Below are 57671 nucleotides of genomic sequence, written 5' to 3'. Positions count from 1 at the left end.
GCGCCCTTGATTATCGGGAAACCCGATATGCGCGCAATCCAGGAGAGTTTCAGCAGCAAGGTACGCAATTATTGTTGTTTCGCCGTGCGTTTGATTTTCCCGATCGCTATGAACACGGGCAACGCGTGCGCCTGACGTTTGATCAACAAGGCATGCTCTCGGATTTGGTGGCGTGGCCCAGTCAAGAGCCTGTCGATGCCATTCGCTTGGAACCGCAGCTGATTGGTCGGTTTGCGTCTGATAATAACGAGGACCGATTGTTAGTGGGGCTCGAGCAGGTACCGGTGTTGATGCAGCAAACCCTGCTCTTGGTTGAAGACCGGGAGTTTTATCATCACCGAGGCGTGCGCCCGAGTTCGATTTTACGTGCAGCGGTTGCCAATATCCGCGCTGGTCGCACGGTTCAGGGGGGCAGTACCATCACCCAACAGCTGGTAAAGAACATGTTCTTAACCATGGACCAGCATCTTACTCGAAAAATCAACGAAGCCATTATGGCTCTGAGCCTTGATTACCGATTCAGCAAAGATGAAATTCTCGAAGCCTACTTCAATGAGGTGTTTTTCGGTCAGGATCGGGGGCACGCTATTCATGGAGTGGGCTTAGGTAGCCAGTTCTATTTTGGCAAGGCGCCGGAAGATCTCACGCCCCCAGAAATCGCCCAGCTAATCGGCATGATTCGCGGGCCGAGTTTATATAACCCGTATCGTAATCCAGAGCGCGCACAAGATCGTCGAGATTTTGTACTGCGACTGATGTACAGCCATGATTTGATTAGCCAAACCCAATACTTGGCGGCACTGGAAGCTCCGGTGGTCACGCGCCAGAATTATCGTTTGGTTGCCCATAGCCGGCCCGATTATGTGGATCTCGTGCAGCAGGAGCTACGCCGCCTGATTCCGGGCAGAGCTTGGCAGGAAACCGGATTACGGGTGTTCACCTATTTTGACCCCTATTTGCAGGCACAAGCGCAACACGGCATGACCCAGCGTATGCAGGAGTTCCCCGACCAAGACATGCAAACTGCTGTGGTGATTAGTGATTACCGCGATGGCACAGTGCGTGCACTGATTGGCGGCAGAACGCCGGTAAATGCAGGTTTTAATCGCGCCTTCCAAGCTCGTCGGCAAATTGGCTCCTTAATGAAACCCTTGGTATATACATTGGCGTTGGAAGATTCCCAGAGGTATAGCCTTGGCAGCATTCTCTACGACGAGCCCCTGAGCATGCGCAATGAACGCGGTCAGTTGTGGGAGCCGAAGAATTTCGATGACGAATTCTTAGGGCCCGTATCCTTGCTGAAAAGTTGGGTAGATTCGCGCAATATTCCCGCCATTCAAGTGGCTCAAGAGATTGAACCGACGCGCCTGCGCGATCATTTGTATGGGTTAGGAATGACTGGATCGATTCACGCTTTCCCGTCACTGGCGCTAGGTACCATTGAGCTTTCTCCGTTGCAGGTGAATCATTTGTATTCCTATATTGCGAATCATGGCGTGGCTTATGCCCCCACCACTATTGCCGGAATTACCACCCACCGCGGTGATCATCTGTATGTACGGGAGCCGCGTGCGATCACCGGGTTCTCCCCGGAAGCGGCGTATCTAGCGCGCTATGCAAGTCACGGTGTAGTGCAAGAGGGCACGGGGCGCAGCATGCATCGCATTATGGGGCCTGAGGCGACCGGTGTAGGCGGCAAAACTGGCTCCACCAATGATTTACGGGATAGTTGGTTTGTGTCATTTGATGAACGATATGTAATGACCACATGGATGGGGCGTGACGACAATCAACCGATTGGATTAACCGGAAGTCGTGGTGCATTAATCACCGCTGCCACGATTTGGCGGGAAACCGGGGTTGTCCCACTGAATTTATCTATGCCTGAGGGCGTGGCTATGGGGCACTGGAATAAGTTTACTGGCACCTTGGTAGCCCCTGGATGTAACGATACTGTTCAGCTTCCAGGTATTGGGGTTAATGACCGAGAGTTAACGCCGTGCCGTGACGTGGACCCCGAGCAAGACGCGACACCAGAAGACCGCGAGAGACGGCCTTGGTGGCGTCGCGTGTTTGGCGATTAAATCGATACGCGCTTATATTCGCGGTATTCAGGCTTCCAGAAATTACCAGCGATGCGCTGTTCTAACACCGCGTCGGTAATTTCTAGGGCATGACCTTGCTCTTGCGCTACCTTGCCCACAGCAAAAGCAATTTTCTTGCTGAGCGTGGCGATTTGGGTAATCGCTGGCAGCAAATGCTCACTTTCGCCGTTGGCTAATGGCGAATACTGCGCCAATGTCTGGCTAGCGATCATTAGCATTTCTTCGGTGATGCGATTGGCTTTTACGGCAAGCACACCTAAACCAATTCCGGGGAAAATATAGCTATTGTTGCATTGTGCGATGGGGTAGGTTTTGCCTTGATACTGCACCGGGCTAAATGGAGAGCCGGTGGCAACGATAGCTTTCCCTTGGGTCCAGCGAATGACGTCAATGGGGGACGCTTCCACGCGCTTCGAGGGATTCGACAGTGGGAAAATAATGGGTTCCGGTGTGTAGGTCTGCATGGCGTGAACCACTTGCTCCGTAAACAAACCCGGCTGCCCAGATACACCGATGAGCACCGTTGGTTGTGCACAATGCATCACATCTAATAGCGATGGATAATCACCGCTAAATGTCCAATTCTGCAGCACCGCATTGGGTTGTACTAATTCTTGCTGAAAATCGCGTAAATCAGGCATGTTCTCTGATAACAGACCAAAACGATCCACCATATAAATTTGTGCTTTTGCTTGCGCGCGAGAGAGGCCTTCGGCACACATGTGCGAAATAATATGTTCGGCAATTCCACATCCTGCCGAACCAGCGCCAACAAACACAATGCGTTGTTCTGATAATTTCTGCCCTTTGGTTTTACAGGCAGCAAGCAGGGTGCCGGCCGTGACCGCTGCGGTGCCCTGAATATCGTCGTTGAAACAACAAATTTCGTCTTGATAACGCTTAAGAATTGGCATGGCCGTATGTTGGGCAAAGTCCTCGAACTGAATCATGGCATTGGGCCAGCGGCGCTTTACCGATTGAATAAAGGTATCGATAAATTCATCGTATTCGCTTCCGGTAATGCGTTTGTGTCGGGCGCCCATGTACATGGGGTCATTTAGCAGCTTCTCATTATTGGTGCCTACATCGAGCATTACTGGCAAGGTATAGGCTGGGCTAATACCGCCGCATGCGGTATATAAAGAAAGTTTCCCAATGGGGATCCCCATACCGCCAATGCCTTGGTCACCCAAGCCGAGGATGCGCTCTCCATCGGTGACTACAATTACTTTCACGTTGCGCTTGGTGGCATTGCGCAATATGTCGTCCATTTGATCCCGCTCTGCGTACGAGAGAAACAAGCCGCGAGAGCTCCGATAAATATCGGAGAATTTTTCACAGGCGTCGCCAACGGTAGGCGTATAGATAATCGGCATCATTTCTTCAAGGTGATCAGAGACTAAACGGTGAAACATGGTTTCGTTGTTGTCTTGGATGGCGCGCAGATAGATATGTTTGTTTAAGGTGGTATCAAAACTCTGGTATTGCATGTAGGCCCGCGAAACCTGTTCTTCGATGGTTTCGTAGCGGGGTGGCAATAGCCCAGTTAGATTAAACATAACGCGCTCGTCACGAGTAAACGCACTGCCTTTGTTCAACAAAGGGGTTTCCAGCAAGGAAGGCCCTGCATGGGGGATATACAATGGGGCTTTTTTCGGCACGTTACTCATGGACACTCCGTCAGTCAGTACTACAGCCTTTTTGCGAGCGCGACAGCTCCGCAAAAAAGAACACAACAAACATCAGTCGAAATGACCACCCTTAGCGTTCAGCAAGGGTGGTCTTCGGAACCGTATAGTGTAACGCAAACCCTAGAGAAGATTAAATGCGTGTTCGGCAACCTGTAAGGTTTCTTCGATGTCGGTTTCAGTGTGGGCCAAAGACATAAATCCGGCTTCATAAGCACTAGGAGCCAAGTACACACCGCGCTTCAGCATTTCATGATAGAACTTACGGAAATGCTCCATATTACAATGCGTTGCTTGTTCGTACGTGGTTACTTTCGGCGCGTCACTAAAGAAGAAACCGAACATGCCGCCAGCTTGTGCAGTTGTGAACGGAATGCCTTTTTTGTCGGCCAATTCTTGCAGGCCAGTGGTCAGCTCTGTAACGCGAGATTCCAACTGCGTATAGATAGACGACGAATTCAACAGATTCAGGGCTGCTAAACCGGCGGCCATGGCAACGGGATTCCCAGACAAGGTTCCCGCTTGATATACCGGGCCTGTGGGGGCGATGTAGTCCATAATTTCACGTTTGCCGCCAAAGGCACCTACCGGCATACCACCACCGATGACCTTCCCTAAACAGGTGAGGTCCGGCGTGACTTGGAAGAGCTCTTGAGCGCCGCCACGGGCCACCCTAAAACCTGTCATCACTTCATCGAAAATAAGCACGCTGCCGTATTGGTCACAAATACTTCGCAGGCCTTCGAGGAACCCAGGCTCTGGTAAAATACAGTTCATGTTGCCAGCAACGGGCTCCACGATAATACAGGCGATTTGATCACCGACATCAGCAAACACTTGCTTTACTTCATCGAGATTATTAAAGCTGACGGTAAGCGTATGCTTCGCAAAGTCTTCAGGAATTCCCGGTGAATTGGGCACGCCTAAGGTTAAGGCACCAGAACCGGCTTTCACCAATAGTGAATCTGCATGACCGTGATAACAGCCTTCAAACTTAAGAATTTTATCGCGCTTGGTGTAGCCGCGCGCCAAACGAATAGCGCTCATGGTGGCTTCAGTGCCTGAATTCACCATGCGTACTTTCTCAATAGACGGCACCATGGAAATCACTTTTTCCGCCATGGTGATTTCAGCAGCAGTCGGTGTGCCGAAGCTAAGTCCGCGCTCGGCGGCTTCAATGGCTGCATCGCGAATCTCTGGATGATTATGACCCAGAATCATCGGGCCCCATGAGCCGATGTAATCGATATAGCGATTGCCGTCGACATCGAATAAATAGGCACCCTGAGCCCGTTCAATAAAAATAGGATGACCGCCAACGCCTTTAAATGCGCGCACGGGTGAGTTCACACCGCCGGGAATCGAACGCTGGGCGATTTCAAATAACTGCTCGGAACGGGTAGACATAGTTACAACCTCATTAAATATTTGCTTTGTCACTGTACCAAATCACATCCGTGTCGTAGCGACTCACTAAATGCTCCACGCCTAAGGTAAGGGCAAAAAGTGCCATCCGAATGAGTACGCCGTTATCCGCTTGGCGGAAAATGGCAAGATTCGGATGTTGGTTCAAGTCGTTATCCAATTCATTGGCTTCGGCGCGGGAATCCCGGGGAAGCGGATGCATAATGACAGTATTTGGTTTGTAGTGACGTGTATAAATCTCGCTGTTGAGTCGGAAACGTCCACGATATTGGGCGGCTTCCTCTTGGCTTGCAAAACGCTCTTGCTGAATTCGGGTTTGATACACAATATCCGCATCCACCGAGCCGCTTAAACTATCAGCACGGAATACCTGATGACCGGCGTTTTCTAAAAGTGCAACGATATCATCGGGCATGGCAAGTTCGGGCGGCGAAATAAAGGTCAGGCGCACGTTGTTGAACGCACACAATAACTTCGACAATGAATGTACGGTGCGGCCGTATTTGAGATCACCGATCATGCACAAATGCATGCCATCAATGGTGCGGCCGTGGTGCTGTAATTCTTTTTCGATGGTATACAAATCGAGTAATGCTTGAGTCGGGTGTTCATTGGCGCCGTCACCACCGTTAATGACAGGTACCCGACTGCCTTCAGAAAACTCGGCCACACTGCCGGCTTTGGGGTGGCGCATGGCAATAATATCGCTGTAGCTGGAGAGTACCCGGGCGGTATCGTATAAGGATTCGCCTTTGGCGAGCGCCGAGCTCTCCATTCCCGTGGTCTCCCGCACTTCTCCTCCCAGTAAGTTAAAGGCGGTACCAAAACTTACTCGGGTACGTGTGGAAGGCTCGAAAAATAGATTACCTAAAATGGCACCATCGAGAACGCGAGTGCGCTTTCGCCGGTGAGCATAGGGTTCCATTAGGTCGGCAATGCGAAAAACATGCTCAATGGCATCGCGATCGAATTGATCGACAGAGAGGATATTAGCGCCAGTAAACTTCATCATGGGGATGTTTCCAACGTGATCGACTGTTGGGAGAGCATCATATCAGATCTCCGGAAAGCACAGAACATAAGACCGCAAAATAAACGTAGTTTCGAACGCAGCATCATGGCTGCAATACTGCCAGAATAACGATGGCAAATAGCAAAATCACCGGCACCTCATTAAACACGCGATACCATTTCCCTGAGCGCCGATTGCGATTGGCTTTAAAATCCGCCAGTAGCACAAAGCAGTACGCGTGGTAGACCACCAGAAGCGCCACCAAAAGTAGTTTGATGTGCAACCAACCACTCATGCGAAACCAATCGGCACCATAAATCCAAATGATGCCAAATCCAAAGGCGATGGTAAGGAGAGCAAAGGGTGTTACAAAATAGAGTAATCGTCGCTCCATCACTTTAAATTGTTCATGAACAACTGATTCACTGGATTCAGCGTGATACACAAAGATGCGCGGCAAATAAAATATACCGGCAAACCAAGCCACCATAAATGCAATGTGCAGCGCTTTGAACCATTGCAGAACGAGAAATTCATTCATGCTTTCACCTTAAAACCGACGCAGCGAGATGGGAAAGCGGGTTCCTCATCATTCAGGAGGGATTCACCCGCAAAATTCAGTTAGACTATACCCCATTCACGGGATAAGTATGAAGTGATCTGGATCACGGGAGCTTCACATGTCTGCAGAAAACGACTCGCAGCGGCTGTACCAATTTATTCGTTATGCGGCGATTGCCGCAGTGTTTGCACTGCTTGGTTACTTTGGCGGAAATGCGCGTTTGCATCACCTTGAGCAGAATACACGGTTGCAAGAAAGCCAACGCAGTAGTTTGCATCAACGAGTAGAACGACTCGAGTATCGAAATAATATTTTACAGGTGGAACTTGATGTAGAACGGGCCGCAACCCGCGCGTTGCAACAAGAGCTGCGTGAGGCGATTGATCAGAATGCGCAGATTCGCCGGGATTTGGTGTTCTATCAACGAGTAATGGCGCCTGAACTCGACGCTGATGGCGTTTCCATCGACTCGTTCCAGATCTCGCGCTTAAGCAACGAAGAACGTTATTACTTTCGTTTGATTTTGCTGCAACTTGAACGCATTGAACAATTGATGACAGGAAGTATGCGGGTCGTTGTGCGTGGTCAACGAGATGGGCAACGCCAGGATCTGAGTATTCTTGAACTCGCGGGCTATGATACCGAACACTCATTTTCCATGAGTTATTTCACGTTAACCGAGGGGAGCTTTAGTTTTCCTGAGGGATTTACGCCGGATACGGTGCATGTGCACGTGCGTGTCCGGGGTGGACGTCAAACTGAACGCTATTTCCCTTGGAGTGACTTGCTCGAAGCGAGTGACTTAGAACATTCCCCTGAGAGTTGATTGTATATCGTGCATCGGCGACAATATGAGGATTAGCCGAATGCGGTTAAGATTCATCGTCAATAAGTGAGAGTCTGGAATGAGTGCAGTAGAGCAGGCCATGCCCATCGAGTTTAGCGAATCCGCCGCCAAGCGCGTGCGTGATTTAATCACCGAAGAGGAAAACTCCGAGCTTAAGCTCCGTGTTTTTGTAACCGGTGGGGGATGTTCTGGATTCCAGTATGGGTTCACCTTTGATGAAAAAGTGAACCCAGACGACATGAAAATTGAAAAAAGCGGCGTGACTCTGGTCGTTGACCCGATGAGCCTCCAGTATTTGATGGGTGGTGTGGTCGACTATGAAGAAGGGCTGCAAGGTGCGCGATTCTTTGTGAACAATCCAAATGCCACCACAACCTGTGGTTGCGGCTCATCTTTCTCAGTGTAAAAACTGCTATTCGTCGCTTTTTAGCCGCAAAAAAACCAAGAAGCGTATAGCTCTGTTGAAATTTTGTACACCCGCGAGGTGCGCATATATAAACCCTTAGACGCCAGTCGAGGGTTTTTTTGTGGAGCATTTTCGCCTTCAGCGTATAGATCCAACTCCTTGAATTTTAACAATATGGATACATTAAATTGCTTGCTTTACAGCTCGCAACTCCCACAATGGTGGGGTTTAGAGGTAAGCCCCAAAGGGCAATGTGGAGTGCAGAAGTTCATGGTTCGATTGCTGACACAAGGAATTACAGGCGTTATTGCTGTCATGCTGGTCAGCTTTTTCCCGCTGGGAAAAGCAACCGCCCAAGGCGAAGGGATCGCTGAAGCTATTTGCTTTGAAATTAGTAGTGATAACTTGCGCGAACTTAGCACCATTATTAACCGCCATAACTTGCGTTTGCGCAATCTGTATACCTCTGTGCGTTGCAATGGCTACTCGATGCTGCAGTTTGCGATCACCGCAGAAGCAGAAGATGTCGGCCGTATGCTCACACGCTCGCTGCCGCCGCGCATGATCAAGAACGATGAAGTGGATGGTGTGCCCTTGTTGCGTTGGGCGGAATCCACCGGTTACGGTTCTTCACCGATCGTTTTGGCCGTGCGCGAACGCATTGGTCCGGTTTCTGCACCTTTCTAACGCAGGCAATTTCTCCCCCGCAGATGATTTGATACACTAATGCCCTTACCATTCATAATGAAGAGGGCGTGATGAGTCAGTATCTAGACCACTTAGCTGTTGTGCAGCAACGGTTCGACGAAGCACTCGAGGCTACCCAGTTCGACAGTGTCCTGATTTACGCAGGGCAACCGCGTTACGCGTTTCTCGATGACAACCCATACACTTTCCGAGTGAACCCAATGTTTAAATATTGGATTCCAGTCACCGAAAGCCCGAAGAGTTTTATTTTCTATCGTCGCGGCGAAACGCCACGGGTGTTCCTATTCCAAGCGCGAGATTTTTGGCACGCGCAACCACAACTACCACCAGGCGAATGGCAAGAAGCCTGCGATGTGACCCTCATTGATAATATTGACCAAGTCCGTGCAGCTCTTGCTGATGAGCTTGCCCATACGGCCCTTATTAGTGATGCCCTTGAGCCAGTCGATAGCTGGTCAGTGAAAGCACACAACCCAACAGCATTGATCGACTATTTGCATTTCCAGCGTGCGATCAAGACTGAGTGGGAGAAAACCAACTTACGCAAAGCTAATGTGCTTGCCGTGCGTGGTCATGAAGCGGCGAAGGCGGCATTTTTTGCCGGTAAATCGGAGCTCGAAATTAGTCATGCTTACTACGGCGCCATGAAATTCCGTGAGTCTCAGGCCCCGTACAACAGCATTATCGGTTTAAACGAACACAGCGCGGTATTACATTACGACGTTTACGAGACAGAAGCCCCAGCAGAACATCGCTCATTCTTGATTGATGCCGGTGCTTATTACAATGGCTATTGCGCGGATATTACCCGTACTTACGCAGCCAAAGACGGCTTCTACAAAGAACTTGTGGAAGCGGTGGATGCCGCCGAGCAAGCCATTATTGCGCAAATCAAACCAGGCGTTGCTTATTACGACTTGCATGTGGATACCCATCATCGTATTGCCCAAATCTTGCACGAGTTTGGTTTCTTTAAAGTAGACGCCAATACGATTTATGAGCGCGGATATACCAGCGCTTTCTTCCCGCATGGACTTGGCCATTACATTGGGTTGCAGGTACATGATGTGGGCGGATACTTAAAAAATCCGCAAGGGGAAACCCATGCCCGGGATGCGCGTCATCCGTTCTTGCGATTACGCCGTGAAGTGGAAGAAGGTAACGTGTTTACCATTGAGCCAGGCATGTACGTCGTAGATCAGTTGCTCGAAGAATTCGATGGCAACGAAGACTTCAACTGGAATCGTATTAATGAATTGCGCCCGTATGGTGGGGTGCGTATTGAAGATAGCGTCATTGTTACTGCGGATGGATGTGAAAACATTACTCGCGATGCTTTTGCGAGCTATAAATAGCAGCGACAATCAGGCTATAAAAAAGCGCCCTCGGGCGCTTTTTTTGTAATCTACGGGTTTAGCGTTTACTGAGCCGGGAAATAACCGCCTAAGATCGCTGGGCGCGAAGCGCCGGTAACGCTGGTTAAATCCAGTGCTTTACGCTCACAGTGACACCAGGCCAACCACGCAAATAAGACGGCTTCGACCCAATCTACTTGAATGCCTAATTCATCAGTGCTGGCAATCCGACACTCAGGAAGCATAGTCGCGCAACGTGCCAGTAGTTCGGTGTTATGTGCACCGCCACCACAGAAAAACAGCTCCGTGGGCGTAGCGGTGCGCTCAGGCGCTGATAACAGCCCTTGAATGGCATCACACAAACTCTTTGCGGTGCACTCCAATAAAGTGGCTTGCACGTCTTCTGGCGGAATCTGTTCAAAACGTTCGAGTCGGTGGTGCAGCCAACCTGACGTGAAATATTCACGCCCGGTGCTTTTCGGTGGTGTCCGTTTGAAATAGGGGTCGCTCATCAGGGTATCGAGTAGCCCTTCGTGTACCTTGCCCGTTGCCGCCCAGCGGCCACCGATGTCGTAGGCCTGCTGATGATGTCGTTGAATCCAGTCATCCATTAAGGTGTTGCCAGGGCCGGTATCAAAGCCAAGTAGCGGTGCGCTGCCGCCATGGGGAAGGTAACTGATATTGGCGATACCGCCGATATTAGCAATGATGCGATCGTGACTCGGATGGGTAAAAACTTCGCGATGAAAGAGTGGCGCTAAGGGCGCGCCTTCGCCACCGAGAGCAATATCTTTCTGCCGAAACTGCGCCACTACATCAATACCAGTGAGCGCTGCAATAGTATGTGGGCATCCCAGTTGAATACTAAAGCCCGGAGGCTGTTCCGGATGATGGCGAACAGTTTGGCCATGGCTACCAATAGCACGAATGGCTTCAGGTCCAAGTTGGTTACGGGTAAGCAGGGCATGAACACCCGCAGCCACAACTTCAGCAAAGCGCCGGTCGGCGCTGCCGAAATGGACTAGCTCTTCGTTGCCGGGGGTACAGAGAGCGCGCAGGCGCTCCTGTAAAGACTGAGGGATGTCCCAACTTAAGGCGTCGTGTTGTTGAATCGTGCCTTGATGATCAATGCTGACAAGCGCAAGGTCGAGGCCATCTAAACTGGTCCCCGACAGGGTGCCGATAAAGTAACTGTTAGTCATCGTCTCGCATCGCGAGATAGAAACGCTTGCGACCATTAATCATTGCCAATTTTTCTTCGGCAATTTTCTTAAACACAGCCATTTGCGCTGCTGGCAGTGGCTCTGCTTTGGGCAGCTCCACCGTACGCGGGTTGCGATGCACGCCATCGACCAAGAATTCATAATGCAAATGCGGACCAGTGACCCGGCCAGTTGCGCCCACCTGACCAATAATTTGCCCTTGTTTCACGCGATCTCCTTGCTGCACGGAGCGGCGATGCAAATGCAAGTACTTAGTCATATAGCGCTCACCGTGCTGGATGAAGATATAGTGACCATTCAAATTATTATAAGCACTGGCCACCACGCGACCATCACCAGAAGCCATCACAGGGGTTCCAACCGGTGCAGCGTAGTCGATACCATTATGAGGAACGACACGGCCTGTTACTGGGTGCATTCGGCGCGGATTAAATTCCGAAGAAACACGGTTAAAGGCAACAGGTGCGCGTAGGAAGGTCTGGCGCAAACTGCGCCCTTCTGCAGTGTAATAGCGACCATCTTCATGGCGCACGGCGGTAAAGCGATCCCCTTGGTTGGTAAATTCGGCAGCAACGATGCGGCCGACCCCAACAAACTGACCGTCGATAAAATTTGTTTCGTAGAGCACGCTAAATTCGTCACCGGCGCGGATATCCAAGGCAAAATCGATATCCCAACCAAAGAGTTCTGCGAGGCTCATAATCAAGCCTTGCGATAACCCTGCACTCACGCCAGCGTTCCAAAAGCTCGTACGAATCTCCGCATGGGCGAACTCCAGACGAGTATCAATCACTTTTTGCTCGCGCTCACTGACATACTGACCATCTTCGTCACGATAAATCATCAGCGTTTCGGTGTCGTTTAGGCGGTAATGCATGGCAACTAAGTTGTCGTCCTGATCCCGCGCAAAACGGAGGGTATCGCCCGGGTGGATACGACGCAGAACATTCGCATCTGGTGCTTGGGTAAGTTCGTGCAATTGGCGCGCACTAAAACCGACCCGCTGGAAAATTCGGGCCATGCTATCGCCAGAGCGAACTTCATAATCCACCCAAGTGAGATTGGAAGGGTCGTCTTCTAAGGAATGTGATTCACCTAAATATAATTCGAGATCGTAGCGCACGCCGGGCTCGAGTGGTTCATACCCGGCCATATCCCGTGATGCACTCGCCTTCTCGGAAGGCCACACTAATAAAACGAGGAGCAAAATGCTCACCGAGATGATAATAATCTGGTGTCGTTTCGGTAGCTGTTGCAAGAAACGCTGGATTGGCTCGACCATAAAAACAAGAGTCCTCTGTACTTCTTCGTGTTATATCATATCATTTTCTACATGCAAGCAGAAACAGAGCGCTTAAAAGCTGCTCTTGGATCAAGTAGAATGCCCCTTGGATAAAAAGTTCAGTCAGTCTGGAGTAAAGATGAGTAAAGCTGTAGCCGAGGCGCTAGCGTTAATTACGCGGGGCGTAGATGAAGTTCTTGTAGAGCAAGAACTTAAAGACAAATTAATGGAAGGCCGGCCTTTAATTGTAAAAGCAGGCTTTGATCCAACGGCGCCAGATTTACATTTAGGCCATACGGTGCTCATCAATAAACTCAGAATCTTTCAAGATTTAGGGCACACGGTGGTGTTTTTAATTGGTGATTTTACCGGAATGATCGGTGACCCCACGGGGAAAAACGTTACCCGTAAGCCGTTAAGCAAAGATGACGTACTTGCCAATGCCGAGACCTATAAAGAACAAGTATTTAAGATCCTGGACCCAGAAAAAACACAAGTCCGTTTTAATAGCGAATGGATGAACCATTTGGGAGCTGCGGGGATGATCAAATTAGCATCTCGGCAAACCGTTGCACGGATGCTCGAACGTGACGATTTTAAAAAGCGCTATCAAGGCGGTCAGCCTATCGCAATTCATGAGTTTATTTATCCATTGGTTCAAGGCTGGGACTCTGTTGAGTTAAAGGCCGATGTGGAAATGGGCGGTACCGATCAGCGTTTTAACTTGCTGATGGGGCGTGAGCTGCAAAAAGAAGAAGGACAGCGACCGCAAACCGTGATCACAGTGCCATTGCTAGAAGGCCTCGATGGCGTTCAGAAAATGTCGAAGTCATTGGGTAACTACGTCGGCATTACCGATGCGCCAAACGATATGTTTGGAAAGCTGATGTCGGTCTCCGATGATCTCATGTGGAAATATTTTGATTTGCTTAGCTTCCGTCCGACAGAAGAGCTCGAAGCACTGAAAGCAAAGGTTGCGGCGGGTAGTAATCCTCGCGATGCCAAGGTGGAGTTGGCAAAAGAAATTATTACGCGCTTCCACAGTGCGGAAGCCGCCGATGCCGCCGAGCAAGATTTTATTCAGCGCTTTCAAAAAAATGCGATTCCCGACGATATGCCAGAAATCACTTTGGTATTAGCTGCCGATCAGCGTGGGTTGGCGCATGTGTTGAAAGAAGCTGGATTAGTGGCATCCACCTCAGAAGCTATGCGTATGGTGAAACAAAAAGCGGTACGTATTGATGGGGAACAAGTCGCTGATGCGCGGATGGCGTGTACCGAAGGCACCGCAGTGTATCAAGTGGGTAAGCGTAAATTTGCGCGTATCACATTGGCTTAGTATGTTGCTAAAAACAGAGTTTAACGAAAAAGGCTCAGCACCTAACTGCTGAGCCTTTTTTAATCCGATACTTGCTCTGGCGAACGTAGATAGTGGGGTTAGTAAGCGCTTACCTGAGTGATCGCCATCGTTTCTGCATTAATCAAGGTGAGTTGTTCGCCCCATACACAACCCGTATCTAAGGCGCGAATGTCTGTGCGTTGGGTATCCCCCCGCAAAGCGGCCCAGTGCCCAAAGAATATAGTCCAAGGACTTTGCGGCCACTGTTCAAACCAAGGCGTAAACTCGGCGCGATCGACCTGAGAAGGGTGTTCTTTTTGGCCAAAATCAAGACTTCCATCTGGGCGTAGGTAACGCATCCGAGTGAGCGCATTTACGATAAAACGCTGACGTTCAATGCCGTGTAGATCGTTTGACCACTGGGCAGGCTCGTTGCCATACATTTGTTCGAGAAACTGAACAAATCGATGAGACCGCAGTGTATTTTCTACATCGGTCGCATACGATGTTGCTTGATCGACAGTCCAGGAAGGTAACAGTCCCGCATGCACCACGACTTGTAGTCGTTGTGGATCAGTGAGCAAGAGTGGTTGTTGTCGTAACCATTGAATCCAGAAATCCCGATCCGGGCCATATAATAACGCCCCAGTATTATCTTTTGGGTTGGGCGGTCGTATATCGCAAAGCACGGCTAGGGCATGAAGATCGTGGTTTCCGAGAACACATTGAAATGCAGGGCCGAGGCCAACTAAGTATTCAAGCGTTGCCTGGGGCTCAGGGCCGCGACCGATCAGGTCGCCTACCGACCATAATTGATCGTGTCGCGGGTTAAAATCGACGGCCGCCAATAACCGCTTAAGCGGTGTAAGACACGCATGGAGGTCGCCAATAATATACCGAGCCATAGGCTTCTCGCTTAGTGCAGAATGTTTGGCATTGCTAGGCGAAACAGGGGAATTGGAAGCTGCCATTCGGTACCGTCGTCGTTGACCATACCGTAAGTGCCTTCCATGTGACCCAGTGGTGTTTTTAACACGGTGCCGCTGGTGTACTTAAATGTTTTGCCCGGTTCAATGCGTGGTTGTTTTCCCACCACGCCGTCGCCCATCACTTCGGTAACTTTGCCATTTGCGTCGGTTACCGTCCATTTACGGTTCAGCAGTTTAATGGCGTAAGGGCTCTGATTTTTAATAGTGATCGTGTAGGCAAATACGAACTGATCGTGATCTGGCTCAGACTGCTCCGTTAAATATTCAGTTTCCACACTCAGTTCTACATCGATACGACGACTCATAGTGTTCTTTGATGCTCCGTAATCCAGTTAGCCATACGTACAAAATCGCCAACCCCGAGGGTTTCTGGGCGTACGCTTGGATCAATGCCAATCGACTCTAATTCGTCTGCACTCATGAGTTTCTTCATGTTATTGCGCATCGTTTTCCGACGTTGGTGAAAGGCCATATGGCATACATGATTTAGTGTTGCACGGTCGTGAACAGGCCAAGGCGATTCACTATAAGGTACCAAACGCGCAACAGCGGAATCCACTTTCGGGGCTGGATGAAATGCCTCAGGTGGTACTTCTAACACAGGCAGCACTTGGCAGGCCTGCTGCACCATCACCGTAAGGCGACCAAAAGCTTTGCTGCCTGGTGCTGCGGCCATACGTTCGATCACCTCTTTTTGCAGCATAAAATGCATATCTGCGATGGTATTGAGATGACTTAACAAATGGAAAATCAGCGGCGTTGAAATGTTATAGGGAAGATTTCCGAACACCCTGAGCGGCTGGCCTAATGTTTGAGCCAACTCATTAAAATTAAACTTGAGTGCATCAGCGCGATGCACTGTGAGCTTGCCCGCAAACTCAGGAGAGGTTTCTAAGCGCTGTGCCAGATCACGGTCTAACTCGACCACGTGCAAATGTCCTGCTCGTGCTAATACAGGGCGCGTGAGTGCCGCCAAACCTGGGCCAATTTCTACAACAGGCTGTCCGGGTTCCGGTGCAATAGCGTCAACAATGGCATCAATCACGGTTTCGTCTTGTAAGAAATTCTGACCGAACCGTTTGCGGGCGCGGTGCCCGTCTAATGCTTTACTCATGAACTAGGCTGATTCCTTGTGCTGCTGCTCTGCCATGTGTATCGCTTGTTGCAGAGCAATCTTAAAGCTGCCTGCGTCGGCTTGGCCGGTTCCGGCTAAATCCAACGCTGTGCCGTGGTCAACGGATGTACGAACAAAGGGGAGACCCAAGGTTATATTCACGGCGTCTCCAAATCCCTTATATTTTAACACGGGGAGACCCTGATCGTGATACATCGCGAGGATAACATCGGCCTGTTGCAGATATTTGGGCTGAAAAATGGTGTCGGCGGGCAAGGGGCCAATCAAGGTATAGCCATGGTCTTGCCGTAATCGCTCGAGAACCGGAGTAATGACCGAAATTTCTTCATGGCCTAAATGCCCTCCTTCACCCGCATGGGGGTTTAATCCGCATACATAGATGCGCGGATTGGACAGGCCAAACTTAGTCACTAAATCTTTGTGCAATATGGTAATGACACGCTCAAGCCGTTCAGGGGTAAGAGCTTTGGATACATAGGCAAGAGGGATATGGGTGGTAACCAATGCCACCCGCAAGCCGGTTGTTGCCAGCATCATAACCACATCTTTACAGCCTGCTTGCAGAGCAAAGTATTCCGTATGACCACTGAAAGCGATGCCCGCTTGATTGATAATTCCTTTGTGCACAGGGCCAGTCACTACGGCGGCAAACTCGCCGTCGAGGTTTCCTTGGCTGGCACGACGAAGTGTTTCTACCACGTAATGACCATTCTGCTCGTTTAATTCGCCGGCGACTGAAGGGGCCGATAGCGGAATATGGTCTATGAGGAGGGTTCCTGGGCGATGCGCCTTAGGTTCACGTGAACTGTTGTAGTCGTGTAACTCGATCGAGAGCTTTAGATGCTTCGCCCGTTCCGCGATTAAGGTTTTATCCGCGCAAACAACAAGCTCAGCAGGCCATTCCTGCTGAGCTAACTGGAGAACCAAGTCAGGGCCGATGCCCGCGGGCTCACCTGGCGTGATTACGATCCTTGGGATCATTATAAGCGGTAGTCCACATAGGCATTGTCGCGAATTTCCTGGAACCACACGTCGAGTTCTTCCTGGAATTTACGGCGATAGAGAATGTTCTGTGCCTGTTCACGTAAACGTTGCTCAGTAATATCTTGTTGGCGGCGATCGAGAACTTCCACAATGTGCCATCCAAACTCGGTGCGGAATGGTTCAGAAATCGTGTTTAATTCGATACGTGAAACAACGCTGCGGAACTCAGGAACAAACACATCAGGTGGCAACCATCCCATCTCGCCGCCGTCAGCAGCAGAACCGGTGTCGCTTGAATGTTGGCGAGCGAGTTCAGCGAATGTTTTTTCGCCTGAAATAATTTGCTCACGGAAGTCACGCAGCATTTGTTGTGCGCGATTATCCGACAAAATAACCGATGGACGGATGAGAATGTGACGAGCCTTTACTTCATCTTCCAGTGCACGTTGGGTGCCACGCACTTCGTGAACTTTCAGAATATGAAAACCTAGACCACTGCGCAACGGACCAACTACGGTACCTTCTTCTTTGTCGCGAATGTTGTTGGCAAACAAGGTTGGTAGCGCGTTCAGTGACATAAAGCCCATATCACCGCCCTCTAGCGCATTGGAAGCTGCGGATGCGGTAATGGCTAGCTGTGCAAAGTCGTCACCCTCGTTTAAACGGTTCAATACTTCATTGGCACGCTCCCGCGCCAAGGCCTCGTTCTCACGGCCTTGTTCATCTTGCAAGCTAATCAGAATATGACCCACGCGGTATTCGACATCTTGGTTACCTTGTTGCTTGATCAAGTCGACCAACAAATTAATTTCTTGCGGGCTCATATATACGCGGCGCTGAATAGATGCGCGCTGCACTTCAGAGACTAAAATCTGAGTTCGAATTTCTTCACGGTAGTCGGCCCAGCTCTGCCCTTGGGCCGTGATTTGCTGGCGCAGGCCATCTACCGGCATGCCATTGTCGGATGCGATCGACGCAATGGCTTGATCCACAATGGCGTCGTTAATGCGAATCCCCATACGCTCCGCGATTTGCTTCTGCAGTGTTTGTAGTACCAGCCGCTCCGCAACTTGCGTTTCTAGGGCGCTATCGGAAGGGAGGCGCCCGCCACCCGCTTCGATATCACGACGTACCGATGCGAGCATGTTTTTCATCTCGCTTTCTAATATCACTTGCTCATTTACCACGATCACGACGCGATCAAGCAATTGCTCTGCGGTCGCTAGGGTACTGGCCAGCATGGCAACAACACCAAAAGCCAAGGCTGTAATTTTTTTCATAAAGCTTCCAATCTTCTCTGTGTGCTTGCAAAAAATCGAAGAACGAACCGGTCGACTTCGATGTTGTGAACTGGAACTATGGAGTCTAAAACCATTAAATAATTCCATGGCCCACGAAATTAATTGTTCAAATAAAACGGTCTGCGGTAGCCAAAAATGCTCTGCTGGAGCATATCGAGCATGCCAGGACCGGAGCTACCCAGCCCAGTTAGAATAAACTGTAGACTCACGCCGGTATCAAACTCCGCTGGTGGTAACGGCTCGCCAGGCTGTAAGAATTCAAAATTACGGTCGACGCGACGATATGCGCTTACCCGAACAGACCAACAGCAACGATCGTATTGCACACCAATGGCGGCATCCATCGCACGGTTGGAGCGTAGGTCGTGATACCAATGACTTGCTACGCGCCAATCGTCGGCCAATGCCCAAGTTCCAAGGAAACCCGCTTGCTCAACTTCTTCACTCGTACCGACTAAACCTCGAACGCGACGATGGTTTAACTGTATCAAGTTCCCATCATCTTTACGATACTCAATGGCTGCGCGACTTTTCCGCACGAGGCTCAAATCGGTATCATATTGAATGGCGGAGCTCGCGAACCAACGTGAACTTAAACGAAAATCCAGTTCTGCCGCGACCTCGGAGTTACTGGCTGTAATCCGGCTGGTTTCATCGAAGAGTTGCGTACGGCTTTCATCTAAATAGATAATTTGCCCCAAGCTAAACCGCATTAATTCTTCGGCGTGAGCATCAAAGAAGCTAGTGGATGCGCCAATGGTAACTTGATGGGCATCGGCGATGCGATCGAGCCCAGTAAAGCGTCGCGGACGGAACAAACTGTGATAGTTATCCTGCATCAAAATAGTGTCGTATATGCCGATGCGGTTTTGATCGCGAAATGGAACATACAGATACTGAATTTGCGGCGTGAGGGTTTGGAACCCTTCGCGCTTCGTGTTTTGACGCTCTAAATTCACTTGCCCATGCCAGCGAAACTGCGGTAATGCGCGAGTGGTGGAGCCTTGCGCAGGGTTCTCAGACGATTGTTCGTAATGGGTGACAAGGTAGTGCAAGTCTGCGGTCCAATCCCATGCTGGACGCACGACACGATAGCGCAAGCTCGGCTCCACATGCATACGGGTGGCATAGTCGGAATTGTTGATCGGATTACGAAAATGGCTGAATTCACTGTGCAGATGCGCGGTTAAATTATTTGAGATCCCTTCTTCATGTTGCACACTCACTCGCGGCAGCGTGCGGTAAGGCGCACGATAGGGACCGAGCATCTGGAAATCTTCAATTTGAATTTGTGCACGGGTTTGATTGCCGCGATAGTCGAATTGCGCCCGCCGATATAAATTTGGATCGGCGCGGTTGGCAAAAGGTGCCCCAAAATCGTTGATGTAGGCCACGTCACTCACTTGTGCGATATCAAGGTAACTCGACCAACGGCTGGAAATCTCGGTGGCATGTTCTACCCGCCACAATGAGCGACTGTTATTGCCGCTTGTACTGGTATCTGAATCGAGATACTCCACATAGGTGCTGCCTTCGTGGCTTGGGGTAAGGTAACGGGCTTCAACCACACCCATGATGCCTCGTTCGCTCATCAGGCGCGGGCTCAAGGTCATATCGTAATTGGGTGCTAAGTTTAAGTAATAGGGGATTTCTACTTCCAAACCATTGCGCGATGAACTGCGAATCGTCGGGTAGAGAAAGCCACTCTTGCGTTCGTCGGTGACCGGAAAACTAAAGCGTGGAATATATAAAATAGGTACATCGAAGATACGAAACTGAGCGTGGTGCGCCGTACCCCAGCTTTCATTCTCGTTCACCGTAATTTCACTGGCGCGAATTTGCCATGCTGGGCGATCCCCCGGACAGGTCGTGAACGTACCTTGATGTAAGGTTACCTCGCGGCTGCCGCTGGCGGCTTGAATATCAATTTTCCCGGCTCGGCCGATGGCCCCAGTTGGGATAAGGACATATTCTGAATCTACTATTTGCACGGCTTGCTCAAAGCTGTCCGCATGGAATTCGGTTGCCCGTACCGCAATGTAGCCATCACTGTAAACGAGTCCGCCGGTCGCACTGAGTTTCCCTGTTAATTGATCCAGTTGTGCTCGGTCAGTCCGTAAGAATTGATCACCTTGGATCAGTTGAACATTTCCTTCCATGGTGGCAAATCGGTTACGATCAATTTGCGTGCGATCTGCAAATGATCGAATTTCAAGTTCGCTTGCGTTGCCGTCCAATTCACCACGTGCTGGCAATTCGAGTAACCAACTGGGTAGTACGCGGCACTGATCAGCAGGTGGGCCAACGGGAGAAGTGGTTGGCGACAGTTCCGCGGCTTCTTGGGCATAGCTCACACCGACGAGCAGGGACGCCCAACCCGCCCCGATGAGGGCGCGCAAGATGGTTCGACAGGTGCTTGCAAATGGGCGAAACGAAAACGTCATGTAAACAGGCTTACGTCCAAGGTTGAGATCATGGCAGGTATGATAAAGCAATTTCCTTCTGCGGGCTATTTGCTAAGATGCGTTCTAGCCTGTTGGCGAACATTTTTATTTTCTTGGAGCACGTCATGATGGAACGAACGCAAACCTTGCACCATTGGGTGGCTCAGGTTTTAGGACATGAAAACATGGAAGTGGCCCCGTTAGCGGGAGACGCAAGCTTTCGGCGGTATTTTCGCGTACACGATGCTCAGGCAAAGAAAACCTGGATTTTAGTGGATGCCCCGCCCCCGGAATCATTGGAGCCTTTTATCTCTCTGGCACAGGCATATCGAGAGGCAGGCGTTCATGTTCCTGCGGTGATTGGTGCCCAGTACGACAGCGGCATGATGCTGCTCGAAGATTTTGGCGATCAATTGTTCCATAGCGCATTAACCGCCGAGTCCGCGCCTTTGTTGTATGCCCGCGCGTTGGCGGAGCTTCCTGCCATTATGCACGTCACTGAACATCGCAAAGGGGCTATCCCGCCCTATGATCGCGCATTACTAGAGCGGGAGAATGGGTTGTTCCGAGATTGGCTGCTCGGTACACATTTACAATTGACGCTTACACCGGCGGAAGAAAAATTGTGGGAGCGGGTATCCGCACGCATGGTACACCAAGCCTTGGCGCAACCGAGCGTGGGCGTGCATCGGGATTATCATAGTCGCAATTTAATGCTGACACCCTCGCAAACCATTGGGGTGATTGACTTTCAAGATGCAGTCACCGGGCCAATTACCTACGACGCAGTATCGTTACTGCGGGATTGTTATGTGCGCTGGCCATCAGATTTTGTGCAACGATTGTCACAACAGTGTCGCGAACTCCTGCAAGATCGGGGCTTATTGGATACTTCAGTAAGCGCGGAGCAATGGCAGGAATGGTTTGATTGGATGGGGCTGCAACGCCATACCAAGGCCAGTGGTATCTTTGCTCGTTTATATCACCGAGATGGCAAACAGAGCTACTTGGGGGATATTCCCAATACGGTGCAGTATCTGGTTGATGTGGCTGCGGAGCATTCGGATCTGGCTGATTATCATGATTGGTTGGTCACACGCATTCAGCCGGCGATTCATGAGCGTCGCGAAGCGACAGGAGCCATGTAGATGCGCGCGATGATTCTTGCCGCTGGGCGCGGTCAACGTATGCGCCCATTAACCGACACCACGCCAAAACCACTCCTTCAGGTTGCCGGAAAACCTCTTTTGCAATGGCACTTGGAGAAGTTAGTGGCGGCAGGTGTGCGCGACATTGTGATCAATACGGCTTGGCTTGGGGAACAACTCGAATCCTATTTTGGCGATGGCTCCCGGTGGGGTGCCCGTATTTTTTGGTCCCATGAACCGGCGGGTGGCTTAGAAACGGCAGGGGGTATTATTCAGGCCTTACCCTTGTTGCAGCATGAGGATCCTGAGGCGCCCTTTTGGGTGATCAATGGCGATATCTTTACTGATTTCGACTTTCGGAAGTTGCCGACAGCATTAGGTGAGGACTTGGGCCATTTAGTTTTGGTTGAAAATCCAGAGCATCATCCTCATGGCGATTTTCGCTTGCTGGCGGATCGCGTTCAAGATCATCCGCATTACACATTTAGCGGCATGAGTGTTCTGTCGCCGCGGCTGTTCGCTGGCGCAGCACCGGGCTTCCTGAAGTTACGACCATTTTTAACTCATGCCATAGCCCAGGACAAATTGAGTGGCCAACTGCATGAAGGATTATGGACGGATGTAGGCACACCGGCACGCTTCACTCAATTGAACCGCCAACTGAATCCGCAATTCAATCAAAAGCAGGACTAATATGTTTGGACGTTTGCTTGGAACCCTTTTAGGCTTTGCGGCAGGGCGCATTCTCGGCGCAATTCTGGGTTTTCTGTTAGGGTATTGGATCGATAGAATCGCCAATGAGCGTGGCCAAAGCCATCGTCAAAACAGTGCGCAAGGGAAAGCCTCAGCACGATTTACGGAAGCGGAAATTTATCAGTTTTTTGGAGTCAGCCCGCAGGTAAGCGATCGAGAGTTAAAAAAAGCCTATCACCAAAAAATGAAACTCTGTCATCCGGATCGGTTACCCAATGACGCGTCAGCCGAACGCAAAGAGCAAGCGAAGCAAGCGGCGCAAGAAGTACAAGCATTGTACGACCGTATTCGTCAACAGCGACGTCAGAAAGGTGGCGGCGAGTAGAACTCCAGCTCTGCTCCCGTTAGCGGGTGGCGAAAGGCAATAAACTCCGCATGCAGCAGTAAACGCGGGGCGGCCGCGATTGAGTCGGCGGTTCCGTATAACCGATCCCCTAAGATTGGATGCCCGAGTTGTTGCATGTGGACTCGCAACTGATGTGAACGTCCAGTGACGGGAAACAATTGCACATCGGTGGTGTTAGCGTTGCGGCTGACCACCTGAAAACGCGTGAGTGCCGATTTTCCCTGTTCAGTGCACACCATTTGTTTGGGACGGTTTGGCCAATCACAGCGCAATGGCAGTGCGACTTCCCCCGCATCGTTTTCCATGTGCCCAAACACACGCGCGCGATAATGTTTGGTGACTTGACGACGCTCAAATTGTTGGCCGAGTTTGCCTTGCGCTTCTTTGTGCAATGCCATCACGATAATTCCTGATGTCGCCATATCGAGTCGATGCACCACGCGCGCACTCGGTAATGCCCGCTGTACGCGCAGAATCAAACTGTCTTTGTGCTCAGGCGCTTTTCCCGGCACTGACAAGAGTCCCGCAGGCTTATTGAAGACGATGAAATCATCATCCCGCCACAACATGGTGAGCCAAGGATCGAGCGGTGGGTTATACACAAACATGGTGTTTTCATTCACTTGGAGAAGCCGATAATTCGAGCGCGTATCATAGCAGAAAGTAACTGTAAAAAAATTTTCAAATTTGTCATACCAGCTTCATTTGATTGGTCTATGATTAAATAAAACAACAACAATTGATGAGGTCACTTATGAGTGAATCTGGGCCCAAGTACTATATCCTCGACACCAATATCCTCTTGCACGAACCTCTCGCTTTCCTTAACTTTCAAGAACATAACGTTGTGATTCCCATGGTGGTCTTAGAAGAACTTGACCACATCAAAGATCGTCAGAAAGATGTCAGTCGCGACGCCCGCGTGGCTATTCGCGCCTTGGAAGAAGCGCTCCATGAAGCAACACCAGAGCAAATTATATCGGGGGTTCCGCTGACTCGTGTCACCGGAGAACATCAAGCACAAGGGCACCTCTCAATCTTTCCCGATTACCAATTGCGCCAAACCGAAAGTGCGCTGTCGCTGAACGAAAATGATCATCGGATTATTCAAACCGCATTGCAACTGCAAGCGGATCGGGCCCCACGTAAAGTCGTGTTAGTGACGAAAGACATCAACATGCGCCTGAAGGCAAAAGGCGCTGGGGTGAAGTTAGTCGAAGACTATCGCACCGACCAATTAATCGACGATATTCGCCTGTTGGCGAAAGGCTTTTATACGTTTGAAGGCAATTTCTGGGATAGCGTAAAAGATGTGAAGACCGAACAAGATGGGCGCGATATTTATCACTACGTGGCCCGGGAATTGTTCCCCGCGGTTTATCCCAACGAGTACTTACTCGACGAAACGGAAACTTTTGCTGCCCGCGTAGAAAGCTTCACTGACACCCATGTAAAACTATTGGATATTGGTCGCGAGCGACTGATGAGCCAGCGTGCCTGGGGCATTTTACCGAAAAATATTTACCAAGCCATGGGCATGCATGCTCTGCTTGACCCAACGCAAGACTTGGTGATTTTAACTGGCCCTGCAGGCTGTGGGAAAACGCTATTGGCGCTTGCCACTGCGTTGGAGCAGGTGGTTGAAAAGGGCTTATACGAGAAAATTATTGTAACGCGAAATACGCCAGAAATAGCCGAATCTATTGGTTATTTACCGGGTACCGAAGAAGAGAAAATGGCGCCATGGTTGGCGGCAATTACCGATTCTTTAGAGGTGTTGCACAAGCAAGACGAAAACATGGAATCGAGTTTGAATTACATTATGAACAAAGCCAACATTCAGTTTAAGTCGTTAAACTTTATGCGTGGTCGCAGCATTCAAAATGCCGTGGTGTTACTCGATGAGGCGCAGAACTTAACGGCGTCGCAGTTGAAAACTATCGTGACCCGCTGCGGTGCTGGCACCAAAATTATTTGCTCGGGGAACTTAGCGCAAATCGATTCTTATTATTTAACCGCGGTGACCTCGGGCCTCACCTACATTGTGGAGCGCTTTAAAAATTACCATGGTAGCTCAACTATGAATCTCAATGGCGTGGTGCGCTCAAGCTTGGCGCAATATGCTGAAGAAAATTTATAGCGGGGGATTATTCGTATAAGGATGCGAAGTAATCTTCCAAAATAAGGCACGCGGCCGCGCTATCGACGCGGCCTTTTTGCAGCTCGCGAAAACCACCCCGTTCGAATAAGGCTTCGCGCACACTGGTGGTGGTGAGACGTTCATCTTGCAGATGAATTTGCACACCAAAACGGCCATGGAGGCGATTAGCGAACTTGCGTGCGAGATCCGTGAGCGGCTGTTCCGTCCCATCCATGTTTAGTGGCAAGCCCACCACACAAAGCGTGGGTTGCCATTCCTTGATCAGCTTTTCGACCTGCAACCAATCGGGAATCCCTTCTTTGGCTTTGAGCGCCGTAAGGGGCGTGGCGGTGCCAGTAATGGCTTGGCCAACGGCAACGCCAATGCTTTTAGTGCCAAAGTCAAAACTGAGCACGCTCATTACGCGTGGCCTGCCTGACTCGACAGTTGTGAAATATCAAAGCCAAGTCGTTCTGCGGCTTTGCTCCAGCGCTCCGGAGTCGGCGTATTGAACAAGAGGTCGGCGTCAGCGGGAATGGTCAGCCAACTGTTATCGGCAATCTCTTGCTCTAACTGACCCGGATCCCAGCCCGCATAACCAAGGGCCAAAATAAAATGAGGCGGCGCTTGTTCAGAGCCAAGTGACTCCAGAATATCCCGCGACGTCGTGATCATAATGTCATCGCCTAGTTGCAAACTGCTGCGCCACCCTGGCTGGGGCGTATGCAATACAAAGCCACGATCCGTGGCCACAGGGCCGCCAGTATACACATGCGCCATTTGCAAATATTTGTCGGTGGGCACTTCAATTTCGATTTGTTCGAGCAGCTTGGCCACCGTCATGTCCACCGGCTGATTGATCATCAGCCCCATGGCCCCTTCTTGGTTATGTTCGCAGATGTAGGTCACACTGCGCTGAAAGAAAGGGTCATTGAGGCCAGGCATCGCAATCAAAAAGTGGTTCTGCAGACTGTTAAAATCCGTACTGTCGTTACTACTTTGGGTTTTTCGAGTGCTTTTACTCACAGATAACCATGCCTTTGCTCAAAAAATTAGTGTTTATTGGCGGAAAGGTCCGCTTCGATGGCCTCAAATAACTGGGCAGCAATATTTATATCATAGGCGTTTTCGATTTCACGCATACAAGTGGGGCTGGTCACGTTAATTTCAGTAATGCGATCACCAATCACATCCAGGCCCACCAAATACAGCCCTTTTTCTTTGAGGATAGGACCGACTGCATGGGCGAGGGCGAAATCAGATTCGCTTAATGGTTGTGGACGTCCACTGCCGCCGGCAGCCAAGTTTCCGCGTGTTTCTCCCGCCGAAGGAATACGAGCCAGGGAGTATGGAACCGGTTCACCATTCACCAAAATAATGCGCTTGTCGCCATCTTTGATCGCCGGAAGGTACTCTTGAACCATCGCGAATCGTTTGCCGTGATCGGTGAGGGTTTCGATAATCACGCCGAGATTCGAACCGGATTCGTCGACCCGAAAAATGGACGCGCCACCCATGCCATCGAGTGGTTTCACGATAACATCTTTGTGGCGGGCGTAAAATTCACGAATTTGTTGGCTATCACGACTCACAATGGTGGCTGGAATTAATGCTGGGAACCATGCGGTGAAGAGTTTTTCGCCACAATCTCGCAGGCTTTGCGGCCGATTGACTACGAATGCACCATCCCGTGCTGCTAGATCCAAAATGTGGGTGGCGTATACAAATTCCATATCAAAGGGCGGATCTTTGCGCATTAAAATAATATCGAAGCTGCCTAGCGCTTCTACACGGCTTTCACCTAGGGTGTAAAAATCGTCCAATTGGTCGCGCACTTCGAGTGAACGCACACGCCCAAACGGGCTGCCGTTCTCGATAAATAAGTCACCGATCTCTAAATACGTTAACTCATGACCGCGGGCCTGAGCTTCGAGGGCCAAGCGAAAACTCGTATCTTTGTAGGTTTTAACGGTAGCAATGGGATCCATTACGATCGCGACGCGCAACATAGCAGGCTCCTTTTAGAAATCGCCGAAATGAGATTGTAACGCAGTTATGGCCGCAAGTGCGGCAGTTTCTGTGCGCAGAACACGCGGCCCGATCTGCACCCCTAAGCATTGGTGGTCGCTGAGCAACTGAACTTCGTCGTCAGTGAAGCCACCTTCGGGGCCGATGATTAAGGTATACGCGGCGCTTCGAGGAATGTCACGAAAGCGCGTTTGCGCATAAGGATCGAGAATCACCCGTTGGCTTGTATCTGCGTTTTGTAGCCATTGCGGCAGGGCGAGAGCGTCGCGCACTTGAGGTACCCAATTGCGGCCACTTTGTTCACAAGCCCCCAACACAATCTTGCGCCACTGATCTTGTTTTCTCGCAAGGCGCTCTTGGTTGAGTTTTACATTACAGCGTTGGGTGAACACTGGGGTTATGGAGGTAACACCGAGCTCCACGGATTTTTGTAATACAAAGTCCATGCGGTCGCCTTTGGAAATTCCCTGAACTAAGTGAATCTCCAATGAGGACTCGCGCGAGTCGGTGATGCTGTCGTTAATTTCAACCTGCACGGATTTCTTGCTGACATGGAGGATGGTTGCGGCGAAGCGCACATCACTGCCATCGAACAGTTCGAGCGATTGGCCCGGTTGCATACGCAACACGCGACCCACGTGATGACTGGCGTCGTCACTGAGGGTCACCTGTTGCAGTCCGGCTAAAGGTGCCGGGTGATAAATCCGAGGTATACGCATGAATCGTATCCGCGCGTTGGTTAAAGCGACGCTAAAATAGCGTCAACTTTATCGGTGCGCTCCCATGGAAACTCCTCGCGGCCGAAATGTCCATAAGCAGCAGTTGGCAAATAAATCGGGCGCTCTAAATCCAACATTTGCAGAATGCCAAACGGGCGCAAATCGAAGTGCTCACGCACCAGTCGAATCAGCGTATCTTCGTCGTACTTGCTTGTGCCAAAGGTTTCGATACTGATCGACGTGGGTTCAGCGACGCCAATGGCGTATGAAACTTGAATTTCTAAACGCTCGGCAAGACCGGCAGCGACTAAATTTTTGGCTACATAGCGCGCGGCGTAAGCTGCACTGCGATCGACCTTCGACGGATCTTTACCCGAGAATGCGCCGCCACCGTGACGCGCCATACCGCCGTAGGTATCGACGATAATTTTGCGTCCGGTAAGACCACAATCACCCATGGGCCCACCAATCACAAAGCGTCCGGTTGGATTAATGTGAATCTGGGTGGTCGGGCTCAGCCACTCACTCGGTAATACCGGTTGAATAATCGTTTCCATGACATCTTTGCGCAGTTGCTGCAGAGAAATTTCTGGGGCGTGTTGTGTCGATAACACAATGGCATCGACACCCACGGGCTTGCCATTCTCATATATAAAGGTGAGCTGGCTTTTTGCATCCGGACGCAACCATGGCAATTCTGTACGGCGAACTTCCGCCTGACGCTGCACAAGTTTATGTGCATACATAATAGGAGCTGGCATTAGCTCAGCGGTTTCATTGCTGGCATAACCAAACATTAACCCTTGGTCGCCGGCGCCTTGATCTTCTGGGCGTTCCCGATCAACACCTTGGTTAATATCTGGAGATTGCTTGCCGATGGCGTTTAATACGGCGCAACTGTCGGCATCAAATCCCATATCAGAATGGGTGTAGCCAATTTTGCGTACCGTATTGCGGGTAAGTTCTTCAATATCGACCCACGCATTGGTGTTAATTTCGCCGCCCACCAAAACCATGCCTGTTTTTACGTAGGTTTCGCAGGCCACACGGGCCCGTGGATCTTGTTCAAGAATCGCGTCAAGGACAGCATCGGAAATTTGGTCGGCTATTTTATCCGGATGCCCTTCGGAAACGGATTCAGAGGTAAACAAGTGTCTTGCCATAATATTTTCTTCTCGCAAATAAAAGAAAGACCGGTTTGTGCCGGCACTTTTAAAATTGGGGGTGAGTTTATCGTATTCTCAAAACAAATACTACATTTAGACGTCTATCTGTCTAAACGAAACCCTAAGCGTTTTTCCTTACCTTGCTATTTTTCCGTCAAATCAAGCGACTGAATTTGCCTGTGATGGCCGAATGATGGACAATACGCGCGCTAGGGTATACGAGCCCACTCGTTCACGTGATCACCTAACCGCCAGGAGTCAGTAATGTCCGATCGTCGCTATCTCGCCAATGCCATCCGTGCCCTCAGCATGGATGCCGTTCAACAAGCTAAGTCAGGCCACCCGGGAGCTCCCATGGGTATGGCGGATATCGCCGAAGTCTTGTGGCGGGATTATATGGCGCATAACCCACAGAATCCGGAGTGGGCGAATCGCGATCGTTTTGTGTTATCGAATGGTCATGGCTCCATGCTGATTTACTCGTTGCTGCACTTAACTGGCTACGATGTTTCCATCGACGACCTTAAAAATTTCCGGCAGCTGCATTCAAAAACCCCAGGGCATCCTGAGTACGGTTACACGCCGGGCGTAGAAACCACCACTGGTCCGCTGGGGCAAGGGGTATCCAACGCTGTGGGTATGGCTATCGCCGAAAAAGTATTGGCTGCGCAATTTAATCGTCCCGAATTCCCAGTGGTTGATCACTACACCTACACCTTCTTAGGTGATGGTTGCTTGATGGAAGGTATCTCCCATGAAGTGTGTTCACTGGCGGGCACTTTGGGCTTGGGTAAACTTATTGCATTCTATGATGACAACGGCATCTCTATTGATGGCGAAGTAGAAGGTTGGTTTACCGACGATACGGTAAAACGCTTCGAAAGCTATGGTTGGCAGGTGATCGCAAACGTGGATGGCCATGATAGCCAAGCAATAAAAGCTGCCATTGAAGCCGCACGAGCGGATAGCGAACGACCCACACTGATTTGCTGTAAAACCATTATTGGATTTGGTGCGCCAAACAAGCAGGGCACTGAAAGTTGCCACGGCGCCCCTCTCGGTGATGATGAAATCGCCAAAACCCGAGAAGCCTTAGGCTGGACCCATGGCGCCTTTGAAGTGCCTGCGGATGTGTATGAGCAGTGGTCGGCACTCACAAGTGGTGAAGCCCGTGAGCAAAGCTGGAACCTTCTGTTTGCTCACTACGAAAAAGCGCATCCCGAACTCGCGGCAGAATTTAAGCGCCGCATGGCGGGTGAGCTTCCGACAAATTGGCAGCGCGACGCCCAAGCCTATGTTGAAAAGCTGCAAGCGAATCCAGAAAAAGTGGCTACGCGGAAAGCATCACAAAATGCATTAAATGCCTTTGGTCCGATCCTTCCTGAGTTGCTTGGTGGCTCTGCGGATTTGGCCGGCTCCAACCTGACTATCTGGAAGGATTCGAAGCCCCTCACGGCCCAAGATGCGAGTGGAAACTACATTTTTTATGGCGTGCGCGAGTTTGGCATGTCCGCCATTATGAACGGCATTCAACTCCACGGTGGTTTGCGCCCTTACGGCGCGACTTTCTTGATGTTTATGGAATACGCGCGCAATGCGGTACGTATGGCCGCGTTAATGAAGCAGCCGGTGATTCATGTGTATACCCATGATTCCATTGGTTTGGGTGAAGATGGTCCGACCCACCAACCGGTAGAACAGTTAGCGAACTTACGTCTTACGCCGAACGTACAAACGTGGCGCCCTTGTGATCAAGTAGAATCTGCAATTGCTTGGCAAGCGGCGGTTGAACGCACCGACGGGCCTACCTGTTTGATCTTCACCCGCCAAGGGGTGGCGCAGATGGAACGTTCAGCTGAACAGTTAGCCGATGCTCGCCGCGGTGGTTATGTGCTCAAAGATTTCGCTAAGAACCCTGAGCTTATTTTGATTGCGACCGGTTCTGAAGTGGAACTGGCCATGCAGGCCGCAGAAAAATTACATGCGGCAGGTGAAAAAGTACGCGTGGTCTCAATGCCATCAACTTGCGTATTCGATAAACAAGAGCAGGCATACCGTGATGCGGTATTACCTCCGCAGGTGCGCCGTCGCGTGGCCATCGAAGCAGGAATAGCGGACTTCTGGCACAAATATACTGGTTTCGACGGAGCCGTTGTTGGTATGACGACGTTCGGAGAGTCAGCACCGGCAGAACAACTTTTCGCTCATTTTGGATTTACCGTCGACAATGTTGTGCAAACAGCACAGCGTGTGTAATTTCGGAGTATGACTTTGATTCAACCAGTATCAGGTTCGCCGCCACTGCGCGTTGCTATTAACGGATTTGGTCGTATTGGCCGTTCGGTGATGCGCGCGTGGGTTGAGTCGGGCTGGCATCAGAACATCGAGATTGTCGCCATAAATGAGCCTGCGGCTATTCAAGGTATGGCGCATTTACTGCAGTACGATTCCACACACGGCCGGTTCGCTGCGGAAGTGCGCGTGGATGGTGAGCATTTAGTGATTGGTAAAAGCCGCATTCCAGTGTTTCACCACCGCACCATTGAGGCCTTACCTTGGGCCGATTTAAAGGTGGATGTGGTACTGGAGTGTAGTGGTGCGTTTGGCTCCCGAAACGACGGTCAAGCACATTTAGATGCAGGTGCCGCTCGCGTGTTGTTTTCTCATCCGGCAGCACCGGATGTAGATTTCACCCTGATTCAAGGGATCAATCATCACGAGCTTACCTCAGGGCATAAAATTATCTCTAATGGTTCCTGCACTACGAACTGTATCGTGCCGGTCATCAAAGTACTGGATGATGCTTTTGGCGTGGATAGCGGTACCATTACGACCATTCACTCGGCGATGAACGATCAACAAGTGATCGACGCTTACCATGATGATTTACGTCTAGCGCGGGCGGCATCGCAAAGTATAATTCCAGTAGATACGCGTTTGGCTCGCGGGATTGAACGCATCTTGCCCAAGTTTGCAGGGCGCTTTGAAGCCATTGCCGTGCGTGTGCCGACAACCAACGTTACCGCAATGGATTTGAGTGTGACATTAAACAGCGATGTCGACATTCAAAGCGTGAACCATGCGCTCAAGCATGCAAGTCAGCACTTACTTCCCGGGATTCTCGGATATACTGAAGTGCCATTGGTATCGTCTGACTTTAATCATGATCCGCGCTCAGCCATCGTTGATGGCACGCAAACGCGCGTGAGCCATAAGCAACTCGTAAAAGTTTTAAGCTGGTGTGACAACGAATGGGGCTTTGCCAACCGGATGTTGGAGAGCGCGGCCTATATTGGCACGCTGCTCACTGAATAGATCCAAGCCCATGGGGTCGACAGAAGTTAACTAAGGACAACAACAATGACCATTAAATTGATGACCGATTTTGATTTACGCGGCAAACGAGTACTGATCCGCGAAGATCTCAATGTGCCCATTAAAGACGGGAAGGTTGCTTCCGATGCGCGACTTCGCGCTGCATTACCTACACTGCAACAAGCGCTCGAGCAAGGCGCGAAAGTTATGGTGATGTCGCATTTAGGACGCCCGGAAGAAGGCGAATACAATGCCGAATACTCCATGGCCCCAGTGGTGAAGTACTTAGCCAACGCGTTAAAATTTCCTGTTCGCCTTGAAAGTAATTACCTAGATGGCGTCGACGTGGCAGGTGGCGAACTCGTTGTTTTTGAAAATGTTCGCTTCAATGTAGGTGAAAAGAAAAACGATCCCACCCTCGCGAGAAAAATGGCGGCCTTGTGCGATATCTTTGTAATGGATGCATTTGGTACAGCCCATCGCGCACAAGCATCTACCTACGGTGTTGCTCAATACGCCCCGATCGCCTGCGCCGGACCCTTGTTATGGGATGAGCTAGATGCCCTTGGCAAAGCCTTGGAGAATCCAAAGCGGCCTCTGGTTGCAATCGTGGGTGGTTCCAAAGTATCGACTAAGCTTATGGTATTGAACTCCTTGGTGCGCAAAGTAGACCAACTTATTGTTGGAGGCGGCATTGCCAATACCTTTATCGCCGCGGCGGGGCACGATGTGGCCAAATCGCTCTATGAACCGGATTTGCTCAAAGAAGCATCGCGTTTGGCGGAGTCAGCGAAAACTCGGGGAGCGACGATCCCGCTACCGACAGATGTCGTGGTAGGTGATAAGTTTGGCGAGGATGCAAAAGCGACCACTAAATCAATCACTGAGGTGAGTGGCGATGATCAGATTCTTGATGTGGGCCCAGACACAGCGAAGGCCTTAGCTGCGATGTTAGAGAACGCAGGTACCATTTTGTGGAATGGCCCTGTTGGGGTATTTGAGTTTGACCAATTTGCAGGCGGAACCAAAACGCTTGCAGAAGCAATTGCAAAGAGCGATGCGTTTTCAATTGCAGGTGGTGGTGATACCCTAGCAGCAATTGATAAGTATGGCATTGCAGACCAAGTTTCCTATATTTCAACCGGTGGCGGCGCGTTTTTAGAATTCTTAGAAGGTAAAAAATTACCGGCGGTTTCCATTCTTGAAGCACGTGGCAGCGAGAGCGATTAGTTGACTATGCACGTTGCAGCAGCCAGAACTAATATTAAAACTAAGTAGATAAGGAGTTCTCTCATGGCTTTGATTTCCATGCGGCAGATGCTCGACCACGCGGCCGAGTTTGGCTACGGTGTCCCAGCATACAATGTGAACAATTTAGAGCAGATGCGGGCGATTATGATGGCCGCAGACGAAACCAATAGCCCGGTGATCGTGCAAGCATCGGCAGGCGCGCGTAAATACGCGGGTGCCCCTTTCTTACGTCATCTTATTCTTGCAGCGATTGAAGAGTGGCCCCATATTCCGGTGGTGATGCATCAAGATCACGGTACTTCACCTGCGGTGTGTCAGCGTTCAATTCAGTTGGGTTTTAGCTCAGTGATGATGGATGGTTCTTTGCGCGAAGATGGGAAAACGCCGGCAGAGTATGATTACAACGTAGACGTCACGCGACGCGTGGTGGAAATGGCCCATGCTTGCGGTGTCTCTGTAGAAGGTGAACTTGGTTGTTTAGGTTCTCTCGAAACCGGGCAGGCGGGCGAAGAAGACGGTGTTGGCGCAGAGGGTACATTAACCCACGATCAGTTGCTCACGGATCCGGAAGAAGCGGCTGAATTTGTGAAAGCCACGCAAGTGGATGCATTAGCGATTGCGTGTGGAACCTCCCATGGCGCCTACAAGTTTACACGTCCACCGACAGGCGACATTTTAGCTATCGATCGGATTAAAGAAATTCATGCTCGTATTCCAAATACTCACTTAGTGATGCACGGGTCGTCGTCAGTACCGCAAGAGTGGTTAGCAATCATCAATGAATTCGGTGGTGAGATTCCAGAAACATATGGTGTGCCTGTGGAGCAGATCCAAGAAGGGATTCGCCATGGTGTGCGTAAGGTAAACATTGATACTGATTTGCGTTTGGCCTCTACCGGTGCGGTTCGTCGCTTCCTAGCGGAAAACCCCTCAGAGTTTGATCCACGTAAATATTTGCAAGCATCAACCAAAGCGATGTATGACATTTGTAAGGCTCGCTATGAAGCCTTCGGTACGGCGGGTAACGCGAGCAAAATTAAGCCGGTATCATTAGAGAAAATGTTCATGATGTATGAAAAAGGTGAGCTAAAAGCCACTATAAAGTAAATCGTGAATTGACCGATATAACGACCATCGGCATGTAAATGCCGATGGTTTTTTCGACTTTAGGGTACGAAAGTGACCCGAATTCCTCTAAAATAGAGGATGTTGTGCACAAAATAATAGATATTTAGGGGGACGCGTGCGTTTAAATCGATTCGGACTCGCAGCAGTCGCGATAGCATCCATGGGAATGGGGACGGCATCGGCATCCACCTTTATGTTTGACGACATTCAGGATGTAGATCCAGCAAAACAAGACGGGAAATGGCGTGCGAGCGCTGAAATCGGTGTTCTGATCCGATCAGGAAACACGGATTCTCGCTCGTGGAAAGGCAAAGTCGACCTTCAGCGTGACACGCTTCAATGGCGCCATCGCGGGATCATTGATTACTATCGCCAGGAACGTAAAACCTTTGAAGGTGAAACCGTTACCGATGCGGATCGTCTGTTTGTCTCGGGTCAGTCCAACCGGAAGTTTGGCTCGTCCAATCATTCGTCTGTGTTCTTGTATGGTTCCTATGAAGACGATGCGTTAAATAGTTACGAATATCAATCCACCATTGCGGCAGGTTATGGTACCCGGTACCACTTTACCCCCGATCTCTTTACTGACTTTGAGGTCGGTCCCGGTGTGTCGTTCGATAAACGCCGCGATACCGGTGAAACCGATACCGACTTAATTGTTCGTTTAGCGGGTAACCTTGATTGGCAAATCAGTGAAACAGCGCGCTTTACGCAGCTTGTATCCACCGAAATTGGCGATGATAATACGCGTTCTCGGGCAGTAAGCGCCCTGACCGCAAACTTGAATTCTCGGCTTGCTTTACGGTTGTCGTTAACCTTAACTCATAACAGTACTGTGTTTGAGCAGCCAAACGGTCGTATTCCAGAAAAAATGGATACGGAAACAGCAGTTACGATCGTCTACACATTCTAATCGGTAACTTAGATTACCTTGGTAACGTGTAACGCTCACTTGTTCGTGTAAGGAACGAGGCGTTAGTTTCATGAAAAAATCAGAATTTCATTTCGACTTGCCCGATCATCTGATCGCGCGGTATCCTCAACCTGATCGCAGTAGTAGTCGCTTACTTACCTTGGATGGCCCGAGTGGGGCCATTAGCCATCAGCAGTTTCGAGAACTCCCCAACTTACTCCGTGCCGGTGATCTCTTGGTGTTTAACGACACTCGGGTTATTCCTGCTCGCCTACTCGGGCAAAAAGTGTCCGGTGGCAAAGTTGAAGTGTTGGTGGAGCGAGTGCTTGATCAGCACCGAGTGCTGGCGCATCTGCGCAGTAATCGTTCACCCAAAGCAGGAACCAAATTGCTCTTGGAAAACGCAGTTCAGGCAACGGTTATGGGGCGAGAAGATGCACTCTTTGAGATTGCGTTCGACCCCAGTAGGTCTGTTTTAGAATGGCTTGACGCTTATGGCCACATGCCATTGCCTCCCTATATTGATCGCCCCGATGAAGCCAGTGATCGGGAACGTTATCAAACGGTGTACAGTAAAAAGCCGGGTGCGGTCGCGGCACCTACAGCCGGTTTGCACTTTGATGATGCGGTTATGCAAGCCCTCGCTGAAAAAGGCGTGGAAACTGCATACGTGACCTTGCATGTGGGCGCCGGTACCTTTCAGCCGGTACGTACCGACGATATTCGTGATCACACCATGCACAGTGAGTATGCGGAAGTACCTGCGGACGTGGTCGCGGCAGTGGAACGCACGAAGGCGCGCGGTGGACGCGTGATTGCGGTGGGAACAACGTCGGTGCGATCGCTTGAGTCAGCGGCTCATTTTAATCAAGGTACATTGGCCCCGTTTACTGCAGAAACGAATATCTTTATCTATCCTGGCTATCGTTTTCACGTGGTAGATGCGATGATCACGAACTTTCATTTGCCAGAGTCGACGCTCATTATGTTGATCTCAGCGTTCGCCGGTAAAGAACACGTGATGGCGGCTTATCAAGCAGCAATCCAAGCAGAATACCGATTTTTTAGCTATGGTGATGCCATGTTTATTACCCAAAACCCACGGGTCGAAGCCATGAGCACAAGCACACCCCATCAAAACGAAAAGGTTGATTCATGAAGTTTGAATTAATGAAAACCGCTGGTCGAGCGCGGCGCGGTCAACTCCAATTTGAACGTGGCGTGGTTGATACGCCGGCGTTTATGCCTGTTGGCACCTTGGGTACAGTAAAAGGCATGTCGCCAGAAGAACTCAAGGATACCGGAGCACAGATTTGTTTGGGGAACACCTTTCACCTGATGCTACGGCCAGGCACCAGTATTATTCGCCAACATGGTGACCTGCACGATTTTATGAACTGGGACCGTCCAATCCTTACCGATTCCGGCGGCTTTCAAGTATTTAGTTTAGGTGAGCTGCGTAAAATCTCGGAAGAAGGGGTGACCTTCCGTTCGCCGATTAATGGCGAGAAGATTCTTCTTACACCAGAGAAATCCATGGAAGTGCAGCGCGAGCTTGGTGCCGATGTGGTGATGATTTTTGACGAATGTACGCCATATCCTGCTACTGAAAAGCAAGCTGAAGATTCCATGCAACTGTCGCTGCGTTGGGCGGAACGTTCGAAAGAAGCCCATAGCGATAATCCAGCGGCATTGTTTGGTATTATTCAAGGCGGGATGTACGAAGAGCTCCGCGATGTATCTTTAGAAGGCTTAACCAATATTGGCTTTGATGGTTACGCCATCGGCGGCTTGTCGGTGGGTGAGCCAAAAGACGACATGATGCGGATTCTTGACCATACGGCGCCGAAAATGCCGGAAGACAAGCCCCGTTATTTGATGGGGGTGGGTAAACCAGAAGATCTCGTGGAAGCGGTGCGTCGCGGTGTCGACATGTTCGATTGCGTGATGCCTACCCGAAATGCACGGAACGGTCATCTTTTCACTTCTGAAGGGGTCATTAAGATTCGTAATGCCCGTCATCGCACGGATACAGCGCCTTTAGACGCGGATTGCGATTGCTATACCTGCCAAAATTACTCACGGGCCTATCTGCATCATTTAGACCGTTGTAATGAGATTTTAGGGGCGCGTTTAAACACGATCCATAACCTGCATTATTATCAAACCTTGATGCAGGGAATGCGGGATGCGATCGAAAACGATCAATTTGATCAATTCGTTGCTGCGTTTTACGCCAAGCGTGGCGAAAACGTGCCGCCTTTAGATTGATTTAATCGATCTTAGGCTTTACATGGGGCGCTGGTTTGTTTAGAATTCAGCACCAATTTTATCCGGCGGGGCTATTTGAACGACCCGCGACTATTGAATTTTTTGAGGTGAGGGGCTAATGCCAGCAGTTAAATTGAAAGAAAACGAGCCATTTGACGTCGCACTGCGCCGTTTCAAGCGTTCATGTGAAAAAGCAGGTGTCTTGTCTGAAGTTCGCAGCCGCGAATTCTACGAGAAGCCAACTTCTGAGCGTAAGCGTAAGAAAGCAGCAGCTGTGAAGCGTCACGCGAAGAAATTGTCGCGCGAAAACGCTCGTCGCACTCGCCTGTATTAAGATTTCGCCCTCGCTTTAGTGCGAGCGTGTGAAGTTGCGTTAAGTAGTAGGCTTTTTGTGAAGACGCTACTGAAGGACGCCACTAAAGAACCGTGCCCCGCACGGTTTTTTTGTGAATCAGCACCATTGATTGTTTCAAAAAATCCGCTTTTTATTGCGCGGTGAGCAGAGTACATTAGTGCAATGGCTGGATTAATTCCTAAAGACTTCATTCAAGACCTCATTGCACGCGCTGATATTGTCAGCGTGGTCGAAACCCGTGTGCGCTTAAAAAAGGCCGGTCGCAATTATCAGGCCTGTTGTCCATTTCATAATGAAAAATCCCCTTCTTTTACGGTTGCTCCCGATAAGCAGTTTTATCATTGCTTTGGCTGTGGTGCTCATGGGAACGCCCTGGATTTCGTGATGGAATACGATGGCTTAGATTTCCCAGATGCTGTGGAAGAGCTCGCCGCCAGTATGGGCTTAGAAGTGCCGCGGGAGACGCGCGGTGGTTCCGGTAAGCCGGGGCGGGATAAGAGTGAAATCGAAGATGATTTCCAGTTAATGGAGCAATGCGCCCGCTTTTTTGCCAAGCAACTGAAAACGTCATCGGAGCGGGAACGGGTAGTCGGTTATTTGAAAAACCGTGGATTAAGCGGGGAAGTGGTGCGTGATTTTGGCATTGGTTACGCACCGGAAGCTTGGGATGCGATATTGCGCGAGTTCGGTACCTCTAAAGAACGGCAGCAGCAATTGCTTGCTCTTAAAATGATCACCGAAAGCGAACGCGGTAAGCGGTTCGACTTTTTTCGGGATCGCATTATGTTCCCTATTCGCGATAGGCGCGGGCGTGTGGTGGGATTCGGCGGACGTGTTTTAGATAAAGGTGAGCCGAAATATTTAAATTCGCCGGAAACGCGTTTATTTCATAAGGGCCGTGAGCTGTACGGTTTTTATGAAATGAAGCAAAAGCACCGTGAGCTTGAGCGTGTCATTATCGTTGAAGGCTATATGGATGTGGTGGCCCTTGCGCAGTATGGCGTTACTAATGCCGTGGCAGCCCTAGGCACTGCGGCCACGAGCGAGCACCTGCAATTACTCTTTCGTCAGGCCAAACAGATCGTGTGTTGTTTCGATGGTGATCGTGCCGGTCGCGATGCGGCCTGGCGTGCGCTGGAAAATGCGCTACCCTTATTGCGCGATGGAACAGACCTGCGGTTTTTGTTTCTTCCTGATGGTGAAGATCCAGATACGATTGTTCGCGCGGAAAAAGCCGAAGGCTTTCAAAAGCGTGTCGAAAAAGCGATGTCGTTCCGAGATTATTTCTTTGATCACATCACCGCTGAACTGGATTTGCGCACAGACGCAGGCAAATCAACCTTGGTTGCCACCGCGCGGCCACTGATACAGCAAGTCGCAAGTGAATTTTATCGAAGTCTGCTTATGGAAGAGTTGGCGAAGAAACTAAGTCGGACCGTTCCAGAGCTAGAGAAATTGGTGCCACATCAGGCCCGCTCAGATGCAAATGCATCACGTGCTCAGAAAAATGGTTCGCTGAGTCCTGTGGCTCGAGCCATCGGTTTATTGGTGCAGTACCCGCAGCTAGGGCAATTGGTTCCTGTGCATCAGGAACTCGAACGATTGCAATTAGAAGGCATGAAAGTCTTCATGGGATTACATCGACAAACCGCAGCTCAAAAGCTCACTACCGCCCAAGTGCTTGAAGCTTGGCGCGGTACTAAATTTGAGCCACATCTTCGGCGTTTGGCCAGTTGGGAACACCAAGTGCTGGAAGAAAACCTGGAGCAGGAATTTTCGGAAACATACATGTTTTTGATCGACCGCTATTTAGAGCAGCGCTATGAAGAGCTAAAAGCGCTGCCAGCCAGTGAAATGACAAAAGCCCGGTTACAGGAACTCAATGAACTTATCCGCATGATGAAACGTAATTAAATAAACGTTTTTCATTCATGTAGAAACTCAGTTTGGACTAAAACTAAACTGGTTGAATCCTGTACATTTTGTTATACTGAGCGGTCATCCCGCACGAATTAAAAAACGTCTTTACTGAGGTGAACGCCCGTATGCAGACTCGTCAGTCGCAACTGAAATTACTTATTGCGAAAGGTAAAGAGCAAGGTTATCTAACTTTTGCTGAGGTCAATGACCACCTTCCGCAAGACATCGTTGACTCGGATCAGATTGAAGACATCATCCGCATGATCAACGACATGGGGATTAAAGTGTATGAAGCTGCCCCCGATGCCGACGATCTGATGATGAGCGAAGATGCAGCCGATGAAGATGCCGCTGAAGAAGCGGCGGCTGCACTAGCCACTGTCGAAAGTGAAATTGGCCGCACTACTGATCCGGTGCGCATGTACATGCGTGAAATGGGCACGGTAGAGCTATTAACCCGGGAAGGGGAGATAGCCATTGCCAAGCGTATTGAAGAAGGTATTAACCAAGTTCAATGCTCGGTCGCGGAATATCCTGAAGCCATTAACTTCCTGCTAGAACAGTGGGATGCCTTTGAAGCGGAACAAATTCGCTTAACTGAGATCATCTCAGGCTTTATCGATCCAAACGAAGTAGACGAAGCGCCAGTGAGCGCAACTCACGTGGGTTCAGAGTTAAGCAATGATCAACTCGAAGATGAAGATGATGATGGCGACGATGATGATGATGATTCAGATGATGATTCAACAGATACCGGTGTCGATCCAGAACAAGCTCGTGAGAAATTCGCTGAGTTACGTGATCAATACGAATCCACGCGCGCGGCAATTAAAAAGCACGGTCGCGAGCACGATAAAGCACGGGTAGAAATCGAGCAACTGAGCGAGTTGTTCAAACAGTTCCGTTTGGTGCCAAAGCAATTTGATCGTCTTGTTAAAGACATGCGCGAAATGATGGACCGAGTTCGCGTGCAAGAGCGCTTAATTATGAAGTTAGCGCTGGAACAGGCGAAAGTGCCTAAACGTACTTTTGTTATCGCCTTTGCAGGTAACGAAACCTCCATGGCGTGGTTCGATGGCTTAGTCGCCAAGAATGTGGGCTACAGCGAAGCACTCGCTGAGCACCGCGAAGAAATCGAGCGTTGCACTGGCAAATTACGCTCCATTGCCGAAGAAACGGGGCTGTCGATTGCGAAGGTAAAAGACATTAACCGTCGTATGTCGATTGGCGAAGCCAAAGCGCGTCGCGCCAAGAAAGAAATGGTGGAAGCGAACTTACGTTTGGTGATCTCGATTGCGAAGAAGTACACCAACCGTGGTCTCCAGTTCTTGGATCTCATTCAGGAAGGGAACATCGGCTTGATGAAAGCCGTGGATAAGTTCGAATACCGCCGTGGTTATAAGTTCTCAACCTATGCCACATGGTGGATTCGCCAAGCAATTACCCGTTCTATTGCCGACCAAGCCCGTACCATTCGGATTCCAGTGCACATGATCGAAACGATCAACAAACTGAATCGAATTTCGCGGCAGATGCTGCAAGAAATGGGGCGCGAGCCGCAGCCAGAAGAATTGGCTGAGCGCATGGCGATGCCGGAAGATAAGATCCGTAAGGTGCTGAAAATTGCGAAAGAGCCGATCTCCATGGAAACCCCAATTGGTGACGACGAAGATTCGCATTTAGGTGACTTTATCGAGGATACTACCCTCGACTTGCCGGTCGACGCAGCAACCTCTGAGAGCTTGCAAAACGCTGTACGCGACGTACTTGGTGGGCTCACCGCGCGGGAAGCGAAAGTACTGCGTATGCGCTTTGGTATTGATATGAATACCGACCATACCCTCGAAGAAGTAGGCAAGCAGTTTGATGTTACCCGAGAGCGGATTCGTCAGATTGAAGCCAAGGCATTGCGTAAGTTGCGTCATCCAAGCCGCAGCGAACAGTTGAAGAGTTTCCTCGACGAGTAAATTCGTATAACTGCTTGAAAAAGCGCCTCCGGGCGCTTTTTTGTTGCGTCTGATTTGGGTATACTTGCCGCCACTTTGCAGCAACAGAGCAACGCTGCAAAACCTATCTCAGTGGCCCCTTAGCTCAGTGGTTAGAGCACTCGACTCATAATCGATTGGTCCCCAGTTCGAGTCTGGGAGGGGCCACCATTGTTTCGGCGCAGCACCCCATACTATTTTTAATGACAAGCACGGCCTTGATTGGATACTCTGAATGAGTACTTTTTGGGCGTGAGATGGAATTTATGGCGGTTGTTAAGGGTGTGAAAGCATATGTTCAGGGCGGTGTATTCGCGGGCTGTTTGGCACTATTGCTAGGGTGTTCCGGTGAGCCTGAAATCATTCTACCCGATGGCGGTAGTGTGGCTGATGCAGTCGCCGACCTTGAAGAGCGGGCCTCAGGCCAAGCATACGCCGATGTTTTGACCGATCCCACGCGGCATCCCATTGCACTGGCGCGCTATATTGCCGACCATACCAGCGACGAAGCCACTCGATTTGGGTTGTATCGGATCCTGATCAATACCTTATCAACCCATGTTGTTCCTGAAGCGGCGGCGATTGATGTGTTGCTACAAGCGCAGTGGCATCTGGAAAACTCCCCCCATCCCGATTATTTCGACCCGTATTCGTATGAGCTCGCGATTATTGATGGCTACATTGAACTTGGGCGCAAGGACGAGGCATTGGTGCGCTTGCAAGAAGTCGACCAATATTTATCCCAACAAATTGAGAACCACCGGGTGTTAAATGCCCGTTATCTACGTACGGAACTGGCGCGTAAGCTTGGCGATACGGCATTTCTTGAGGAGCTAGTGAATCGGCAGACGGATCCGGGGATCCGGGCGCAATGGCGTGCTTATCTTGGTTTGCTGTATTTGGAAGAGGGCGAGGAAATGCTCGCGCGCCGGATCGCCGATGACATTAACTTCCGTCTTGGTGAGCTTCGCTGGAGCGAGATGCCCCTCGACGCACATCAGGAAAATTACAGTACAGAAGTGGCCTACGCAGCCTTGTTTGATCTCTTTGTTGCATTAGGTGATACGCGCAGCGCCCTCGAGGTATTAGAGCTCTCCTATGCACGGGTGACAGAGCAGCATAGCGATAATGATTATTGGCGTTTCAGCGGACCCCTTGAATATATTCGAAAATTCGCCGAAGTAGGTGAGTTTACGCGGGCCGAAGAAATCGCGGTGCAGGTCATACTTGATACCGAGCAATTGATTGAAGAATCCCCTGATCACGGTTTTTATATTGTGTATTCCGGATTTCAGGAGCTGGCGGACGCCTTAGCCGAGTTCGATATGGTTGAACAGCAACGCCAATTGCTGCGGTTACTGGCCCATTTCATCATGGCGGAAGAAGATACAGAAGCTGTCTGGTTCGCGATTATCCTCGTGGAATTTATGCATGCTTTTGATCTCGATATGGATATCGACGATATGATTCATCATATTCGGTTGCTGATGAGTGAAATTGTCGATCGTGAAGAGCGCCTTGTGTTATTTGCGTGGAAATTAAAGATGTATGTGGAGGTGGGGCGGCCGGACGACGTGACGCGGATGTTCACAGCAATAGAACGGGAGTTGCGCGGACAGCGTGCGGAAGACGTTGCCATGCTGCTCGACTTTATTGGCCCTATACTTATCGAGCAAGATCGCAAGGATTTGTTCGACCAGTATGCCGTACCGGCGATTGATATTTTTCCGTATCTCATTCATAGCTTAGGCACCACTTTAGCCGAGCATCAATACTATGAAGATGCCCTCGCATTGATGTTGGGACGTGATGAAAGCTATTCCATTGCATATCTATTAGTGTCGATTGGTGAAATCTATTTGCGCGAACAGCGCATTCCTTCTGAACCCGAGCGTGCGGTACTCAAAGCCTTGTATGAGGAACTAGCGAGCGGCTTTGCTGCGCCTTCTGCCGATGCCCTGCACTAATTTTGTAACAATTAAGGGTTTGGCATCGCAATACCGAATTGATAACCTAACAGAATAATAACAAGTGTGTGGGATAGGCCTGCCACAAAGCTATCGATACCGGGTTTAGACATGAACTATTTGCTTGCGCGCATTCGCTGCTGCGCCACCTTGCTGTGTATATCTTTCTTTTCTTTTTCTGCTGTGAGCGCAAGCCCTGCGGATATTCCACTTGAAGACTTCTTCCGCCATGCGGAATTCACCGGTGTCGCATTATCGCCTTCGGGTGAATATATCGCAGTAACGGTACCCGCTGAAGGGCGGCGTAACCTAGCGATTCTGGATATCTCCGACTTAGAAAGTATTTCCGTGAAGTCTGCTTTTGAACTACGGGGAGGCGAGAGCCCCTTTGCGGTGCGCTGGGTCACGCCCGATCGGCTTATTTTTGAAACAACCATTCAGGTCGGCGCCCTCGAAGTACCCGCACGCACAGGCCGCGTTTTTTCCATGAATGCAGATGGCTCCAATCGTCGCCAGCTGTTTGGTACGAACCCAGGGAGCTATGTATTTCGCCAAATGTCGGTGATTCATTTGTTACCGGAGCAGCCTGATTGGATATTGATTCAGCATTGGGCCCACGATCGCCTTAAACCTATTGCAGAGCGGTTAAATGTGAACGACGCACGCTTACGCACAGTGGCGTCGTCGCCATTGAATCGCGGTGGATTGATGGCCGATCGCAATGGCGAGGTACGTTTCGCCTACGGGACCAATGATGATGACAAAGGCGAATTTGCCTGGCGCCCTTCGGTGGATGCGCCGTGGCAAACTTTCGAAAATACACTAGGCGAGTCTATCTCTCCTATTGCATTTAACGACGAAGGTGATGGGGTATATTTCAGTGTACGTCGTAACCAAGGATCGGGATTGTGGTTAGCGCGGTTTAATGAAGGCGATGCGATCCCGATTGCCAATGAACACGGCGTTGAAATCGATCATCCAGTGTTTTCCGACGTCTCGCCGTATAAATACGATGCATCCGGGCGCAATCTGTTAGGTGTGCGCTTTAGCCCAGGCTATCCCATCATGCATATCCTCGATGCGGATGCGACTGAATCCCAGTGGCTTGAGCAAATTGGCGCCATGTTTGATGGCAATTATGTGCACTTCCACAACTGGACCGCCGATGGCAAGCGCGCCATTGTATCTGTCGCCAGTGACCAAGCGCCAAGAGAGTTTTTCCTACTAGACACCGAGGCTCCCGCGCTGCGTTTTATTGCTGGGTCACGAGGCTGGATCGATCCCGCCCAGATGTCGCCCATGCAGCCGATTTCATTCACTGCGCGGGATGACTTGCAAATCCATGGGTATATGACTACCCCACAAAACCAGGAGCCAAATCCCGACTTGCCTTTCGTAGTGTATATCCATGGCGGGCCTCACGGGGTGCGGGATTACTGGACCTTTGATCCGGTAACCCAACTGCTGGCCTCCCGTGGCTTTGGGGTTCTGCAAGTGAATTTCCGTGGCTCCGGTGGCTATGGTTGGGAATTCGAGCGTAAAGGCTATCGCCAGTGGGGCGCGAAGATGCAAGATGATATCACCGATGCCACGCATTGGCTGATTGAGCAAGGCTACGCGGATCCGGAACGCATTTGTATTGCGGGTGCCAGTTACGGCGGATTTTCTACCTTATCGGGGATCGTTCGGGAACCGGATCTCTATGCCTGTGCATTCGCCTTTGTGGGTGTCTACGATTTAGCGTTAATGAAAGAAGTCGGTGATATTCCCGAAACCGCGTATGGCCGTAATTATCTTAATCGTGTGCTTGGAAATAACGAGGAGCTGTTGGCCCGTCGTTCGCCGACAAACCATGTGGAGAATATTAAGACCCCGTTGTTTATTGCCCATGGGGGTGAAGATATACGCGCCCACGTTGATCATTATCACTTACTTAAAAAACGCCTGGATGAGCATAATATTCCCTATGAAGAACTGCTGGTAGAAGACGAGGGCCATGGTTTCTACAAAGTTGAAAATAATGTGAAACTCTATGAGCGTGTGCTGGAGTTTATGCTCAAACATACAGCGAAAGACGAGTAATTCATCACCATGGCAGCGTCCGGGTTCCGTTTTAAGTTTGGTCCCGCAACCTTAGTTGCGGCGGCTTTTATTGGGCCCGGAACGGTCGTCACTGCATCACTTGCAGGGGCGCAGTTTGGTTACGCGTTACTGTGGGCTTTGGTGTTCGCCGTGATCGCCACCATGATTTTGCAAGAAATGGCGGCGCGTATAGGCGTAGTAACGCAAGCGGGATTAGGCGAAAGCCTGCGCACCGTGGTGTCGGCGCCTTTAGCGCGTATAGGCTTTATTGCCTTGGTGGTGGCGGCTGTGGTGATCGGTAATAGCGCCTATCAGGGAGGGAATCTCACCGGTGCCAGTTTAGGTGCCGATGCACTTTGGGGTGACGCGCACTGGGTGCAAGCCTTGGTGGCGCGTACCGGCCTCAACCCTTGGGCGGTGATTCTTGGCGCGCTCGCAGCGCTGGTGCTCTGGCAAGGCAAATATCGCACTATTGAGCGCGCGCTTATCGGGCTCGTGGTGCTAATGAGCTTGGCCTTTATCACCACCTTTATACTGAGCAAACCAGATTTACTTGCGTTGCTGCGGGGCTTGCTCGTGCCTCAGATTCCGACTGGTGGTGCCTTAACCATGATGGCGTTAATCGGCACCACGGTTGTGCCTTATGCGCTATTTTTGCACGCAGCAAGTGCGCGTACCCGTTGGCCAAAAACACAGGTGCCAACAGAGCAAGCGTTAGTGGAAGCCCGTTCCGATATTGCCACCTCAATTCCACTAGGTGGCTTAGTCTCTATAGCTATTGTTTCGACTGCGGCAGCGGCCTATTTTGGCCAGCAGGCGACCATTGCAGGGGCCGCGGATTTAGCGGTATCGCTGGAACCCATCTTTGGCACGGCGGCCACTTATCTAATGGCGACTGGACTGTTAGCGGCGGGATTGTCGTCGGCTATTACTGCGCCTTTGGCCTCCGCTTATGCATTAACGGGTGTGCTCGGATGGAATATTGATTTACGCAGCTGGGCCTTTCGCGGTACTTGGCTCGGAATCATTTTGGTGGGCGTGATCGTTGCGTCGCTAGGGATTCGCCCGATTTCGTTGATTGTATTTGCCCAAGTCGCCAACGGCATCTTGCTGCCATTGATTGCCGGCTTCTTGTTATTGGCGGTCAATCAAAAATCTATGGGGCAATACGCAAACAGCACCCGACAAAACATACTCGGGGGCTGTGTGTTTGTGATTGCGCTAGTGTTAGGGGCGCGATCAATCCTACTTGCATTGCTCTAATATCTGCGGAATGATGTCGCCGCTCATATAGTCTTTCCAGTTTTTACCAAGCCAAGGGATAAAGCGATTTCGCTGGCGCTGATAATGACTGAGGGCGTCGTTCAGTATTTCGGTGGACTCCGCCAATTGCTCAATAACAGCCCAATCATTCCACACCGAAAATAGGCCCCAGTCGTTGCGGTGAATCTCGCATCCCGGTAAGCGATAATGAAAGGTTGGTCGGGCCTTGATGAGGTCATCAGGCACCGCTGACACCACCCGTTCTTCATCTAAGTGCCGAAACAACGGCAACATATCCAATGCGCGATTGCGCGTGGGATTATCTTTGAGGTAGTCATCCATGAATGCCTCAATACTAGGTGCATAATCCGGATCCAAGACTTTATCCAAGTATTTTTTCGGGAAGGGGTCGATATAGCTGCTGACTCGGCGGGAGATATCTGGATCGATACGCTTTAGGAGCCAATCATAGCTGCACAGAAATGCTTGCAGGTAACGCACTAAGGTATTGGCACCGGTATCCGGTACTTCTGGGTTGAGTTGCATACCAAACGCGTAGGCAAGGCTATCAGAGGAACCTCGCGCTCCTGCGTCGCGCAATTGACCCATTAAGTTCTCAACTTCCTTGAGGCGAGAGAGTGGTAATGGTGGGCTTACTATCTCCACCGGAACCACGCTTTCGGCAATCCAAGCGAGGCCCTTTTCCGCAGACTTTTGCCATTCTTCTTGGTGCTCTTCACGTCCGAGTTTTTTCAGATAACTGTAATCAAACTCAATTATCCAGGGGCCTGCGTCATCACCGCTAATTTCGCGTTCATAGCGGCCTTTGCTCTGGGTTTCTGTGTTGATATCAAGGGTGGTAAGAAATTGTTCGACAATCTCGGTGACTTTGTCGAGAGACAGTGCCCCTAACTCAATTTCAACGCCGACACGGCGTTCTTTGTCATCCGCTGTTCGTGTTCGGGGTACCTGAATTAATGCTTCAGCCATAACCTACTACTCCTCCAGAATGGGCTGAATATCGGAGATCAAACGATAGACCCAAGCATACTCGCCATCTTCAAGTGTATATAAATAGCGTTCATATTTAACACCCACACGTTCATAACGATCAAGCCGACGTAACTGGGTGGGGGTAACATAGAAGATGACACCCTCGGTATAGGCGCCCTCATCGGGAAGCAAATCAAGACCATAACGGCGATAACCATCTAATCGTGCAGGCTCGGTTGGCACGTAGCGGCGAATAATGAGGGAACGAACGAAATGGTTGCGCAGGGTTCCGAAAGCAAACACACGATGAGTGGCTTCCTCATCTATATCCAGTGTGGTGTCGGAATAAGTAAAACTAAATGGGCTAATCCAGATCCACCAAAAAATAACGCCCGCGACAAATAATGCAAACAATGCGTAGCTCATAGCTCTCACGTTTTTATATCCATGTTGTGGGTGAGTTTTTTGCGTATAAACTAAAGCTTAGACGAATTGAGAAAGAACATACATAATTGATAATTCAAATAACGATAACAAGAGAGTGCTCGTAATGCGAAATTTACTCAACAAACCTAAGGTAGGGCGACTCGGCCTCGCACTTGCCGCTGGTTCTTTATTTCTTGCGGCCTGTTCTGAGGCGCCAAGCCCATCAATGCCATTAGAGAATGGTCAAGCAGGTGTGCTTGTACCGGGCGCAGAGCAGCGTCTGGATATTTATGTGTCTGTGCCTATGGACGTCGACATTTCTCATTTATCGGATCAGAAAAAGCAGTTGATCAGCGTGCTTATCGATGCGGCCGATATTATGGACGAGCTGTTTTGGATGCAGGCATATCCGGGTGATCGCGATGCTCTGCTGGCACGCATTGATGATCCCAAAGTACGCACCTTCGCAGAAATTAATTATGGCCCCTGGGATCGCTTGAACAATATGGAACCCTTCATTCAAGGTTACGGACCGAAGCCATTAGGTGCGAACTATTACCCGGCGGATATGACTCGCGAAGAGTTTGATGCGGCAGATCTGGATGGCAAAGATAGCTTGTATACCTTAGTGCGCCGCGATGCGGAGGGCGCTCTCTATACCATCGCCTATAACGAAAAGTATGCGGCGCAATTAGAGCGGGCCGCGGAACTGTTGATGCAAGCAGCGGAGCTCGCTGAAGATCCGTTGTTCTCACGCTATTTGCAGATGCGTGCAGAAGCATTTTTAAGCAACGAATACCAAGCGTCTGATTACGCGTGGATGGATATGGTCGATAACACCGTGGATGTGATTATCGGACCAATTGAAACCTACGAAGACCGCCTGTTTGGTTACAAAGCCGGATTCGAGGCCTATGTATTAGTTAAAGATATGGAATGGAGTGAGCGTTTAGCGGTGTATGCCGATACGCTACCGAGCTTACAGCGTGGCCTTCCTGTGCCCGATGAATATAAAGCCGAGGAGCCTGGCAGTGAAGCACAGCTCAATGCGTACGACGTAGTATATTACGCAGGGCACTCCAATGCGGGCAGCAAAACCATTGCTGTGAATTTGCCAAACGACGAAGAAGTTCAATTGGCCAAAGGCACCCGTCGCTCGCAATTAAAAAATGCCATGCAGGCAAAATTCGATGAAATTCTTGTGCCTATTGCTGATGTGCTCATTGCACCTGATCAGCGTCATCACATTACCTTTGATGCGTTCTTTGCAAATACGATGTTCCACGAAGTGGCGCATGGTTTAGGTATTAAGAACACTATCACCGGGCAAGGGCCTGTGCGCAATGCACTGCGTGAATATGCGGCGCCACTTGAAGAAGGGAAAGCGGATATTCTGGGCTTGTATATGGTCACCCAATTGCTGGAAGAAGGCATTCTCACTGAAGGAACACTGGAAGATTACTATGTTACCTTCCTCGCTGGAATTTTCCGCTCGGTGCGCTTTGGTGCTTCCAGTGCCCATGGTCAGGCGAACATGATTCGCTTTAATTATTTCGAACAAGCAGGCGCCTTTGTCCGTGATGAAGCCGGTTATTATTCGGTGGATATGGACAACATGCGTGCAGCGATGAATAGTTTATCGGAGCTTATTTTGCGCCTTCAAGGGGATGGCGATTACGATGGCACGGCTCGTTTGTTTGCAGAAATGGGTGGCATTGGCCCAGATCTCCAAGCGGAATTGGATCGCATTGATGCGGCGAATATTCCGGTTGATATCGTATTTGAACAAGGCAAACGTCCGCTCGGCCTCGAGTAACGACATACTCAATTACCCACCCGGTGGGTGATGAGAAAATACACCAAAAGTGCGAATTCAAGCCAAGTACGTATAGTGAAATTCACTAACTTACTTGGCTTTTTTGTTTTGATAATCTCTACAAATAATTAAAAATCAATAAGTTAATTAATTTGGCACGGTTTCTGCTTTAGTTTAGGTAACAATCGCTGACATCAATGAATCAGCCATTGTGAATCTAAAAAACGCAGTGAACAGGAGAACCAGAATGATTACCTCACTGATACTTTCGGCAAGCATCGCACTTGCCAGTGCAACGCCTGCCGCCGCTCCGGCCCAATCCGTGACCGATCCGGTACGCGGAGAGTTTTACAAACAACAATGTAATTTCAAGTTCGATCAGGATATCCGTGCGTCTTATCAGGAGCTGGTGGTGTTTGATCACACCGGTGAAAAAGTACGCATTACCGCCAACGGCGATTTGTATCTGGAAGGTGCAGCCGTTGATGTAAATAGCGAAACACGGGGGCTATTAATCAGCTATAAAAACGGCGTCACCGATCAGGCTGTGTTTGTGGCCGATGTAATGGATGAAGCCTTGGAAATGACATCTTTCGCACTGACCACGACCTTTGGTGAAATGTTTGGTCCAGACCACAAGATTGTGCGCCGGGTTGATGCGTTACGCGACCGCTTACGGGATGACTTCAATACGATTGCCTATCGTGATGATCAGGTTTACGTGGTGCAAGGAAGTCAACTTGATGCCTTTGGCGATCGCTTGTCGAGCACCTTGGAAGACGAATTGGAATCCATTATTACCGAATCTATGGGCAGCATGATGATGATGATCGGTCGCATGATGCTCAGTGGCTCAGGTTCGTTTGAAGACCGCATGAATCAGTTTGAAGAGCGGATGGAGAATATGGCGGAAGTACTTGAACACAGTATGGAAGCCAAAGGTAAAGCCCTAGAACAGAAGGGTGAAGCCATGTGTCATGAGTTGCAGAAGTTAAGTGCAACTGAGGCGCAAATTGCAGCGCAAGTCCCCGAGTTTGATGCATATCGGATCTTGCACTGATGAAGTAAAGTAGTAGTACCAACAAAGCAGCAGCAAAAAACGGAAAGCGGAGGGCCATGCCCTCCGTTTTTCCGTTTTAGTACGCCAATAATGCGCTCATCAGGTCGATGATTCGTCCGGTTTCTCTAGGTTATCATCGATATCCGTCAGGTCATCGTCGTGCTGCGCCACATCCCAGGGTAGGCTACCTGGCGAATGATGGCGGAAGTGCAGGTAGTTTTCGAACTGATTGAGTACATCATCGATAATATCCGCTTCCTCAAAGCCATATACGTCGTAGGCTTGCCCACCTTGGCGCAGAAATACTTCCGCGCGGTAATAATCATCGTCGCCGGAAAGCTGGGTTACGGCAAAGCCAGGACGATGATATCCGCGCATCCGGATCTCGTAAGTAAACTCAACCTCATCTTTTTCAACTGTAAGCACCGCCCGAGTCGGTTCGTCTTCCATGCTGACCTGGGCATCCCAGCGCTTCTCGGCTAATTCTTGCTGCACTTTCTGTAGGCAGCTTGCACAGGTAGTGCGAATAAAGGTATCCACTTGCTCTTTGCTAGGAAAATCAACCATGCCCGCAAGGCGCTTCTTCCAGTAGTTTGCACCGGAATGAACGCCACGCCGATGTACTTGTGTGTGACTCCGCAAACTACTGTATTGATGGCCTTCAATCACCAGCGCACGCCACATGCCGATGGCGGCGATCATCATGATCACGGCGAATGGCAGGGCACTGGCAATGGCGGCTGTTTGTAGTGCCGTAAGACCACCGGCAAGGAGCAGTATCGATGCGACTACGCCTTCCGTGCTCGCCCAGAATACACGTTGCCAGACCGGTGTATTCATCACACCACCGGAGGCTAGTGAGTCAATCACCAGAGAGCCGGAATCGGATGAGGTAACGAAGAAGGTCATGATCAGAACCACGGTCACAAAAGATAAAATGCTCGTAAGTGGAAGTCGCTCATACAGCTTAAAAAGAGCAATGGCTTGGTCTTCTTGCACCTCAGTAATTAAGGATTCATAACCTTGCACCATGATCATGTGCAACGCGGTATCACCGAATACGGAGAACCAGAAGAAGGTGAAGATTGTGGGCACCAGCATGACACCAAATACAAACTGACGAATGGTCCGCCCGCGGCTAATCTTCGCGATAAAGAGCCCGACAAAGGGTGCCCACGCAATGGTCCAGCCAAAGATAAAGAGGGTCCAGTTGCCAATCCAGTCGCTACGGCTATACGCCTGCAAGTTAAAGGTGCGCTCAACGATATAGTTAAGATAGCTCCCGGTGTTCTGCAAGAAAGTTTCAAGAATATGTACCGTAGGGCCAAACGCGAACACAAACAGCAGTAAAAACAACACCAAAGTCATGTTGATAATCGACAGCCGCTTAATTCCTTTATCCAGACCAGCAACCACCGATGCGATGGCAAGCAGGGTGATAAAGAAAATAACGATCACCTGAACAATGGTGCTCACGGGTATCGACGGCCACAGGTAATTGAGGCCGGCATTGATTTGGATCACCGATAAGCCAAGGGTCGTGGCGATACCAAACATGGTGCCAAGTATCGCGAAGGTGTCTACAGTATGGCCGATGGGTCCGTGTATGCGCTCACCGATGAGTGGAAATAGGGTTGAGCGCATGGATAAAGGTAACCCATGACGAAATGAAAAATACGCCAATACTAAGCCCACAAGCCCGTAAATGGCCCAAATATGAAAGCCCCAATGAAAATAGGAAATTTGCATGGCTTGTTTGGCGGCATCAACAGTAAGGGCAGCGCCCTCCGGCGGGGCTGCGTAGTGCAGCACCGGCTCAGATACGCCGAAGAACAATAAGGCGATGCCGTAACCTGCGGAAAACAGCATGGCAAACCAGGCAGGAAAGCTATATTCGGGTTCGGCGTGATCGGGGCCGAGTTTGACACGCCCCCACTTGGATACCGCCACGATCACGATAAACATTAGGAACAGCGCCACGGCCAACATGTAGAACCAGCCGAAATCCTCAGTAATGCGGGCGAGTACCGAGGCGAAAACCTCTCCGGCATACTCTGGATTAGCGAGGGTGCCTGCAACGAGTAGGAAAATCACAACAACCGCAGGAATAAAAACAGGAAGTAAAAGTGCAGAACGCCAGCGAGATGGCTTGGCTGAACTCATAGTACATGCTCCTTTTGCTGAGGACGACTAGCCTAAAATAATTATTTTAGGCTAGCAGCTTGAGCTTGTTTCACAAGTTTAGCGGTCGAAGCTTTGCGCTGAAGTTCAGGGTGTTAGTGCGAACAAGCGGGATATTTCGCACAATCGCGCGACCTTGTGTATGCTGATCACAGCGCATCTACAGTGATCATGAATCCGATGAATGGCAGGAAGCGCAGTAATGCAGTTAGTCGTGCTGCAACGGGCATTAACCTAGTTTAAGTGAACTTTCATGGTGAGTTTCTTAGTATAAGGAAGCAGTAATGCACTCTCTCGTAACTGAGGAATCCCTTTTGAAGGACTCATATGCATAACGGATTGAGGAGACACTAGTGGTGCGAGCATGGTACCTCATCGCAGGGTTTTGTTTGTTGTTAGCCGGGTGCAGTGACGCACCATCGGATAGCAGCAATGATCAACCGGGAGGCGAACGGCACACCCCGATTGCAGCTTATGAAGTGACGCCCCGTGATTTGTCGCGGCAGCTCACCCTGTCAGCGACAGTAGAGCCTCGCATTCAAGTGAATTTAACCAGCAGAACCCAAGGCGTAGTTTCGTCCATAGCGATTGAAGAATCGGATTTTGTTGAGGCAGGGCAAACACTCGCTCAGTTTGATGTGGCCGAACAGCGGGCAGAACTACGCCGGGCGGAAGCACGAGCCTACGAAGCCAAGCTCGAATTTGAACGCCTGCAGCAACTGCGCGAAAGCAATACTATTTCCATTGCTGAATTACAGCGCGCCGAAGCAACATACGCGGCGGCTGCCGCGGAGCGTGATTTGTGGCAAACCCGTATTGATTTTGGTGCTATTTTAGCCCCCCTAAGCGGCATCGTAACCGGCCGATATATCGAAGTGGGTGAATCCATCGAAGCCCAGCAAGCACTATTCTCACTGGCAAATATGGATGAGTTGGTCGTTCGCCCGGGTGTTTCTGAACGGGATATTCGTCACTTATCTGTAGGAGACGACGTACCTGTGCTCCTAGATGGCTTACCGGATCAAGAATTTCGCGGCACCATTCGCCGCATCTTTCCCATTGCCGATCGTAGTAGCCGACTATTACGCATTGAAGTATTACTCCCGGAAGAGGCTTATGAGCAAGGGGTACGCCCAGGCTTCCTAGGCCGCCTTCCGCTCACTGTTGATCCACGCCCTAACGCATTAGCAGTTCCTGCAGCAGCTATCGGAGAAGATGCCGAACAGCGCTATATTTATCGCGTGGTTAATGAGCGATTAGAACGTACATATATCGAGGTGGGTATCACTCGAGGGCAATGGACCGAAGTATTGTCAGGCATCGATGAAGGCGATGTGGTGTTGGCGACGAATCCCATTGATATGCGCGATGGTACCGCAGTGCGTATTGTGAACTGGCGCGGTTAAGGGCTAGTTACCATGGCAAAAACCTATTCCGGTCTCAGCAGTTTAGCCATTCGCCGTCCTATCGGCACTCTCTCCTTGGCGTCTGTAATTCTCGTGCTTGGCTTGTTTTTTGTGCAGCGCTTGCCGGTGGATTTACTGCCCCATATTGAATATCCGCAAATCACCGTTACCGTGAACTATCCCGGGGTAGCACCGGAGGTGATGGAAGAGCAAGTCACGCGGGTGCTGGAGCGAAACCTCGCTGCGGTGGAAAACCTGGTGATGATTGATTCTCGGGCGTCGGAAGGGCGCACCAATGTGAATCTGCATTTTGAGCTGGGCACCAACTTAGATTTGGCGCTCCAAGATGCGGGTCGCCTTCTCGAGCTAGCCCGTACCCAACTTCCCAGTGATAGCGAACCGCCCCGTTTGTATAAGCGCGATCCTTCGCAAGACCCGGTTTGGCAAGCAGGGTTTAGTTCTTCCGTACGTTCCGAAGTGGCCGTGCGCGATTGGGTGGTAAATCAACTTACCCCGCAATTGGTGGCGATCCATGGCGTGGCCGGTGTCGAGGTTGCGGGCGGTCAAGAGCGCGAGATGGAAGTGATCATTGATCAACATCGTTTGCGCGCCTTTGGCCTTACCATGCAGGATGTGATCGATCTACTTGCTGCGGAAAACATCGATATTGCTGCCGGTTGGATGACATCCACCACCTTTGATGTGATGGCGAAAACCGATGGCATGCTCACATCTGAAGCCGACGTCGCGAATCTCTTGCTGCAAGTACCCAACTCAGATCAGCGCATTCGCTTAAGCGAAGTGGCGGAAGTGCGCGATGGCTTCCGTGAGCAGCGTTTGTTCTCGCGTTTGAACGGAATTCCTGCAGTACAGGTCAGTGTTACCAAACTTCCGGAAGCCAATACCGTGGATGTGGTGGAGGGCGTGCAGGAACTGATGGCCCAGTTAGAGCGCAGTGGCTTCCTCCCTGAAGATATCGATTATCAACCGGTGGATGACCCGGTGTACTTCATCCGGGGCGCGATTAGTAGTGTCGGAACCGCCGCCCTTCTTGGCGGTGTGTTGGCCATGATGATGGTGTTCTTGTTCCTCGGCTCGTTGCGCAAAAGCTTTGTGGTGGGGCTATCGATTCCCGTAGCGATTATGGCTACTTTTGCCTTAATGGGGGCCAGTGGACTGACGCTCAATGTAATCAGCCTAGGTGGCTTAGCATTAGGGGTGGGGCTGTTACTCGATAACGCCATCGTGATGCTCGAGAACATATTCCGCCATCATAAGCAGTTGAACAAACCAGTCGACGAAGCGGCTCATGAGGGCGCGCGGGAAGTAACCTCGGCGATCACTGCCGGAACTTTTACCAACTTAGCAGCGGTATTGCCGTTCTTACTGATTACCGGGTATGCCTCGCTCATTTTCCGTGAACTCATTCTTACAATTTCCTTCGCAATTTTAGCGACCTTGGCCGCAGCTCTCACCTTGGTGCCTATGTTGGCGGCATTGCTGGCGCGTATTCGTTTTCAAAGTGGTCTTGAACGCAGCCTGTTGATTCGTGGATTTAGCGCAGGCATCGAGAAGCTACAAGCAGGCTATGTGAAAGTGCTGGCGCCAGTTCTGAAATTTCGTTACGGCGTGGTGGTGCTCGCGATTCTTGCAGGCATCGGCATCATGCGTATTGGCGGCGAACTGGGTAACGAGTTCTTACCGCAAGTGGATGATGGCGGCGTGGGTATTCGCATGGTGCTGCCAAGCGGCACACCACCGGCAGAAACCGATGCAGCCGCACGAGAAATTGAACAGGTCATTATGGATATGCCCCACGTGGAAACCATGTTTGCCTTGGTCGGTGGTCATTTAGGCGGCGGTATTATTAACGAGAGGCCCGGTACCAGTAATATTCGGGTGCAATTAATACCCGCACGGCAACGACCGGATATGACGGCGGGACAATGGGTAGCTGAAGCCCAAGAGCGATTAGATGCCTTGGACTTACCGGGGGCGCGAATTAGTGTGCGCCCACCGGCTATTCGCGGCTTGCAATTCAGCCCCGGTGGCGCGGATTTCTCCATCAGCGTAGTGGGCGATGAATTGGCGGATATGCGCGAATATGCGCGGGATATTGCCGCTTTGCTGCAAGGTATTCCGGGCCTTGAAGGGGTTGAGGTAGGTCGTGAAGATCAAAGCCCATTAATGCGTATCTTGGTTGATCGTGAGCGAGCGGCAGATCTCGGCTTACG

Annotated in this window: 48 protein-coding genes and 1 tRNA gene (2 of these 49 cut by a window edge); 28 read left to right on the top strand and 21 right to left on the bottom strand. The window is 50.4% G+C overall.

Features of this window, described 5'->3' with window-relative positions; genetic code table 11:
- Positions 1-2084: the 3' portion of a penicillin-binding protein 1B gene (gene mrcB / locus FM042_RS10955; RefSeq protein WP_143236487.1), read on the top strand. The gene continues 202 nt to the left of window position 1, outside the view; only the last 2084 of its 2286 coding nucleotides appear in the window; its start codon lies beyond the left edge, outside the window; its stop codon occupies positions 2082-2084.
- Here the strand turns inward: mrcB and FM042_RS10950 are convergent.
- The 4 genes from FM042_RS10950 to FM042_RS10935 all read right to left on the bottom strand — a co-directional run bounded on the left by FM042_RS10950 (position 2081) and on the right by FM042_RS10935 (position 6771).
- Positions 2081-3775 (bottom strand): NAD-dependent malic enzyme, encoded by a 1695-nt coding sequence (locus FM042_RS10950; protein WP_143236486.1) that lies wholly within the window; start codon positions 3773-3775, stop codon positions 2081-2083. The two genes, mrcB and FM042_RS10950, sit on opposite strands and share 4 nt — an antisense overlap.
- A gap of 141 nt (positions 3776-3916) precedes the next feature.
- Positions 3917-5200 carry a glutamate-1-semialdehyde 2,1-aminomutase gene (gene hemL, locus FM042_RS10945; RefSeq protein WP_143236485.1) on the bottom strand — a complete coding sequence of 428 codons (1284 nt, stop codon included), beginning with the start codon at positions 5198-5200 and terminating at the stop codon, positions 3917-3919.
- A 13-nt stretch (positions 5201-5213) separates the two neighbouring features.
- On the bottom strand, positions 5214-6230 hold the full coding sequence (locus FM042_RS10940; protein ID WP_232366430.1) for an aspartate carbamoyltransferase: 1017 nt from the start codon (positions 6228-6230) through the stop codon (positions 5214-5216).
- A 103-nt stretch (positions 6231-6333) separates the two neighbouring features.
- Positions 6334-6771, bottom strand: a complete 438-nt coding sequence (locus FM042_RS10935) for a CopD family protein (protein WP_143236484.1) — start codon at positions 6769-6771, stop codon at positions 6334-6336.
- A gap of 139 nt (positions 6772-6910) precedes the next feature.
- Here FM042_RS10935 and FM042_RS10930 point away from each other — a divergent pair, with 139 nt between their 5' ends.
- The 4 genes from FM042_RS10930 (at position 6911) to pepQ (ending at position 10108) form a co-directional block, all read left to right on the top strand.
- On the top strand, positions 6911-7618 hold the full coding sequence (locus tag FM042_RS10930) for a DUF6776 family protein (RefSeq protein WP_143236483.1): 708 nt from the start codon (positions 6911-6913) through the stop codon (positions 7616-7618).
- 79 nt (positions 7619-7697) lie between these two features.
- Entirely contained in the window at positions 7698-8045 is a 348-nt protein-coding gene (erpA, locus tag FM042_RS10925) for an iron-sulfur cluster insertion protein ErpA (protein WP_143236482.1), read from the top strand.
- 270 nt (positions 8046-8315) lie between these two features.
- On the top strand, positions 8316-8732 hold the full coding sequence (locus FM042_RS10920) for a DUF3718 domain-containing protein (RefSeq protein WP_185960781.1): 417 nt from the start codon (positions 8316-8318) through the stop codon (positions 8730-8732).
- A gap of 71 nt (positions 8733-8803) precedes the next feature.
- Positions 8804-10108 (top strand): Xaa-Pro dipeptidase, encoded by a 1305-nt coding sequence (pepQ, locus tag FM042_RS10915; RefSeq protein ID WP_143236480.1) that lies wholly within the window; start codon positions 8804-8806, stop codon positions 10106-10108.
- Positions 10109-10173: 65 nt separating this feature from the next.
- Here the strand turns inward: pepQ and FM042_RS10910 are convergent, their stop codons facing one another.
- Both FM042_RS10910 and FM042_RS10905 read right to left on the bottom strand, forming a co-directional pair.
- Positions 10174-11310 carry an anhydro-N-acetylmuramic acid kinase gene (locus FM042_RS10910; protein ID WP_143236479.1) on the bottom strand — a complete coding sequence of 379 codons (1137 nt, stop codon included), beginning with the start codon at positions 11308-11310 and terminating at the stop codon, positions 10174-10176.
- A complete protein-coding gene (locus tag FM042_RS10905; RefSeq protein ID WP_408608863.1) occupies positions 11303-12601 on the bottom strand; it encodes a peptidoglycan DD-metalloendopeptidase family protein in 1299 nt (432 codons plus the stop codon). Before FM042_RS10905 ends, FM042_RS10910 begins: the two co-directional genes overlap by 8 nt.
- Before the next feature lie 151 nt (positions 12602-12752).
- Here FM042_RS10905 and tyrS point away from each other — a divergent pair, with 151 nt between their 5' ends.
- Positions 12753-13952: a tyrosine--tRNA ligase gene (gene tyrS, locus FM042_RS10900; RefSeq protein ID WP_143236477.1), complete on the top strand. Its 1200-nt coding sequence runs from the start codon at positions 12753-12755 to the stop codon at positions 13950-13952.
- 98 nt (positions 13953-14050) lie between these two features.
- On the opposite strand, the gene FM042_RS10895 is transcribed toward tyrS, so the two are convergent.
- From FM042_RS10895 to FM042_RS10870, 6 genes are all read right to left on the bottom strand, one after another.
- Complete coding sequence (locus FM042_RS10895; protein ID WP_185960780.1) at positions 14051-14857, bottom strand: symmetrical bis(5'-nucleosyl)-tetraphosphatase; 807 nt, start codon at positions 14855-14857, stop codon at positions 14051-14053.
- Positions 14858-14868: 11 nt separating this feature from the next.
- A complete protein-coding gene (gene apaG / locus FM042_RS10890) occupies positions 14869-15246 on the bottom strand; it encodes a Co2+/Mg2+ efflux protein ApaG (RefSeq protein WP_143236475.1) in 378 nt (125 codons plus the stop codon).
- Positions 15243-16055, bottom strand: a complete 813-nt coding sequence (gene rsmA, locus FM042_RS10885) for a 16S rRNA (adenine(1518)-N(6)/adenine(1519)-N(6))-dimethyltransferase RsmA (protein WP_143236474.1) — start codon at positions 16053-16055, stop codon at positions 15243-15245. Before rsmA ends, apaG begins: the two co-directional genes overlap by 4 nt.
- Before the next feature lie 3 nt (positions 16056-16058).
- Positions 16059-17060: a 4-hydroxythreonine-4-phosphate dehydrogenase PdxA gene (gene pdxA, locus FM042_RS10880; RefSeq protein ID WP_221931536.1), complete on the bottom strand. Its 1002-nt coding sequence runs from the start codon at positions 17058-17060 to the stop codon at positions 16059-16061.
- On the bottom strand, positions 17057-18340 hold the full coding sequence (gene surA, locus FM042_RS10875; RefSeq protein ID WP_143236472.1) for a peptidylprolyl isomerase SurA: 1284 nt from the start codon (positions 18338-18340) through the stop codon (positions 17057-17059). The genes pdxA and surA overlap by 4 nt, the downstream gene beginning before the upstream one ends.
- A gap of 119 nt (positions 18341-18459) precedes the next feature.
- Complete coding sequence (locus FM042_RS10870) at positions 18460-20805, bottom strand: LPS-assembly protein LptD (protein WP_143236471.1); 2346 nt, start codon at positions 20803-20805, stop codon at positions 18460-18462.
- 125 nt (positions 20806-20930) lie between these two features.
- Here FM042_RS10870 and FM042_RS10865 point away from each other — a divergent pair, with 125 nt between their 5' ends.
- From FM042_RS10865 to FM042_RS10855, 3 genes are read left to right on the top strand one after another with little or no spacing between them, the layout of a single operon-like run.
- A complete protein-coding gene (locus FM042_RS10865) occupies positions 20931-21953 on the top strand; it encodes an aminoglycoside phosphotransferase family protein (protein WP_143236470.1) in 1023 nt (340 codons plus the stop codon).
- Positions 21954-22646: an N-acetylmuramate alpha-1-phosphate uridylyltransferase MurU gene (gene murU / locus FM042_RS10860; protein WP_143236469.1), complete on the top strand. Its 693-nt coding sequence runs from the start codon at positions 21954-21956 to the stop codon at positions 22644-22646. It abuts the gene before it with no gap.
- Position 22647: 1 nt separating this feature from the next.
- The gene (locus FM042_RS10855; RefSeq protein WP_143236468.1) at positions 22648-23031 is read left to right on the top strand and encodes a J domain-containing protein; all 384 of its coding nucleotides are present in this window, start codon (positions 22648-22650) and stop codon (positions 23029-23031) included.
- On the opposite strand, the gene FM042_RS10850 is transcribed toward FM042_RS10855, so the two are convergent.
- Entirely contained in the window at positions 23010-23660 is a 651-nt protein-coding gene (locus FM042_RS10850; RefSeq protein ID WP_143236467.1) for an RluA family pseudouridine synthase, read from the bottom strand. The genes FM042_RS10855 and FM042_RS10850 overlap by 22 nt on opposite strands.
- Positions 23661-23806: 146 nt before the next feature.
- Here FM042_RS10850 and FM042_RS10845 point away from each other — a divergent pair, with 146 nt between their 5' ends.
- Positions 23807-25192 carry a PhoH family protein gene (locus tag FM042_RS10845; RefSeq protein WP_143236466.1) on the top strand — a complete coding sequence of 462 codons (1386 nt, stop codon included), beginning with the start codon at positions 23807-23809 and terminating at the stop codon, positions 25190-25192.
- A 7-nt stretch (positions 25193-25199) separates the two neighbouring features.
- Here the strand turns inward: FM042_RS10845 and ruvX are convergent, their stop codons facing one another.
- From ruvX to metK, 5 genes are read right to left on the bottom strand one after another with little or no spacing between them, the layout of a single operon-like run.
- On the bottom strand, positions 25200-25613 hold the full coding sequence (gene ruvX / locus FM042_RS10840; RefSeq protein WP_143236465.1) for a Holliday junction resolvase RuvX: 414 nt from the start codon (positions 25611-25613) through the stop codon (positions 25200-25202).
- Positions 25613-26218, bottom strand: coding sequence for a YqgE/AlgH family protein (locus FM042_RS10835; protein WP_408608860.1), 606 nt, complete (start codon positions 26216-26218; stop codon positions 25613-25615). Before FM042_RS10835 ends, ruvX begins: the two co-directional genes overlap by 1 nt.
- A 26-nt stretch (positions 26219-26244) precedes the next feature.
- Positions 26245-27201 carry a glutathione synthase gene (gene gshB, locus FM042_RS10830; protein ID WP_143236464.1) on the bottom strand — a complete coding sequence of 319 codons (957 nt, stop codon included), beginning with the start codon at positions 27199-27201 and terminating at the stop codon, positions 26245-26247.
- A gap of 12 nt (positions 27202-27213) precedes the next feature.
- Positions 27214-27939 carry a 16S rRNA (uracil(1498)-N(3))-methyltransferase gene (locus FM042_RS10825; protein WP_143236463.1) on the bottom strand — a complete coding sequence of 242 codons (726 nt, stop codon included), beginning with the start codon at positions 27937-27939 and terminating at the stop codon, positions 27214-27216.
- Positions 27940-27959: 20 nt separating this feature from the next.
- Complete coding sequence (gene metK / locus FM042_RS10820) at positions 27960-29102, bottom strand: methionine adenosyltransferase (RefSeq protein ID WP_143236462.1); 1143 nt, start codon at positions 29100-29102, stop codon at positions 27960-27962.
- A gap of 267 nt (positions 29103-29369) precedes the next feature.
- On the opposite strand from metK, the gene tkt reads away from it, so the two are divergent.
- From tkt to FM042_RS10750, 14 genes are all read left to right on the top strand, one after another.
- Positions 29370-31361 (top strand): transketolase, encoded by a 1992-nt coding sequence (gene tkt / locus FM042_RS10815; RefSeq protein ID WP_143236461.1) that lies wholly within the window; start codon positions 29370-29372, stop codon positions 31359-31361.
- A 90-nt stretch (positions 31362-31451) separates the two neighbouring features.
- Positions 31452-32420 (top strand): glyceraldehyde 3-phosphate dehydrogenase NAD-binding domain-containing protein, encoded by a 969-nt coding sequence (locus FM042_RS10810; protein ID WP_232366431.1) that lies wholly within the window; start codon positions 31452-31454, stop codon positions 32418-32420.
- A 45-nt stretch (positions 32421-32465) separates the two neighbouring features.
- Positions 32466-33650, top strand: coding sequence for a phosphoglycerate kinase (locus FM042_RS10805; RefSeq protein WP_143236459.1), 1185 nt, complete (start codon positions 32466-32468; stop codon positions 33648-33650).
- A gap of 63 nt (positions 33651-33713) precedes the next feature.
- A complete protein-coding gene (gene fba / locus FM042_RS10800; RefSeq protein ID WP_143236458.1) occupies positions 33714-34778 on the top strand; it encodes a class II fructose-bisphosphate aldolase in 1065 nt (354 codons plus the stop codon).
- Between the two features lie 136 nt (positions 34779-34914).
- Positions 34915-35712, top strand: coding sequence for a DUF481 domain-containing protein (locus FM042_RS10795; protein ID WP_143236457.1), 798 nt, complete (start codon positions 34915-34917; stop codon positions 35710-35712).
- Between the two features lie 70 nt (positions 35713-35782).
- Entirely contained in the window at positions 35783-36871 is a 1089-nt protein-coding gene (gene queA / locus FM042_RS10790) for a tRNA preQ1(34) S-adenosylmethionine ribosyltransferase-isomerase QueA (RefSeq protein WP_143236456.1), read from the top strand.
- Positions 36868-37983 carry a tRNA guanosine(34) transglycosylase Tgt gene (gene tgt, locus FM042_RS10785; protein WP_143236455.1) on the top strand — a complete coding sequence of 372 codons (1116 nt, stop codon included), beginning with the start codon at positions 36868-36870 and terminating at the stop codon, positions 37981-37983. The genes queA and tgt overlap by 4 nt, the downstream gene beginning before the upstream one ends.
- A gap of 118 nt (positions 37984-38101) precedes the next feature.
- Positions 38102-38317 (top strand): 30S ribosomal protein S21, encoded by a 216-nt coding sequence (gene rpsU, locus FM042_RS10780; RefSeq protein WP_143236454.1) that lies wholly within the window; start codon positions 38102-38104, stop codon positions 38315-38317.
- A gap of 183 nt (positions 38318-38500) precedes the next feature.
- Positions 38501-40252: a DNA primase gene (gene dnaG, locus FM042_RS10775; protein ID WP_143236453.1), complete on the top strand. Its 1752-nt coding sequence runs from the start codon at positions 38501-38503 to the stop codon at positions 40250-40252.
- A 131-nt stretch (positions 40253-40383) separates the two neighbouring features.
- A complete protein-coding gene (gene rpoD, locus FM042_RS10770; protein WP_143236452.1) occupies positions 40384-42225 on the top strand; it encodes an RNA polymerase sigma factor RpoD in 1842 nt (613 codons plus the stop codon).
- 113 nt (positions 42226-42338) lie between these two features.
- Positions 42339-42414: transfer RNA gene (locus FM042_RS10765), tRNA-Ile, on the top strand.
- A gap of 95 nt (positions 42415-42509) precedes the next feature.
- Complete coding sequence (locus FM042_RS10760; protein WP_143236451.1) at positions 42510-44210, top strand: hypothetical protein; 1701 nt, start codon at positions 42510-42512, stop codon at positions 44208-44210.
- 111 nt (positions 44211-44321) lie between these two features.
- On the top strand, positions 44322-46292 hold the full coding sequence (locus tag FM042_RS10755) for a S9 family peptidase (RefSeq protein WP_143236450.1): 1971 nt from the start codon (positions 44322-44324) through the stop codon (positions 46290-46292).
- A gap of 9 nt (positions 46293-46301) precedes the next feature.
- Positions 46302-47555, top strand: coding sequence for an Nramp family divalent metal transporter (locus FM042_RS10750; RefSeq protein ID WP_143236449.1), 1254 nt, complete (start codon positions 46302-46304; stop codon positions 47553-47555).
- Here the strand turns inward: FM042_RS10750 and FM042_RS10745 are convergent.
- On the bottom strand, positions 47538-48545 hold the full coding sequence (locus tag FM042_RS10745) for an amidoligase family protein (protein ID WP_143236448.1): 1008 nt from the start codon (positions 48543-48545) through the stop codon (positions 47538-47540). The two genes, FM042_RS10750 and FM042_RS10745, sit on opposite strands and share 18 nt — an antisense overlap.
- Positions 48546-48551: 6 nt before the next feature.
- Positions 48552-48974, bottom strand: coding sequence for a gamma-glutamylcyclotransferase family protein (locus tag FM042_RS10740; protein WP_143236447.1), 423 nt, complete (start codon positions 48972-48974; stop codon positions 48552-48554).
- Between the two features lie 124 nt (positions 48975-49098).
- Between FM042_RS10740 and FM042_RS10735 the strand changes: the two genes are divergently transcribed.
- On the top strand, positions 49099-50790 hold the full coding sequence (locus FM042_RS10735; RefSeq protein WP_143236446.1) for a dipeptidyl-peptidase 3 family protein: 1692 nt from the start codon (positions 49099-49101) through the stop codon (positions 50788-50790).
- A 247-nt stretch (positions 50791-51037) separates the two neighbouring features.
- A complete protein-coding gene (locus tag FM042_RS10730) occupies positions 51038-51850 on the top strand; it encodes a DUF2884 family protein (RefSeq protein ID WP_143236445.1) in 813 nt (270 codons plus the stop codon).
- 99 nt (positions 51851-51949) lie between these two features.
- On the opposite strand, the gene FM042_RS10725 is transcribed toward FM042_RS10730, so the two are convergent.
- On the bottom strand, positions 51950-54013 hold the full coding sequence (locus tag FM042_RS10725) for a BCCT family transporter (protein ID WP_143236444.1): 2064 nt from the start codon (positions 54011-54013) through the stop codon (positions 51950-51952).
- A gap of 371 nt (positions 54014-54384) precedes the next feature.
- On the opposite strand from FM042_RS10725, the gene FM042_RS10720 reads away from it, so the two are divergent.
- Complete coding sequence (locus FM042_RS10720) at positions 54385-55437, top strand: efflux RND transporter periplasmic adaptor subunit (protein WP_143236443.1); 1053 nt, start codon at positions 54385-54387, stop codon at positions 55435-55437.
- 12 nt (positions 55438-55449) lie between these two features.
- Positions 55450-57671, top strand: partial view of an efflux RND transporter permease subunit gene (locus FM042_RS10715; RefSeq protein WP_143236442.1) — the 5' portion only. The gene runs 934 nt beyond the window's last position; only the first 2222 of its 3156 coding nucleotides appear in the window; its start codon is at positions 55450-55452; its stop codon lies beyond the right edge, outside the window.

The organism is Aliidiomarina halalkaliphila, from assembly GCF_007096385.1.
Lineage (GTDB): Bacteria > Pseudomonadota > Gammaproteobacteria > Enterobacterales > Alteromonadaceae > Aliidiomarina > Aliidiomarina halalkaliphila.
Note: the sequence above shows the minus strand (reverse complement) of the source record. Positions and strands in the feature narration are given on the sequence as shown.

Bases quoted from the DNA above. Each gene is read 5' to 3' on its own strand.
- FM042_RS10910 (WP_143236479.1), bottom strand. From the start codon at position 11,310: ATGACTAACAGTTACTTTATCGGCACCCTGTCGGGGACCAGTTTAGAT.
- FM042_RS10845 (WP_143236466.1), top strand. From the start codon at position 23,807: ATGAGTGAATCTGGGCCCAAGTACTATATCCTCGACACCAATATCCTC.
- apaG (WP_143236475.1), bottom strand. From the start codon at position 15,246: ATGAGTCGTCGTATCGATGTAGAACTGAGTGTGGAAACTGAATATTTA.
- tkt (WP_143236461.1), top strand. From the start codon at position 29,370: ATGTCCGATCGTCGCTATCTCGCCAATGCCATCCGTGCCCTCAGCATG.
- surA (WP_143236472.1), bottom strand. From the start codon at position 18,340: ATGAAAAAAATTACAGCCTTGGCTTTTGGTGTTGTTGCCATGCTGGCC.
- hemL (WP_143236485.1), bottom strand. From the start codon at position 5,200: ATGTCTACCCGTTCCGAGCAGTTATTTGAAATCGCCCAGCGTTCGATT.
- rsmA (WP_143236474.1), bottom strand. From the start codon at position 16,055: ATGAGTAAAGCATTAGACGGGCACCGCGCCCGCAAACGGTTCGGTCAG.
- FM042_RS10930 (WP_143236483.1), top strand. From the start codon at position 6,911: ATGTCTGCAGAAAACGACTCGCAGCGGCTGTACCAATTTATTCGTTAT.
- ruvX (WP_143236465.1), bottom strand. From the start codon at position 25,613: ATGAGCGTGCTCAGTTTTGACTTTGGCACTAAAAGCATTGGCGTTGCC.
- FM042_RS10935 (WP_143236484.1), bottom strand. From the start codon at position 6,771: ATGAATGAATTTCTCGTTCTGCAATGGTTCAAAGCGCTGCACATTGCA.
- FM042_RS10920 (WP_185960781.1), top strand. From the start codon at position 8,316: ATGGTTCGATTGCTGACACAAGGAATTACAGGCGTTATTGCTGTCATG.
- metK (WP_143236462.1), bottom strand. From the start codon at position 29,102: ATGGCAAGACACTTGTTTACCTCTGAATCCGTTTCCGAAGGGCATCCG.
- FM042_RS10740 (WP_143236447.1), bottom strand. From the start codon at position 48,974: ATGAGCTACGCATTGTTTGCATTATTTGTCGCGGGCGTTATTTTTTGG.
- FM042_RS10805 (WP_143236459.1), top strand. From the start codon at position 32,466: ATGACCATTAAATTGATGACCGATTTTGATTTACGCGGCAAACGAGTA.
- FM042_RS10850 (WP_143236467.1), bottom strand. From the start codon at position 23,660: ATGTTTGTGTATAACCCACCGCTCGATCCTTGGCTCACCATGTTGTGG.
- fba (WP_143236458.1), top strand. From the start codon at position 33,714: ATGGCTTTGATTTCCATGCGGCAGATGCTCGACCACGCGGCCGAGTTT.
- FM042_RS10825 (WP_143236463.1), bottom strand. From the start codon at position 27,939: ATGCGTATACCTCGGATTTATCACCCGGCACCTTTAGCCGGACTGCAA.
- queA (WP_143236456.1), top strand. From the start codon at position 35,783: ATGAAAAAATCAGAATTTCATTTCGACTTGCCCGATCATCTGATCGCG.
- FM042_RS10725 (WP_143236444.1), bottom strand. From the start codon at position 54,013: ATGAGTTCAGCCAAGCCATCTCGCTGGCGTTCTGCACTTTTACTTCCT.
- FM042_RS10940 (WP_232366430.1), bottom strand. From the start codon at position 6,230: ATGATGAAGTTTACTGGCGCTAATATCCTCTCTGTCGATCAATTCGAT.
- pepQ (WP_143236480.1), top strand. From the start codon at position 8,804: ATGAGTCAGTATCTAGACCACTTAGCTGTTGTGCAGCAACGGTTCGAC.
- murU (WP_143236469.1), top strand. From the start codon at position 21,954: ATGCGCGCGATGATTCTTGCCGCTGGGCGCGGTCAACGTATGCGCCCA.
- FM042_RS10855 (WP_143236468.1), top strand. From the start codon at position 22,648: ATGTTTGGACGTTTGCTTGGAACCCTTTTAGGCTTTGCGGCAGGGCGC.
- FM042_RS10865 (WP_143236470.1), top strand. From the start codon at position 20,931: ATGATGGAACGAACGCAAACCTTGCACCATTGGGTGGCTCAGGTTTTA.
- FM042_RS10950 (WP_143236486.1), bottom strand. From the start codon at position 3,775: ATGAGTAACGTGCCGAAAAAAGCCCCATTGTATATCCCCCATGCAGGG.
- erpA (WP_143236482.1), top strand. From the start codon at position 7,698: ATGAGTGCAGTAGAGCAGGCCATGCCCATCGAGTTTAGCGAATCCGCC.
- FM042_RS10730 (WP_143236445.1), top strand. From the start codon at position 51,038: ATGATTACCTCACTGATACTTTCGGCAAGCATCGCACTTGCCAGTGCA.
- FM042_RS10755 (WP_143236450.1), top strand. From the start codon at position 44,322: ATGAACTATTTGCTTGCGCGCATTCGCTGCTGCGCCACCTTGCTGTGT.
- rpsU (WP_143236454.1), top strand. From the start codon at position 38,102: ATGCCAGCAGTTAAATTGAAAGAAAACGAGCCATTTGACGTCGCACTG.
- tgt (WP_143236455.1), top strand. From the start codon at position 36,868: ATGAAGTTTGAATTAATGAAAACCGCTGGTCGAGCGCGGCGCGGTCAA.
- tyrS (WP_143236477.1), top strand. From the start codon at position 12,753: ATGAGTAAAGCTGTAGCCGAGGCGCTAGCGTTAATTACGCGGGGCGTA.
- FM042_RS10760 (WP_143236451.1), top strand. From the start codon at position 42,510: ATGGCGGTTGTTAAGGGTGTGAAAGCATATGTTCAGGGCGGTGTATTC.
- FM042_RS10745 (WP_143236448.1), bottom strand. From the start codon at position 48,545: ATGGCTGAAGCATTAATTCAGGTACCCCGAACACGAACAGCGGATGAC.
- dnaG (WP_143236453.1), top strand. From the start codon at position 38,501: ATGGCTGGATTAATTCCTAAAGACTTCATTCAAGACCTCATTGCACGC.
- gshB (WP_143236464.1), bottom strand. From the start codon at position 27,201: ATGTTGCGCGTCGCGATCGTAATGGATCCCATTGCTACCGTTAAAACC.
- rpoD (WP_143236452.1), top strand. From the start codon at position 40,384: ATGCAGACTCGTCAGTCGCAACTGAAATTACTTATTGCGAAAGGTAAA.
- FM042_RS10870 (WP_143236471.1), bottom strand. From the start codon at position 20,805: ATGACGTTTTCGTTTCGCCCATTTGCAAGCACCTGTCGAACCATCTTG.
- FM042_RS10895 (WP_185960780.1), bottom strand. From the start codon at position 14,857: ATGGCTCGGTATATTATTGGCGACCTCCATGCGTGTCTTACACCGCTT.
- FM042_RS10735 (WP_143236446.1), top strand. From the start codon at position 49,099: ATGCGAAATTTACTCAACAAACCTAAGGTAGGGCGACTCGGCCTCGCA.
- FM042_RS10810 (WP_232366431.1), top strand. From the start codon at position 31,452: ATGCGCGCGTGGGTTGAGTCGGGCTGGCATCAGAACATCGAGATTGTC.
- FM042_RS10750 (WP_143236449.1), top strand. From the start codon at position 46,302: ATGGCAGCGTCCGGGTTCCGTTTTAAGTTTGGTCCCGCAACCTTAGTT.